This window comes from Limnothrix sp. FACHB-1083 (assembly GCF_014696485.1).
GTDB lineage: Bacteria > Cyanobacteriota > Cyanobacteriia > CACIAM-69d > CACIAM-69d > CACIAM-69d.
Window position 1 is genome coordinate 288,358 of the sequence record NZ_JACJQD010000001.1, and the last position, 57,671, is coordinate 346,028.

A 57,671-nucleotide genomic window follows, 5' to 3' on the forward strand; every position below is an offset into this window, starting at 1 on the left:
CTGCCTCACTACACCAGCCAGGAATGCTCTAGCTGTGGCGCGATTGTCAAGAAAGGGCTGTCAACAAGGACGCATATTTGTCAGTGCGGAGCTGTCCTCAATCGTGACCACAATGCAGCTAGAAACATCCTCAGTCGGGGATTGGCTACGGTAGGGCATACCGGAAGCTACGGTCTTGAACCGTGCAACGCTTGGGGAGAGGATGCCTCTACTTTGGTTGGGGAAACCCTGCCAAGGCAAGCAACCTCGTAGAATCAAGAATCCCTGTCTCTTTAGGGCGGGGAGTGTCAACACGCGGGTCATGCGCGGTTGGATAGGGGTTTGATCTTGGGGATGGATTTCACGAATCGCAATACGTTGTGGGCTTCGGTGTTGGCGGAAACGCTGGTGCGGGTGGGGGTGACGGAGGTGGTGATTTGCCCAGGCTCCCGCTCAACCCCGTTAACGATCGCCCTGGCCAGCCATCCGCGAATGACGGCGATTCCAATTTTGGATGAGCGATCGGGGGCGTTTTGGGCCCTGGGGGCGGCCCGGCGATCGCACCGGCCGGTGGCGGTGGTTTGCACATCGGGCACGGCGGGAGCCAACTTTTTCCCGGCGGTGATTGAGGCTCGCGAAAGTGGTGTGCCCCTGTTGTTGCTCACGGCCGATCGCCCACCAGAGTTGCGCGACTGTGCGGCGGGCCAGGCGATCGATCAGCTCAAGCTCTTTGGGATTTATCCCGTTTGGCAAGCAGAATTGGCCCTGCCGGAACCTCGGTTAGACCTGTTGGCTTATTTGCGCCAAACCTTGGCCCAGGCGGCCCAACGGGCGATCGCCGCGCCGGGCCCCGTGCATCTGAATGTTCCCTTGCGGGATCCGTTGCCCCCTTTGCCGGAGCCGGCCGTGGCCGATGCCCTGGCCCAGCTACGGGCCAATTGGCATGATCAGGAATTCTTTGGGCATTTGCAGCCGGTGCGCCGACCGATTACCTTTTCTCGGTTGCCCTGGCAGGAGTTTTGGCAAGGGGCCCGCCAAACGGAACGGGGGCTGATTGTGGCGGGGCCGGCCCAACCGGCGGATCCGGCGGCCTATTGTGCAGCGGTGGGCCGCTTGGCGCGATCGCTCGGTTGGCCCGTGTTGGCGGAGGGCCTCTCGCCGTTGCGGAATTTTGGGGCCCTGAATCAGCACTTGGTGGCCCACTACGACTTGATGTTGCGTAATCCCCACCAGCGGGAACAACTGCGACCCACGATGGTGCTGCGGCTGGGGGGCTTACCAATCAGCAAAACCCTGCGCCTGTGGTTAATGGAAACCGACGCGCCCCAATGGGTTCTAGATCCGGGCGATCGCAACTTGGATCCCCTCCATGGCCGCACACGATCGATCCAGGGGGCGATCGAACTCTGGGAAACCCCGGAACCGGACTTGACCCCCTCCGATTATTTGCAAACTTGGCTAGCGGGCGATCGAGCCATGGAAATCACCGTGAAACAGGCCCTGGCGGAACAGCCCCAACGTCTGGAGAGCAAAATCGCCTGGTTGTTGCCGCAAACACTGCCCGATCGCACCCCCATCTTCATTTGCAACAGTATGCCCGTGCGGGATGTGGAATATTTTTGGGGCATTAACAACCGGGAAATTCAGCCCTTTTTTAATCGGGGAGCCAACGGCATCGATGGCAGCCTTTCCACCGCGATCGGCCTTGCCCAACACCATCAACCGGCCGTGATGCTCACCGGAGATTTGGCCCTGTTGCACGACACCAACGGCTTCTTAGCCCGTCGCCACTTCCAAGGCAGCCTCACCATTTTGCTGATTAACAACAACGGCGGCGGCATCTTTGAAATGCTGCCCGTTTCGCAGTTTGAACCCCCTTTTGAGGAGTTTTTTGCCACACCGCAATCGGTCAACTTTGCCAGCCTCTGCGAGAGCTATGGCATTGAGTACCGGCAAATTACCCAATGGCAGCAGTTTTGCGACTCCTTGAGCCAACTGCCTGCCCGAGGCATTCGCGTGCTGGAATTTTTGTGCGATCGCAAGCGGGATGCCCAGTGGCGGCAATCTTTTTTCCGGCAGTTGGCTGTTTAGGGCCGTGGGGGCGGGGTCTTCCCCATGTGCTTCAACTGAACGGTTAGCTTGTTCAAAATTATCCCAACCAACGTTGATCGAAACCCGTCAACCCTGTAGGGGCGTACGGCCGTACGCCCCTACCCGGATTTTCTCGGTCTGAGGTTGAAGCCCATGGGTCTCCCTGCCCAGTTCCCCTAGGGCGAAACCTGCGGCAAGCCCATGCTGTAATTCACCGCGCGGGTTTCCAAGTTGTAGGCGATCGTGCCATTTTGCAATAGCGATCGCACAAAATGCTCCAAATCTGACCCAATCCGCCGCAGGGTATATTCCGTCAAATCTTGACCCGCCGACTGGGCCACCAACTCTTCAAACTTGCGGTAGACCTGCTGGAGCGCCTCCGGACTCCACAAAAACTCATTATCAGGATCAATATCAATCGTGAGCTTCGTTTCGCTGGGCACAATGTCATCATTGACCAACTCGGCAGCGAAGATGCGGATATGGCGGGTGGTGGACTTTAGTAGCATCGGCTCTGGTTTTGAACGCGGCGGTTGAGAAGGGATCTGGGCATGGACAGCCAAGGCCCGATCGCCAGACTCCCCAATTCCAAACTCCCCAATTATTGTAGGAGCTTGCCCAATGCGTTCTACCCCTTCCTAAGGGCCACGAATTCTAATTGATGCTGAAACTCTTTTTTATCCGTCATACGGAGTCGATCGGGAATGCAGCGGGGCGGATGATGGGGCGAGCCGACGACCCCTTGACCGATCGGGGCCAAACCCAAGCGCGATCGCTCGGCCGGGCCCTGGCCCAACAGGGGGCCCATCCCCAAACCATTTACAGCAGCCCCCAACAACGGGCCCAAGAAACCGCCCAACTGGCGCGATCGGCCGCCATGGCCCACCCAGCCACGGGCGATCGACCCCGACCGCCGATCATCACCGACACCCACCTTTGCGAATTTGACAACGGCATTTTTCAGGGGCTGACCTGGAGCGAAGCCAGGCAACAATATCCCGAACTTTGCCAAAAACTGGAAAATTCCTGGGAATGGATCCCAATTCCGCAATCAGAAACCCTAGAAGCCGGGCGATCTCGCGCACAGATCTTTTTACAAGGTCTAATTAGCCAATTTATTGACACAAACCCCACCGAAACAGAGCCACAAAATCCCGATCCCTGCCTTTGGATCATCACCCATCACTGGATCTTGCAACACCTAATCTCAGAGATCCTCGGCTCCCCAAGAACATGGCAAATTTCCATCCCCCACGGAGCAGTTTTTGAGCTGTGGCTCGATCAAACCCGCTGGCGAACTACCCAGGAACTCGCCATGGGTTTAGACGATCAACAGCGGTTGAACCATGTTTTTTGGCAAATTCACCGCTTCAATCAACTATTGGAGAACAGAGACTGATCAACTTACTGGGAAATTTTGTGAAAATAGACTGAATGTTCATTTTTCGAGCTAAATTTTCCATGTGTGTTAGTCAGTCCGCGCAAATCTGCCCCGCCTGATCGATGTTGTGATACATCATGACGATCTATCCTGGTTCATTCGTGCTAGATCGTCCTGATGCACACTGAATTTCCCCTCGGGATATCGATTCCCGATCGATCCCCTACCCTGATTAACTGGGGCTAATCCTCCTAATAGGAGATTTAGACCCATTCATTCTGGGTTGGTTCATTGAGATAACACTCAGTAGGTATAACCGCTCATTCGGTTGCTACCTGAGATGGCCCTGCTGTGCTCAACAACGGCGATCAACCAGGTCATAACCTGCCTAATTGGGCTGGGATCGATTCTGCCCCGGAGTGACTAATCATTATCTACCAACCACTCAATCAACCTTCACGGGTTTTCTCTTTGAGGAATTTGTCGATGGACATTCAACTAATTAATGTTGGTTTCGGTAATATTGTGGCGGCCAACCGAATCATTGCCATTGTCAGCCCTGACTCGGCTCCGATTCGTCGCCTAGTTACTGATGCAAAAGATCGTGGCCAACTCATTGATGCCACCTATGGTCGCCGTACGAGAGCTGTGATTATTTCGGATTCGGGCCATGTGGTGTTGTCTGCGATTCAACCCGAAACCGTTGCCAATCGCTTGGTGGTTGGCAAGGAACCCAAAGGGGACTAATCTTTCCGATCGCCGCCAGCATCCACCCGATCGCATGGATCATTCGATGGGAATTGGTTAACGCCTCTAGGAATCCGTCAAGTCTTTGGGAAATTCTGAGTCGCTTTCGCTCTCAGCTTTTTGGCTTCATTTCATGGTGTGTTTGCTCAAGAAATCTTATCTAGGGAGTTTTAGGGCAAACAGGCATCACAATTCGTTCATGACTTGTTCATGAGGAGTTGTTGATCGATTAGGGGGGGACGTTCTAGCTCGCGATCGCTAGATCAATTGGGTAATTGAGGAAGCTGTTGAGTTTCCGGGTTGGCATGGGTCAACCGTTGCCGGTCACGAGCTAGAACGCCATTAAATCGTTCACCAATCACGTCTAGCCGTTTATGCCTCGGGGTTGCTGAGAAGAGTTGGTACGCCAATCACAGATGCCATGAAGCAATTAGTGCCATGAAGCAATTATTAGGTGGGCAGTGCCCACCCTACTGTGCTTATCCCGAATTCACGTTTAGCGAGGTAAGGGCTGTAATTCATAACCAGTAACTAGGGCGATCGAGCCAGTTCGCGCAAAATTCCCAGCAGCGCCGCTTGGTTAAATGCATCCTTGGTTAGGTAGGCATTGGCTCCGGCTTCCGCGCCCCGTCGTTTGTCTGCGTCGGAATTCAGGGAGGATACGAGTACGATCGGGAGGTCGTCGTATTCGGGCATTTGACGAATTCGCGCCGTTAGCCCCAGCCCATCCAAACGAGGCATTTGAATATCGGAGACGATCGCGTCAAAGGTGCGCGATCGCAGCTTGTGCAGTGCATCCATCCCATCGGTGGCGGTCACCACATCGTAGCCAGCGGTTTCCAAAATTCGCTTTTCTTGGGTACGGGTGGCGATCGAGTCTTCCACCAACAAAATCGCTGGCGGCCGGGCCATGCTCAGGGAATCGGCCGTGCTCAGGCTGCTGTTGCGGCTGGTGCGGCCGCCCAAGGTGGCAAACAAGTCCGGCGGGTGCAGCACGGGGCACACGTCTCCATTGCCCAAAATCGTCACCCCAGACACATTCCGCACGCGCACCAGCAGTTTGCTCTGGGGCTTGAGCATAATTTCTTGCACATCAATCAGCCGATCGACAAACACGGCCAGGCGATCGCGCCCCATCACCAACACCACACAGGCATGGGGAATGACATCGACTCGATCGGGCGCGGGCCCCGGCGGCAATCCCGGCAACTCCAGCAAATCCCCCAAGTCGGTGGCGGAAACCGGTTCCCCTTCCAGCAAAATGACGGGGCGACCTTCCAAGGCAGTGATTTGACTGACCGGCACAAGGCGCGTTTCGTGAACATATTCCAAAGGAATGGCCAAGGTGCGATCGCGCGTCATCACCAACAGGGCTTGGGTGGCCGCCAGGGTTGTCCCCACCGTGAGGGTGATGGTGCAACCCTGACCCGGCTTGGACTGCACCATCACCCGCCCCTTCAGCCGTTCTGCACAAACCCGCACCGCATCAAGGCCCACGCCTCGTCCCGATAGCTCGGTGGCTTCCAGTCGGGTGGAAAATCCTGGCAACAAAATCAGCTCAAAAATCTGTTCATCCTGCCAGTGGGCGAGTTCTTCGGCACTGTAAAGCTGCTGACGAACGGCGGTGGCGATAATTGCCTGACGATCCAAGCCGCGGCCGTCATCGCTGAGGGAAATCAAGACCCGATCGCCCTGTTGAGCACCCCGCAATTGCAAGGTGGCACAGGCGGGTTTACCGGCTGTTTGACGTTCAGCCGCCGACTCAATGCCGTGGTCGATCGCATTGCGCACCAGGTGCAATAGGGGATCTCGCAGCGCCTCAATCACCTGCTTGTCGGCGGTGGTTTCGCCCCCTTCCACCACCAGGGTGATGGCTTTGCCCTGCTGCTGGGCCAAGTCACGCACCATGCGCGGAAAATGTTGAAACACCGTGGCCAAGGGCAACAACCGCAGGGAACGGGTGCGATCTTTCAGGTCATCGGTGATCGCCTCCAGGCGGTGGTTGGCGTTTTGGACTCGTTCCCGCAAGCCATAGAGGGCCTGTTGAAATTCTTCGTGCAGTTGATGCCGTTGCTGATCGCTACGACGACGATCGGTGGCTAGGGTGTGATCACTAATCCGCTGCTGCCCCCGATCGAGCAAGCGCAATTCTTCCCACAGCCGCACCAACCCATCGAGCAAGGCCGACTGGTGGGATAGTCGTCGCTCAATGGCCGCCAACTCACCCACCCGATCGACCAGGCCATCTAAATGGCGGGTGGCAACGCGGATCGTGTCGATGTGGTACGGCTCGGCGCTGGTGGGCGTGATGGGATTAACTGAATGGATTGAATGAACTGGACTGGTTGGCCGATCGAGCGATCGAGCCGGTGGGGGCGATGTGGTGGCTGGGGAAGTGGGGACTGAAGAAGCGGGGCGATCGGCTCCAAGCGCTGGAACCGAATTAGAAACTGCTGGCGGTGTTGTCGAGGGGATTGCTTCCGTTTCGCTGGGCTGTTCTGAAATTAAGTCTGAAATTAATTGGGGGTCTGGAATTGACTCTGGAATTGGCTCTGGAATTAGCTCTGAGTTTCCTTCAAGACTCGCTGGGGCCGTTTGGGCGATCGGGAGCGGACTGGGTTCCAGCGGCATCAACTCCGACTCAGCCACCCCACTGCTGGCCTGCATGAGCCGAGCCAACACCCGCACCGGATCGATCGCAGAAGGCAGCTCACTCGGCAGCTCCTCCGTGGCCTCCTGTACCAACTGCTTGACCGCATCCAGAGTGTTGTAGAGCATTTCTGCCAGCAGCGGTGTGAGGCTGATTTCCTGACTCTGCAACTGCTTCAGCACATGCTCCACCTGATGAACCAGTTTTTCCACATGGTTCACCCCCAGCATTCGCGAGTCTCCCTTCAGGGTGTGGGCCGCCCGCAACAGTTCCGCAAAGTCATCGCGATCGCTGGGATTTTGTTCAAACCGCAGCAGTCCCGTTTCTAGGGTTTGCAGATGCTCGCCACTGGACAAGCGATAGAGTTCCCGCAGATCCCGATCGTCAATGATTGCCATCAGCTTTTACCCATCCGGAATCTAAACCATCTCTTGCAGGTCGCGGGCCGCCTCTTCCAAGCGTCGAGTGCCGATGCGGGTTTGGGCAATGCCTTCGGCGGTTTGCTTGGCCCCTTGGTTCAAGGCGTTCATGGCCTGCACCACTTGATCAACGGCGATCGCCTGCTGGCGAATATTCAGCGAAATTTGTTGGTTACTCACCACCACCATATCGATCGCCCGGGCCACCTCGTCAAAGGCCCCCGCCGTTTGCTGGCTGGCCGTTAAGCCCGTTTCCACGCGCTTGCTGCCCTCTTCTGTGGCCATGACCGTGGTGTCGATCGCCCCTTGAATTTCCGTCACCAACCCATCAATCTTTTGGGCCGATTCCTTACTGCGATCGGCCAGCTTGCGAATTTCCGCCGCCACCACCGAAAAACCCTTGCCATGTTCCCCGGCCCGCACGGCCTCCACCGCCGCATTCAGGGCCAACATATTGGTTTGATTGGCCACATCCGTCACCAACTGCGTAATGCTGCCAATTTGGGCCGCCTGGCTGCTCAGTTGGGAAATTTGTTGGGCGATCGCATTCATTTGCATTCGCATTTCCGTCATGCTCTCCAGGGTTTGGCCCACCGTGCGGTTGCCATCCTCCACCAAATGCAAAACCCGCTGGGAAGCCGCCGCCGCCGACTCCGCCTGTTCCGCCGACTGCCGAGATGAAGCACTCAGCTCATCCATCGTGGCCGTGGTTTCATTCACCGAGGCGGCTTGGGCGCTGGAAGTGCGTTCCTGCTGTTCCACCGTGGCCGCAATTTCACTGGATGAAGCTGCCAGGCTGCTGCTGACTTCAAACATTTGCCGACTCACCGCCACCACGATCCAAATCCCCAACACCGTGGATCCCAAAACCGCCAGCCCCGTGGTCAACAGGGAAATATTCGACAGGGCCGTCAGGGCATCGTTTTGATCCTTCAGGGTTTTGTCCACCAATTCCGATTGCCGACTGCGCAGAATTTCCACCAACCGCTCAACACTTTGAATGGCTTGGCGACCCCCATCCCGCTTCCATTCCGCGATCGCCCCGGCCGGATTTTGGCGAGCAATGGTCAATAGTTTTTCGTTGATGGAAATTAATTGCGCCAAATCCTGTTTCAGTTCGCCCAGGGTTTCCCGCTGCCGAGCATCCACAACGATCGCTTCCAAATCGGTCATGGCTTTGTCAGCGTTCCGACGCGCCTGCTCAAAGGCAGTAATGGAAACGGGATTTTGATCGAGCAAGTATCCTCGAGTAGACCGGGAAACCGTTTGGGCATTGAACCCCAACAGACCGATTTTTTCTTCCACTTGCGTGACTCGGTTAAAAGTCGCCTGTTGCTCTCGCACGGATTGCACATTATTCAAAACCACGGTGGTGGCAATGATCGACAGGGCGATCGGCATGGCATATCCCAAGGAGATTTGATACCGCAGTCGCCAGTGGCTATCGTTTTTGAGGGGGGAATTCATGGTTTTATCCTGCAAAGTTGGGGGAAATAAACTTGGGGGAAATTCGGAAGCTTGGGGGCCGATCGCCCCGTGGGCCTCAAGACCTGCCTAAAGACTTTCGTTAACCACCAAGCTCGGATCGCGCAACAGGGTGGCCACATCCAGCCAACTGGTGGCTTGGCCCCCATCCACATGGATGCCCCGAATGTAGGCGCTTTCTCGGTTGACGATTGCTGAATCTAGGGAGCCGTTGACGGGAGCCAGTTGCTCAGCGGTGCTGGCGTTAAAGGGAACGGGGGCTAAGCGCTGGGTGCTGACCCATTGGGTTTCGATCGCCCGATCGATCGCCAAGCCCACCGTTAAGTCCTCCACCTGCACGATCGCCACCAGCGATCGGGTGACGGCGGGCCGGCGCTCTTGGCCTAACCAGGGGCTGATATCAATGGCCGTCACAATCTCGCCCCGCAGATTCGCATTCCCCAGCACGTGGCTGGGACAGCAAGGCAGGGGCACAATCACCGGCAACTCCGCCAACTCCCGCACGGCCACCGCATCAATGCCAAAGCGTTCGCCACCAATTTCCACCACGATCCAGGGTTGCCCCCCTTGGTCACTGTCGGCGCGATCGGCCTCCGCCAGTTCCACCGCCCGCGCCCGCAACAGGGCCTGATCCATTACGGAAAGGGTTTGCCAGCGATCGGTGGCAGAATCCAGGGGCGATTGGTGCCATTCGGGCTGTTGCAACACCGTGAACAGATTTTCACTGTTGATCAGGGCGATGGGCTGACCGGCCAAAAGCACCACATCCCGCACAATCTCGCGGGCCTGGGCTGACAGTTCCGCCACCAACAGGCTGGGATCTGGATCCAGCATCACCCCTTGCAGATCCACCGCCTCATTCACAATCAGCCCCAAGCTCACCCCCTGGGGCGATCGCAACACCACAATCGCATCGGAGAGGCCATAGGGCGATCGAGCCAGGCCCAAGCAATCTGCCAAATCCACCACCGGCAATAGTTTTCCCCGCCGGTCGATCGCTCCCAAATAGCCGGCTCCCAACCCCGCGATCGGCTTCAGCTCCACCAAGGGCAAAGTTTCCTCCACCCACTGGGCCTCCAAGCCGCACAGGGTTCGCATCACATCCACAATCAAATAGCTTTGTTCAGTCGCCACAAACCCTTCACCGCCCCCTTCACCGCCCATGTTGCTGAACCAGCCAGCCCCGCTCGATCGCCCCGAGCATCACGCTAGCGATCGCCCCCAAGAGATCGCACCAGAAACCAACCTCAGACTCGCCACAATACTAGGGTGAGTTTGAAGTCTCGAAAGCTCAAAGTTACCGGGCAAAATATGCGGCTTTTTGCCATATTTTTCTTTTCGAGGATGTTTGAAAAGTATTTTTTGGCCCGGGCCGAGCACCAACAATCGTGGGGAGCAAGGGGCTTAAGCCCCTTGTCTGCGTCGATTACTGAAGCGTACAGAGTAGCAACTTTAGCTTTTCAAACAACCGCTTAGAAATCTGTTGCAATCCCTGGTTTGTGGGGATCACACAAATTTGACAAAAACCTTTTGCGCTTTTACCTTTCGCTTTTTACCTTGGATTCCTGAGTCACGGGGACTCTGCCATGGCTTTTTGTTCGATCGTTGCCCTGACGAACTAACTTGAGTTTACTTTCGATTTTTCCGATCTTTGGGATTTTTGGCGTTTTCTTTATGTTTTTGTGTGAAATCTATATTTTTTGCACAATCAATAGCCAATGGCTAACAGATTGCCAGTTCATTGACCACTAATTGATCGCCAATGGATCACTAATTAACCACTGATCGACAACCAATTGACAACCAATTGACAACCAACGGGTCGCCCGTAAATGAAAAATCAATCAAAACCCAGAACATCCCACGGGCAACACTAATGAGTTCAGTTAGCACCGATCGCGGCCAGATGTTCCTTGAGGCGATCGCTCAACTCCCCCGCCGTTAAATGGTGATGGTCAAACACCGGCCAATGGGGGGCAAAATCCTGCAACAGTTCCAACGCCGAAGCATAGAGACGACGCGCCGCCGTGGCATCCCCAATTCGTTCATATAAGCTGGCTAATTCCAGTCGGGGAGGCAGGGCATGGCGATCCAAATATACCGCCCGCCGCAGAAATTGCTTGGCTTGATCGAGCTGGTTTTGTTCCTCCCAAATACGCGCCAACAGACAGCAAATTTCCGTTGACTCCGGCTCAATTTCCAAGGCTTGCTGACAATATTGGTTGGCTTCTTGGCTGGCTCCCCAATTGGCGTGCAGGCAAGCGAGTGCATAGAGTGTGGCGCTGCTGTTGGGATAGTGCTTTAGCAGTTGCAACAATTTTTGCTTGATGCGATTGTGTAACTGTTCTGTTTGATTTTTGGGAACAGCATAGGGTGTGGAAAGGGGCTTAACCACCGGCACTTTGGGGGAGGACGGCTGAAGGGAATGGGGGGATGAGTCGGTGGGCCGGGGATTGCTCGATCGGGAATTATTTAAATGGTTGGAATTAGTTAAGTCATTTAAATGATCCGATCGCGAATAATTGGGCCGTTCCTGATGATTGGCGATCGCCGTTTCAATCGCGATCGCTTGGGCATCAGCATTGATCAGCGGAGCCGGATGAAGCGTTTCCATCCCATTTTTCAGCCCTGCCGTGTTTTCTAAGGGATTCCCCAAGGGATTTTCTAAATTGCTGGCAGCGGCGTAAGGTTGGGTTAAGCCATTGATTGGAGGCAAAGGGGTTGCGGTTGCTTGTCCCGATCGCCGACGATAGATCACCGATTCTGGATAAATTTGAGTTGCAAAGGATTGCAGCGGTTGATGGCACAATTCCGCATGGCCCGTGAGCAAATATCCTCCAGGAGCAAGGGCTTTGGCAAACAGATCAACGGTTCGCGTAATCGACTCCGTGGCAAAGTAGATAAAAACATTTCGACAAAGAATTAGATCAAATTTGCCAACATCAGTTAAAGGCAACTCATCATTCACCAAATTGAAGTTTTGAAAGGTCACCAATCGCTGAATCGCCGGGTCAATTTGCCAGCCATCCGCCAGGGGTCGGAAATAGGTTTGCCAAGTGGTGGAATCAATGGCTCGGAATGACCACGATCGAAAACGACCCGATCGGGCCCGATCGAGTGCTTCTTCATTAATATCCGTGGCAAAAATGCGAATTTGCCAATTTTCGTGGGCCGGCAACATGCCCTGCAAAGCAATCGCCAAGGAATAGGGTTCTTCGCCCCCAGCGCAGGCCGCACTCCACAAACAAAGCCGCCGACTTCCTTGCCGACTCAGAATTAGCTCTGGCAAAATCTGCCGTTGCAAGAGCGAAAACTGTCCCCGATCGCGGAAAAAATAGCTTTCCGTATTGGTGATGACATTAATTAAGGGTTGCCAAGCCTGTTGGCCATAGGGACTTCGATCCAACAGTAGTTGACGATAGGTAGCCCAGGTTTGGGGGCTGCCCGCTCGCCAACGATTATGCAAAAACTGGGTCAAATCTTCGAGATCGCTAGCCCGCAGCCGGAGGCCATAGCGATCGTAGATGATGGGAACCAGTTCATGGAGCAGCGCAATAACCTCTGGGGGCATAACCTTGACAGAAAGAGACAGGGAATAGCCCTTGTCCTCACGAGTAACTCATGCAACGAGCTGTCTTGAGTTTAGTGGTTACGATCGGTCACTGCTAGGGGGAGCCACAGTCGGAAGGTTGTGCCCTTGTGGGGTTGGGATTCACAGGCAATTTTGCCCCCATGCCGATCAACCACAATTTGGTAACTGATAGATAGGCCCAACCCTGTGCCTTTGCCCACAGGTTTTGTGGTGAAAAATGGGTCAAAAATTCGAGAAGTGACCTCTGAGGGAATTCCGCTGCCGTTGTCTTGAATCGTGATTTCAACGCCCGGTTTTGAAGGCTGATCAGATCCATCTACTGCCGGATTTGCTGCCATTAATTGGGTGCGAATGACAATACGCGGATCGGTTTCTCGGTCTTCGAGCGCATCGATCGCGTTGCTTAATAGGTTCATAAACACTTGATTGAGCTGACCGCTGTGGCATTCCACCAAGGGCAACTCACCATAATCGCGCACCACTTCAATCCGATTTTGCCGACCTTTACGCTCCAGGCGACTATGCAAAATGAGCAAGGTACTGTCGATGCCTTCATGCAAATCCACGGAGGAAACTTCCGCGCGATCGAGCCGCGAGAAATTGCGCATGGAAGCCACAATGCCTTGAATTCGTTCTGTGCCTTGGCGCATGGAATGCAAGACCTTTGGCAAATCTTCTAGCACGAATTCCAAGTCCATCTGCTCGGCCTGGGCCATGATTTCGGGATCATGGTCATGGGTGTGGCGTTGGTACAGGCGCACCAGTTCGATCAATTCCGTGAGGGCATCGCTGGCCCAATCCAGGTTGCCGCTGATGAAGTTGACGGGGTTGTTAATTTCGTGGGCAATGCCGGCCGCCAACTGGCCCAGGCTAGACATTTTTTCGGAGTGAACCAGTTGGGCTTGGGCTTTTTTCAAATCCTCAAGGGTACGTTCTAGCTCGTGAAATTGGGTTTCGGTGGCGCGTACAGCGGCCTGGGAGCGATCGTACAGTTCCGCTTGGCTGATGGCGACGGCCAGGCGATCGGCCGCCCAACGTAGGGCCTCGCAGTCGTCGCTCGACCATTGACGACGCTGGCTAGTGGTGGTGCAGGCGATCGCCCCGGAATGGCCAGAAGCCGTCTGCACAGGCACAATCAACAGGGCATTGATCCCGGCGGACTCAGCCCAGTGGGCCACTTGAGGATCGGGATGGTGTAGCAGGTGGGTGAGTTGTGTCCAGGGCAGGGTGGAAGTGGTGCTCAGATCAGCCCGATCGAGCGCCGCTGGCATCAATAGGGAGGGCAGGCCTTGGGCGATCGCCCGGGTGAAGGCCCCATCCAAGGCCGGTTGGCGGCTGTCCTGGTGGCTAACGGTGAGCTGCATGGCTCCGTTGGGGCCCCGCAAAGCCCACAAATAAGCACAGCGATCGACCCGCAACACCAAACGCAACTCCCGCACCGCCGCCGCCAAAATTGCATCCAAATCGAGGGATGAGCGGATTTTTTCGAGCCAAGGTCGCAGCCGCACCTCTGGTTTTTGCCGATCGCCCTGTTTAGCCAAGTCATGGCCCAGCGCCAGCGCCACCAACCGCGCCACCTGTTCCACCGCCTCTTGCATGGCCAACGACCAGGGGCGATCGCGCCACAGCAACAACATCCCCAGGGGATGCCGCTCCATGCGCAGGGGATAAGCCCCCCAATAAAAAGCCTGGGCAGAGGATGCCGCCTCCTCGGAACCGGTCTCCAACCCCTGGGGTGAAAGCTGCGACAGTTCCAGCTTGCCCATGGAGCGACTGCCCCGCCGCCCCAGCTTGCGCACCTCCGCTTCCGACACGGAGCGATCAAAATGCACTGCCAAATTTCGCCCCTGTCCCCGTACAAACAGGGCCGCCAACTTGAACCGATGTTGCACCCGATCGTAAGACCACAGTTCCGCTTCCTTTAGATCCAGGTAACGGGCTAAGTAACGTAATGTTCGTTGCAGTCGCCGTTCCAGGGGCCCCGTGCCGGTCAAAATGGCCCCCACCCCATTCAGCATCGTCAGCAGCGATCGACAGTCCGCCTCGGAACTGCTATCTAGCCAATGAGCCGTTGAATCTGGATCCGTGCTGAAGGCCAGCTCTTGATTCAGGGAAGCCGAATTGGCCACTGGTTGATTCGCTGAATGATTCGTTGACTCGATCGCACCGTCAGACCAAGAGGAGCTATTTCTGAGACGTGCCGCTGAAGTTCCGAGGGAATGAACTAACAGCGGCCCAGCTTGGGATCGATGAGGCGATCGCCGCATGGCGTAGGACGGTAGTTGAGTAACCATTACAATTTCCAAAATTGGCTGCTGGAGGATAGTTGCGGCATCTCTCCCCAAAACTGTTAAAAAAATCTGTATTTGCTATCAATTTTAGCCCAGGATCTTTCACTAGATCTGTGAATGTGGCGTTTTATTGATAAATCCACGAAAGATTGGACGCAAACCCTTGATCATAAATTTATGTAAATACTCTCCGACCCTTAAATAAACACGCTTTCCCTTGATTCTCGTCAGATAATTTGCTGATTTTGACACTAAGTCTTGATTTCACGGGCGATCGCCCATTAGAGCTTTCAGAAATTGAATCTATTTTCATTACTGGTCTCAATCACTCCTTCGACCAATCAGGTTAAGTTTTTGATCTTCATAATTGTTCAAAACCTGATTCCACGGCAATTGTTTCCCGATCGCAATTGACCACCCCAATTGCTTTTGCATCCCTTCAGAGAATCCTGAGAGGATGCAAATTTGCCTTTGGAATCATCAGTGCTCCCAAAATCCCAACGTTGGCCTTGATGACTTTCAATCTTGATAGGGTCTTGCTGATGCCCCATAAAATGCCCCACAAGATGCCCTATAAACTGATGATGCCCCATGAACGATCGAGGCCCTACTCCATCACCAATGGCTCATCAACATGGTCCATCAACAATGCCCCAACGCCCCGATCGCCCATTCATCGCTACTGGATTAATAACGAATAATTGACGAATAGTTGACAAACCGTTCATGAGTCATCAATCAGCAGTCGAGCAATGGTTCATGAACACCAGAGGAGTACTCAATAAACGCTGGATAGATGCTGGACAAATACTGGACAAATATCAGATCAATCTTGAATGAATTTTGAATGAATTTTGGATAAATTACAGTTATTAATAGAGACAATATTCAAATTCCCTTCATATTTTTTTGATCTTTTCTTCAAAAAATCACTGAGCTACCCATTCCGCCCCAACCAGCCCAAAACCACGCCATTTCCCCTGCAAGACCTTTGACAAGGGCCAAATCATTGCCGCTGCCCTCTCCGCCAACAAGCGTAAGAGACCTAGACTCCTTATTTTCAAATTGCGCTACTGTTGCCGTGGGTCGAGGTCTGAGAGACGCAGCGGGCAAGATCAGCACCGATCGCGCCTGGGTCGCAATCCGCGCGCCAATCATCAACTTTGACAAATCATCAAAAATTGATGCCTATGAACAGAATTTTGACCAGGGCGCAACGGAAAATGCCAAAATTTAATTAGTTCCCTGCTTTAGTCTCAGTCCCTCGATCGCCTTGAAATTGTCTTGAAAGTCCTTGTCTTTCTCCTTGGGAGATTAGCCACATGGGTGAAAGAAATCAGGAATCTAGGAATAATCATCTAATAAGGCAGCTAAGGTAGCAATTGATGGATTAATCAAACGAGAGTGCTATTTCTTGCAGGATTGGGCAGGCTGATTCAACCAGCGACCTGAAACCAACCTGCGAGGGGTGAGGCACAAGGCGTTTGGGAATTTGCCCCATCAATTGCCGCATCGATCATCTCAATCCTGGGGTCAGTCATGAACAGCTCCTCTGATGTCGTTTCTGTGGCTCGATCGAGCATGACAAAGCCCACGGTGCTGGCGGTGGACGACAGCTTGATTGTGCATACCTTGGTGCGCCGCACGTTAGAGGATTTGTACAACGTGGTGACGACGGCGGATCCGGTGGAGGCGCTGTCGATGATCTACCACCAGCGAATCGATCTGCTGCTGTTGGATGTGTCGATGCCGAATCTAAATGGGCTGGAGCTGTGCCGAATTTTGCGCAGCTTGCCCCAGTTTGCTGCGCTACCGGTGATTATGTTGACTTCCCACGATCGCCCGTTCGATCGCATTCAAGGGCAACTGGCAGGAGCCACGGAATACATCACCAAACCGTTCGATCAAGATGCTTTGCGCTCCTTGGTGGCTCACCACACGCTTGATCGCGCCTAGGTGAGCGATGCCTTGGGCGATCACGCCCCCTGCGCCCTAAGGTTCCGATTCCATCCCAATTTGTCCCCAGCGATCCTGCGGAATAAAGGTGCGATCGCTCGGCAACGGGGCCACGGCTTCCGACAGCAAAAACCGCCCCTGTTGAATTTCCAATTTCAGCGCCTCGGACACCTGGCGCGACAGGGCCAAGCTAGTGAGCGGTGCTGTGCGCACGAGTTTTCCGTCAATTTCAATGCGACCGGACTTCAGTTGGGCATAGTTCACCAGGCCAAAGGTGGGCCGCACTCGTCGGGGAATCGAAAAATCCACGATCGGGGCCACAATCTCTTCATCTTTGACGGCGCAACGGGCCACCACCGCTTCGTCCACCACTGGCAACGGCACACCCACCCCCAACATCAGGGACGGCCCATAGCCTTTGAAATAGCAACCGCGCACCCATTGGGCCTGCATTTGTTTGGCATCTCCCACCAAAGCCAGGGTGGCCGCCGGGCCGATCGGGGTTTGGTTGGGGAGGCGCTTTTGCAGCGGAAAATGCTGAGTTCCTTCCCAGGCAATGTAGCCCTGGCTGCCGGCCAACCAAATGCGGCTGCCAATGCCCAACAGCCGCAGTTCCGGATCGTTCAGCAGGGGAGACAAGGCCCCGCCGCTGACATAGACCGCATTGCCCAGGTTGGGTTGCAAGGGGCCCAGGTAGGTATTCAGCAGCCGATCGCCCCCATTCACGCCCACGATGAAGTTTTGGTAGAGATTGCGGGGGTTGTAGAGATAAAACTGGTTGATCGTGTCGCGGGAAATCGAGGTTTCAAAGGAGCCTCGGGGATAGCAGTCGGTCACATGCCCGATCGCCCGCAGTTGCACCGAATGCCCCGCGATCAAACTTTCAATGACATGGCCGCCGCCCCGATCGCGGCCTTCATCGGGCGCTTCTCCGTCGGCAAATTCCACCGGGTGGCTGGCTCCCAAATACAAATCCACCGCCCCAAAGCCCGCATAGGCCGGCACGCCATCGAGCCAGCAGCGGCGAATTTTGATCGGTGGATCCGTTTGCCCCAGGTTCAGAAAGGCCCCAGAAGCCTCCATGGGTTCAAAGGTTCCGGTCACCACCACGTCTACCCGCGCGGCCGCCGCCTGGATGCCGATTGTGGCCACTTGGGCTTTCAGTTCTTCGGCCGTCCAAACGGTGACTTGGCCACTCCGGATTTTGTCGTTGATCTCGGCAATCGATCGCATGGGCTTCGGAACTCGGTAACGTAATCTGAATCTACCGTTGAATCTACGGTTTTTCGATCGAGTTTTAGTTGTATTTCGGTAAACAGTTTTGCTAGGATGCAAACCAGCACAATGCTGGCACAATCTTGCTCGCTGCTGACCCCTTCGCTTCGGGTTCGATCGAATGCTTAATCCTCCGTAACCCAACGGCCCCCAGCGGTGACAATCGGATCAACGTTTCCCCATCCACCTCCGTCTGCCGATGAACCCCTCTCGCCCCGCCCCGATCGCCGCACCCGTCGCCCCCCAAGCCTCGCTGACCAACGGTTCTCCCGCTGAACCCACGTTTCTGTACTTTGCCTATGGCTCCTGCATGTGCCCGGTGGATTTGCAGCGCACCCTCGGAGAGCCGGCTTATCCTTACCTGGTGGGCACGGCCATGCTTGAGGGTTATCGGTTGGGGTTTAACTGGCGATCGCCCCGGCGAGAATGCGGCGTGTTGGATGTGGTTCCCGATGCCCGATCGCGCGTTTTTGGGGTTCTTTATGCCCTGCCCTGGCGCTTAAGCGACCAACTGGACGATCGCGAAGATGTGCCCCGAGGCGGCTACCGTCGCGAAACCATCACCGTCACCAGCCAGGGCCAAACCTACCGCGATGTGCGCACCTACGTGGTTGTGGACAAATTGACCCGCGAACTGGCCCCCAATGATTGGTATTTCACCGTCGTGATGCGCGGAGCCACTACCTGCGGCTTGCCAGAAGAATATTGCTGGAAACTCTTCCATCACATGGCCCAACTTCAGCGCCAACATCACCATCAATATCCCCACCCTCATCCTCATCCCTATCACCCCCAAGCCAGCTAGGCCTTGAAGCATGGATTCAACGGGACTAAATCCGATCTAGTCCGAATCAAACCCGATCAAATCCAATCAAACGGTTGATGTTTGGGGGCTAATCAACGGCTAGCGATTTCAGAACAGACATCTCAGCCTGTTCTCCACGGTGGTGCAACAAAAGCACCGGGGCCCCAAGGAAAGGGGCGATCGACTCGGCAAATTGCAGATCAATTCCCATTACGCGATCGCTAATTTGCCGATAGGCTATATCGATAATTTCGTAATTCCGTCGATATCCCGATCGATCCTCCCCCGCTTGCCCCCATGAAAATTGCCCTCGCTCAACTGAACCTTGTGGTCGGAGATTTGGCGGGAAACACCCGTGCCATCCTCAACGCTGCCCAGCAGGCCAGTCGCCAAGGTGCGCGGCTGTTGGTGGTTCCGGAATTAGCCCTTTGTGGATATCCACCGCGCGATTTGTTGGCTTGGCCCAGCTTTTTGGAAGCCACAAAACAACAGTTGACCAAGCTGGCCCGTGAGCTACCGCCTAATCTGGCCGTGCTGACGGGGACAATCATTGGCAATTTGTTGGCGACCGAAGGTGGAAAAAGTCTCTTTAATAGCGCAGTGCTGATTGATAGTTGTGCCCTGCGGCATGTGTTTAGTAAACGACTGCTGCCCACCTATGATGTTTTTGATGAGGGGCGCTATTTTGAGCCGGGTAAAAAAGCGGAATGGTTCACGCTCGATGGCATCAAAATCGGCGTAACGATCTGTGAGGATATTTGGAACAACAATCAGTTTTGGGGCCGCAAATTCTATGATGTGGATCCCCTGGCGGAGTTGGCGGATTGTGATGTGGATTGGGTGGTGAATCTGTCCGCATCGCCCTACACGATCGGGAAGCCTCGGTTGCGCGAAGAAATGCTGCAACATTCGGTTTTGAATTATGGTTTCCCGATCGCCTATGTCAATCAGGTGGGCAGCAATGATGATCTGATCTTTGATGGCACCAGCTTGGTCATCAGTCGCACAGGGGCGATCGCGGCCCGGGGAGCGAGCTTTGAAACCGGGTTAATCATCACGGAATTTGATCCGGAAACCCGCGATTTTGTGGTCACCGGCCAGGAAGGATCTTGGCCCCACAGCTTGCCCCTGTTGGCAGATGAGCAACCCCTGCCAGAACAAACCGGATTGCTGGCTCCCCTGGCTCCCAGCACCGATGCGGAACTGTGGTCAGCCCTCGTGTTGGGCATTCGGGACTATGCCCGCAAATGTGGCTTTCGCAAAATTGTGCTGGGCCTCAGCGGGGGGATTGATTCCACCTTGGTTGGAGCCTTGGCGGTGGCGGCATTGGGGGCCGAAAACGTTTTGGGCGTGTTGATGCCTTCCCCTTACAGTTCCGACCACTCGATCACCGATGCCCTAGCCCTGGCGGAAAACTTGGGTTTCCCAACCCTGAAACTCCCGATCGGGGACTTGATGGCCACCTTTGAGCAAACCCTAGCAGAACCCTTTGCCCAAACCCAACCGGACGTGACCGAAGAGAATTTGCAATCGCGCATTCGCGGCAATTTGTTAATGGCCCTGGCCAACAAATTTGGCTATTTGCTCATTTCCACAGGCAACAAATCCGAAATGGCCGTGGGCTATTGCACCCTGTATGGCGACACCAACGGCGGCTTGGCCGCGATCGCCGATGTGCCCAAAACCCGCGTCTATTCCCTCTGCCATTGGCTCAATCAGGGGCAAGTGGGCGCGGCTGCCTTTGCGCGGTTGGTGTCCCAGGGGGCGGAAATCGTGCCCAGCAACGTACTGAACAAGCCCCCCAGCGCCGAGCTGCGCCCCGACCAACTGGATCAAGATTCCTTGCCCCCTTATGAAGTTTTGGATGACATTCTCGATCGGCTGGTGAATCGTCGACAGTCCCTCGCGGATTTGGTGGCCGCTGGTCACGAGTCGGCCACCGTGCGGCGGGTGATGCACCTGGTTGCTCGGGCTGAATTTAAACGGCGACAAACGCCCCCGGTGCTCAAGGTCAGCGATCAGGCCTTTGGGGTGGGTTGGCGAATGCCGATCGCCAGTTGCTGGCAGTTGAGCGATGCCTAGGGTCATCAAAATTGCCTAGGGGCATGGCTTAAGGGCTTCAGCATTCTCGGAAAATTTTTCCTTTCCCCGATCGACCCTTGACAGTCGCGGGAAAAGTCATGCTAAAGTAGCAACATCTGAACAAACGTTCAGTTATTCATCTAAAGCTGACCTAAGATCAACTTAGGTTTCAACTTAGACCCCAACTCAGACCCCAATTTTGAGATCCCCACCTCAAACGCTAATCGCGATCAGGTCATGGCTTGGAGTCATTTCTGGAACCCCATGCCGGGCCCAGAACTCGGGGAACCTCCCCCTTGGACAACAACCAACGACCCAGCGACGCACCATCCTCGATCGGGGATCTTAGGGATCTTTAACCCACTCGCCTCACTGCTCAGTGAGATTGCTAGGAGCAACCCATGACGACGACCACTCAAAAATGCGACTGCGGCCCTTGCCTCTGCACCGTGGACTTGGCAACCGCCATCCAAAAAGACGGAAAACACTATTGCAGCGAAGCCTGCGCCAATGGCCATGAAGGCGGCGCTTGCTGTGGCAATTCCGGCTGCAATTGCGGTCAAGCTTAGGCTAGGTTTTTGCCGTAATTTCTGACAGTTCGGATCGGGGCGTGCGGCCGTGCGCCCCCTTTGCGGTTTGATATGGCTGTTGATTTTTGATATAGCTGTTGATTTATGATTTAAAACTCACATCTAAACTCATTTTTTATATCTTAAACTCACATTTTTATAGACAAAAATTGATAGAGACCAATATCGATGGAGATCAAGAGATAATCAGTAAAAAATGATCAGTAGGTAATCGATAGATAATCGACAGATGATCAACAGATATTGATATACAGCAACAAATATTGATTGGCGGTGACGTGCGATCGCGCCTTCGTTGGGTCGATCGACACAATTTGATCATTTAAGGCCATTACAGTTTAAAAAAGACACAATTGAAGTAGAACCTAAGTTCAAGTGCAGCTTGCCAATTGCCAATTCCTGGTGTGAGGATCCCGGCTTGCTCAGACCTGTTTCTGAGCCATATCCCTGAGTAATGTCCTTGGGGGATACCTTTGGTGATCTTTCCGAAAAACATTTCTTGGCGGTATTTCTGGAAAATTCGCTCGCCAGTTCATTGACTTGCAAGCGTCTGAGGAAGGCCGGGAGTTTCGGCAAATAATTGGGAAGCCTCGAAGGATTCTTGGGCGGTAATGGTGCTTGATTGCCATCACCCCAGCCTCCTAGTGCAAATGCAGAATAGAAGGTTCCGCCTATTCCAAACTGAGGTGCGGTTCGTTTTTGCTATGGCACTGAGTGAGACCTTTCTCGATCGCCCAGACATGGGCCACAGCGTTGAGCGATCGCGCGAACAGCGGGCAACGGAAACGGGAAATCTGGCCCAGCGAGTGATGGAGCGGTTGGCCCGGGGCGATCGCTGGCCGCGCATTGCCCAAGCCGCCCTGCACGATTTGCGGCTGCAGTTGGGGGTGGATGCGGTGTTGATTGCCCAGCGGATCCATAACCAAGCATTACAGGTGGTTTATGAATCTAGCCGCCCCGACGAGGACAGCCGCTTGGGTGGGGAGTTGCCGTTGCAGTTTCCGCTGCTGCCGATCACGGTGGTGGAGCCGGTGATTGGGGTGGCAGGGCCGCTGCAAGGGCGATCGCCCCTGCTGTCGCAACATCTCAAGGCCTTGCAAATTCAATGTTTTGTGGCGATTCCCATTGCTCCCCAACAACACCATTGGGGTTGGCTCATGGCCGTGCAGTCGGCTCCAGTACCGCCCCTGTCCATTTTTGCCCAGCGGGAATTGCAAGCGGTGGCCCTGTCGTTGGCGGTGGGCTTGCGGTTGGAAGGATTGGAGCAGGCCGCCGAAACGCAGGCGGCGGCGGCGGTTCCTGAGCCAGGGCTGTCGGAGTTGGCTGGATCCGACGGATCTGAAGGGGCGATCGAACCGAATCGCTTACAACTTGGATCGACCAAACCAGAATCTATCAAACCAGAATCCGGCAAACCGGAATCTAGCCAACCTGCCCTTGATCGCCCCTGGAACCGATCGCACCTCCCAACCTTGGCCGCCACCGATCGTGCCTTGATTTATCGCAATCCCGATCGCGATCGGGTCAGTCAGTCCATTGCCCAAGCCTTGCGCCTGACTGAATCGCGCTGGATGGCGGTTTTTCGACTTAATCCTTCTCCTGGCCTAATTTTGGATGGAGGAGGTTTGATTTTGGAAGCCAATGAAGCCTTCACGCGCTTGGCCGGCTATTTGCCAGCGGAAGTGCAAGGCCTCAGCGTGCAGTCACTTCAGGGATTTTTGCGCGATCGGGACTATCAACAAATTCGCTCCACCATCCAAACCGGTCGCTATTACCAGTCGCCGGAACTGGCGATTCACGATCTCAACGGTCAGCGCAAATTGGTGCAACTGTCTGCCGCCCCGATCGAGCTGGACGGGCAAGCCTGTTTGTTCTTAGCCTTCCAAGACATCAGCGACCTCCAGCGCCGGGAAGCCATGTTGCGGGCCTTGGTCGAAGCCACCACCAGCACCGGCAAAGCCTTTTTTGAGAACTGCGTGCGGCTGCTGGCAGAATCCCTGGGCGTTCGCTATGCCTTTCTCACCAGCGTCATGGATCATCGATGCCACCAAGCGGAGGTGTTGGCCTGGTGGAATCAAACGGAATGGGGAACCAGTTTTGCCTATTACTGGACCCATCACCCCTGTGCGATCGTCTTTGGTGGCCAAACCTACACCTGTGGGCAAAGTTTGCAATCCCAATTTCCCCAAGGAACCAACCTGCGCAACCTGGGAGCCGAAAGCTATGCAGGTGTGCCCCTCCAAGACTCCCAAGGCACAACGATCGGGGCCTTGATTGTGATGGATACGCAGCCGTTGCCCGAGGATCCCAACCACATCACCATTTTGCGAATTTTTGCGGCCCGGGCTGCGGCCGAGCTGGAACGGCAGCGGGCAAACCGCGCGATCGATCGCCTCAACACGGAATTAGCGACCCGCGCCGCCGAACAGTCCACCGACCTGGCCCACAGTCAACACATGCTGCAAAAAATGGCCGACGCGAACCCCAACATGGTCTATCTTTACGACCTGACCCAGCACCGCACCCTCTACATTAACCATGCGGTGCAGGATATTTTGGGCTACACCCCTCGGGAAATCCAGGCCATGACCAGCGCCATGGTGGTGCGCCTGGTGCATCCCGACGATTTTGAGCGCTTGGCCCATCACTACGACACCGTTTTGAGCTGCACGGATGGGGAAATTTGCGAGCGGGAATATCGAATGCAGCGATCGGACGGGGAATGGCGCTGGCTCTTTGAACGGTTAACGATCTTCTCGCGCGATCGCCAAGGTCATCCCACCCAACTGCTGGGCAACATTGCAGACATCACCCCCCTCAAGGCCGTTGAAGGAGCCTTGCGCCAACTGAACGAACAGCTAGAACAGCGCGTTCAGGAACGCACGGCCCAACTGGCCGAAAGCCAGCGGTTTGTGCAGCAGTTGGCCGACTCCACCCCCAACTTGCTCTACCTCTACAACCTGTTGGATCAAGAGTTGGTCTATGTCAATCAAGCGGTGGAAACCCTGCTGGGCTACTCAGTGCCGGAAATTCAGCGGATGGCCCAAGGCTCCTTTGTGGATGTGCTCCACCCCGATGACTGGTTGGCGCTGCTGCAATATGGGCGCACCTGTGCGCGAACTGAGGTGGGCCAGGTTTTGGAGCGGGAATATCGAATGCGTCATGCCAATGGAGAATGGCGCACCCTCAGCAGTCGGGAAACGGTTTTTAGCTGGGATCAGCAGGGGCGACCGCAACTGTTGTTGGGAACGGCCAACGACATCACGGATCTGAAACGGCTGCTGGAGGTTTTGCAACGGCGATCGCACCGCGATCGGGTCTTAGCCAGCCTATCCCAGCAGTTTTTGAACGAAGATATTGGCATTGCCCTGGCCACCACACTGTCCACGGTGGTTTCCGCCCTGCATCTGAGCCATGCCTGGTTTTGTTCGCGGCCGGCCGCCGGTCAGCCCTGGAGCCTGGATGGCTATTGGTTGCGGCCCACGGATCAGGTGGCTTGTCCGCTCACGCCGGATCCCTCAACACTGCTGTTGCCGTTGGATTGGTTGGGCGATCGCCTGGATCGCGCAGAACCAATTCTGTTGCCCGATTCTGCGGATCGCTCAAATTCCCTGAACGCTGCCATTGACCACTGGTTAGCCGAACAGGGCATGAGTTCGATCGGGGTGTTACCCATTCACTACCGCAGTGAACTGGTGGCTTGCTTTGTCTTGGCCATGAACCAGCCCGCCGCCTGGGAACCCGGCAGCATCAAATGGGCCCAGCAAGTCGGCACATTAATGGCCATGGCCCAATCCCGCGCCACCGCCGAAGCCGCCCTGCGCCAAGCCAAAGAAGCCGCCGACTTGGCCAACCGCGCCAAGAGCGAATTTTTAGCGAACCTCAGCCACGAAATTCGCACCCCCATGAACTCCATTTTGGGATTTTGTGAACTGCTGCAACGGGAAGCCCGAGACCCCAAAACCCGATCGTGGCTTCAGGTCATGACCCAAAGCGGGGAAACCCTGTTGGCTTTAATTAACGATTTGTTGGATCTCTCAAAAATTGAAGCGGGAAAACTAGTTTTGCACTGGGGCCCCATTCGGCCACGCTTAGTGTTGCGTGAGGTGGCGGAAATGTTTACGGTGGCGGCCCAACAAAAAGGCATTCAGGTGCAGGTGGCCGTGGCCGATCGAATCCCTGAGTTGATCACCTTTGACTCCGTGCGCCTCCGACAAATTTTGGTCAACTTGGTGGGCAATGCCGTGAAGTTCACCGAGCGTGGCCATGTCACAATTTCCCTGCAAACCATCCCCAGCCATGCGGTTCCCCAGGCGGCCAACAACCCCGATCGCCCAGCGCCACCGCCACCGCCGCCCACTCATCCCACGTTTGTTAATCCCAACTTTACGGGACAACCCAACCCCGAAGCCCTTCCGGAACCCGCGCTCAATCTGCGGTTGACGGTCACAGATACGGGAATTGGCATTGCACCCGACCAGCAGGCCCGAATTTTTGAAGCCTTTATTCAAAGCGAAGGGCAGTGCGAGCGAGAATATGGCGGCACAGGGTTGGGACTGGCGATCGTCAAGCGGCTCACGGCCATGCTGGGGGGCACAATCCAAGTACGCAGCACCTTGGGGCGAGGCAGCCAGTTTTGTTTGTACTTTCCGGCGGTTCCGGTGGTTCCAACACCGATCGCGGGGCGATCGAACCCGCATCCCATCGCCCCCGACCCACCCCACAACCCAGAAACCCTAGAGACTTGGAGAGGGTTAGAGAATTTTGAAGACTGGATGCCGCAAGCACCATGGAGATCAGAGCCGAAATTTGCACCGGAGCCGGAACCCAACCTAACAACGGAGTCCACGGGAGATCCGGCACTAGCGTTCAAGGCGTTAAATTTTGAACTGACCCCAGCGCTAGCCCCAGAATTACCCGCAAAATCACCCCCAAAATTACCCGCCCAACCGCCTACAGAACCGCCGCCCAACGGCCCCAACCCAGCCCAACCCTCAATCCCAGCCACCACCCTGACAAACTCGGGGGCAGACCATCCCTCCATCCTGGACATAGCGCTGAAAGCTGCCTTGCAACAGGCCGCAGAGCAACCCCCGCCGCCTCTGGCCCCAACGGATTTAGCTGCACAAAGCCGGGCGATCGCCCCAATTCAGCTCACCGACGCGGCCCCCAATCCCCTGGTGGTGCGATCGTGGCTCTTGGTTTATGAAGGATCCCTGCGCCAAACCATGACCCTGCGCCAGATGCGCGGTTTTGTGGAGCAGTTGGCCCAATGGTCGGCGGCCAGCGGCACAGAGCCTTGGGTTGCCTGGGCCAGTCAGGGCCAAGAGGCACTCGATCGCCTGAACACCGCTCAAATTCTGAATATTTTGGACGGTTTACACACCTTCGCAGATCAGCAAAATCTGCTAACCGCAGACCCTGCGAACCATTGCCCCACCAGCGCGATCGGGAACCCCATTGGCAACACCTACCCAAAACCCAACTAACAGGATCACAATCTTGATTAGAGACCTGATTGAGAGCTGACTTGCAAAGAGAATCTATATAACAGCAATAACAGCAGCGATCGCGTTTTCGGCCAGCAAAGTGAGAGCAGATCAGAGATCCTAGGAGGCGATCGATGACCTTAGCAATTGACAAAACTACAGCTCCGCCACCAGTGCCTCACTGGAAACAGCACGACGCAATCTGGGAAAACTACAACGCAACTTGGGCGGATTACCTAGCGGTTCGTGACGTTCACTCAGGTTGGCAAAAAATTGCATTTCATCACGATTGGTTGTGGGTCAATATGGGATTTGAAGGGCCGAATCATGCGGCGTTTAGCGATTTAATGACGGCTGTTTTCTTTGTTTGGGCATTTCTCCATCCAGAAGTCACCCTGCAATCCTACGGTCGCTGCCTACTGGAATCGCCGGAAACTCACGCCTGTTCGCCCGATTTGGTGCTCTATCGAGGAGATAATATTCCCCAGTGGCAACCGGGCCAGCCGCGTCGAATTAATCTGCAACGCGATCGCCGGCCCGACTTGGTGGGCGAAATTGCGGACACCACCCTCAGCCTAGATTTGGATGAACAAAAACAGCTCTATGCGAGTTTAGGGATTTCTGAATATTGGGTGGTTGATGTTAAGGGGTCGCGGATTTTTGCCTTTGGTTTGGATGAATCGGGTCACTATCGATTGTTGGAACAATCACAGGTGTTAGCCGGTTTGCCGATCGCCCTTCTAGAACAAACCCTGGAGCGACTGGCCACGGAAACCAACACGGCCGCTGCGGCTTGGTTCATGCAACAACTGCAAACGCCCCCTAGCAGTCCAGATACTACCCAAACGACAACCGAGAATACTGAACCGCAATCCTCTGTCGAAAATCCATCCGAGCAAAGCCCAATTTAACCGCCAACTGCTATTACATGGAATGTTGATCTTGCCTGCTTGGCGTTGAAACTGCTTGATCGATTTGGAAAGCCCGTAAACCCTAAAAAATGATTTTTTAATCTGCTGGCGGTGATTGAAGCCACGATTCAAAAAATCCACGAGGGTACGATCGATCAGTTTCAGTGTGATCCAAAAACAGCTCGTCTGGCTTCAGTTCATATATCATCCTAGAGAGTCCAGATCATGAACCCCGAAAAGCCACCTGCCTTGATCAGAGCATCTGAAATTGATGCAATGGATGCAGTCAAATTCCAACACCCCCTGAATCCCAATTCAGAAATTGATTTGCGGTTTTTGGGTCGGGTAGCTGGCCTCAAACAGATTGGCATCACGATCGCCCGAGTGCCGCCTGGCAAAGAGTCGTTTATTTACCATGCCCACCAAACCGAAGAAGAGTGGGTTTATATTTTGTCGGGTCGGGGCATTGCGGAAATTGGTGAGGTGGAATACGAAGTGGGGCCCGGAGACTTCATGGGGTTTGGTATTCCGCAACAGCCGCACCACTTGCGTAACCCCTTTGATGAAGAGTTGGTTTATCTGATGGGTGGCGAAAATAAACCCTTAGATATGGCTATTTTTCCGAGGGTGGGCAAGCGGGTTATTGGCGATCAAACCTCGGCTTATCTGCTAGATGAATCAGCCTTGGAGTTGTTTTGGAGTAGCGATCGCCCCGAGGATGATTAGCGGAAATTTCTAAATTACTGAAAACCCTGGCAGCCAGAACAATAGCCGTTTCAGTCTTCTTGATAAAGATAACAATCAACCCTAGGAAATCGGTTAATCAGCCCTAAACCGATTAGGAATCATGGGCGATCGCATCCGCCCAAGGTTGATCGGGCTTGATGATGCGATCACCCACTAGTTCCAGGTGGTTTTAGCTGGGTTCGGCGTAGGCCTCCATGGGCAGGCAGGCGCAAACCAGGTTGCGATCGCCCCAAGCGTTGTCGATCCGGGAGACCGGCGGCCAGTATTTCACCTCGCGTGTCCAGGGGGCGGGGTAGGCTCCCTGCTCGCGGCTGTAGGGGCGATCCCAGTCAGCCTTCAGCAGCACATCGGCGGTGTGGGGTGCGTGCTTCAGGGCGTTGTTGTCGCGGGGCATGGAGCCGGATTCGATCGCCCGGATTTCTTCCCGAATTGCGATCAGGGCATCACAGAAGCGATCGATCTCGGCTTTCGATTCGCTTTCGGTGGGTTCGACCATGATCGTGCCCAACACGGGCCAGGAAACAGTGGGGGCGTGGAAGCCATAGTCCATCAGCCGTTTGGCGATGTCGTCCACTTCGATCGCCGCCGATTGCTTCACGCCGCGCAGATCGAGGATGCATTCGTGGGCTACGAAGCCGGCCTCACCGCGATAGAGCACGGGGAAATGGCGATCAAGCCGGTGGGCGATGTAGTTGGCGTTTAGGATCGCCAGTTCCGTGGCCCGCTTCAGGCCGTCCGCGCCCATCATCCGAATGTACATCCAGGAAATGGGCAGAATGCTGGCGCTGCCGAAGGGGGCCGCGGACACCAAGCCGATCGAGCCGTCGCCCGTGGGGGCCTGGGCGATCGCCTGCCAATCGGTGGGGGGCAGGAAGGGAGCCAGGTGCTCTGCCACCCCGATCGGCCCCATGCCGGGGCCGCCGCCGCCGTGGGGAATACAGAAGGTTTTGTGCAAATTCAGGTGGCACACATCGGCCCCGAAATCGCCGGGACGACAGAGGCCCACTTGGGCATTCAGGTTTGCGCCGTCCATGTAGACCTGGCCGCCCCGATCGTGGACGATCGCGCAGATTTCCCGAATCGCCGTCTCAAATACGCCGTGGGTGGAGGGATAGGTGATCATCAACGCGCCCAAGCGATCGGCGTGTTGGTCGGCCTTGGCCCGCAGGTCGTCGAGGTCGATGTTGCCGTTGGCATCGCAGGCCACCGGTACCACTTGCAGCCCCACCATCACGGCGCTGGCGGGGTTCGTGCCGTGGGCCGACTGGGGAATCAGGCAAACGGTGCGATCGCCCTGGCCCCGGGCCGCGTGGTAGTGGCGAATGGTCAGCAATCCGGCGTATTCCCCTTGGGAACCGGCGTTCGGTTGCAGGGACACGGCCGCAAAGCCGGTAATTTCCGCCAAATCCCGCTCCAGCTCCTCAAACAGAATTTGGTAGCCGGCCGCCTGCGATCGGGGCGCGTGGGGGTGCAGGTTACCAAACTCCGGCCAGGTGACGGGAATCATTTCCGCCGTGGCGTTCAGCTTCATGGTGCAAGACCCGAGCGGAATCATCGATTGATTCAGGGCCAGGTCTTTGGCTTCCAACCGATGCAGGTAGCGCAGCAGCTCCGTTTCGCTGTGGTAGCGGTTAAAGACCGGGTGGGTTAAGTAGTCGCTAGTACGCGATCGGGTCAGGGCGGGCGGTTCGATCGGTTGCAACCCGTCGCCGCCAAAGATCTTGATCAGTTGCTCCAAATCCTGCTCGGTGGTCGTCTCATCCAGGCTGAGGGCGATCGACCCGTCGGGCAAGTAGCGCAAATTCACCTGGCGCACTTCGGCGGCAATTTGCACCTCGGCGGCCGATCGGTGGGGCGATCGCGCCGTGGGTTTCAGGGCGATCGTATCGAACAGTTGGGCCGTTTCCGCCACCTCGTAACCCAGATTTTGTAGCGACTGGGCCAGGCTGACGGTTTGGTGGCGCACCCGCTGGGCGATCGCCCGCAAACCCGCCGGCCCGTGGTAGGTGGCATACATGGCCGCCATCACCGCCAACAGCACCTGGGCCGTGCAAATGTTGCTGGTGGCCTTGTCGCGGCGGATATGTTGCTCTCGGGTTTGCAGCGACAGGCGCAGGGCCGGCTTGCCCTGGGCATCCTTGGAAACCCCGACGATCCGGCCGGGCATTTGCCGCTTGAACCGATCGCGCGTCGCAAAAAAGGCCGCATGGGGGCCACCATAGCCGAGGGGTACACCAAACCGCTGGGAACTGCCGATCGCAATGTCTGCGCCCCAGTCCCCCGGCGGCTCCAGCAACGTCAGGGCCAACAGATCCGTGGCCACCGTCACCAGCGCATCGGCGGCGTGGGCCTGCTCCACCAGTTGGCGGTAGTCCTCGATCGCCCCCAAAGTGGTCGGGTATTGGACGATCGCCCCGAAAATGCCCTGGGCCGTCCAGTCTTCCGCCGTCAGCGATCGCCAGTCCGTGACGATCACCTCAATCCCCAGCGGTTGAGCCCGGGTTTGCAACAAGGCGATCGTTTGGGGATGGCAACCGCGATCGGCCACAAAGGCCCGCGCCGTTTTCGATTTGGTCGCGCCGTAGCTGAGGGCCATGGCTTCCGCCGCCGCCGTCGCCTCATCCAGCAAGGACGCATTAGCGATTTCCAACCCAGTCAAATCACAAACCAGGGTTTGGAAATTCAGCAGCGCTTCCAGCCGACCCTGGGCAATTTCCGCCTGATAGGGCGTGTAGGCCGTGTACCAGCCGGGATTTTCCAACACATTCCGCTGAATCACGCCGGGCACAATACAGCCGTAGTAGCCCGTGCCAATAAACGATCGCCAAGTTTGGTTTTGGCTGGCAATTTCCCGCAGTCGGGCCAGGGCCGCCGTTTCCGTCATGGCCGGGGGCAACTGGAGCGATCGATTCAGTCGAATATCTGCCGGGATTGTTTTGTCAATTAATTGATCGATCGACTCCAGCCCCATGGCCTCCAGCATGGCCGCCGTTTCGATCGCGTCTGGCCCAATATGCCGCGCTGCAAACTGATGGGGATCCGCGATCGGGGATGTTGCCCCTGGGGCGATCGATTGCGAAACAAATCCGCTAGCCACGTTTTTAACCTCCTACTGCAAGAGCCAGGCACAAACCCAACCACCCAACATGCCAAACCATCCATCAAACACCGAATGGCCACCAGCAGCAATATTCGCCGGCCGTTTCTATTTTGATGCCTTTTGCCCAAAGCTCCAGGGCCGCCGGATTCCATCCTGAAGGGGCGATTGAGTCTGCGGGCTTGGCTGGCAAAAAGCCGAGTCTAAGCAAGCAACAGCGCTTGGGAATTTAAAAACTCCTTAAATCTAAACAAAATGAGTCAATTCCAGCAAATTTAAACTTCAAAACTTCCAAAGAACTTTCAAATTAGCCTAAATTTCTTGGGTCACAATCGAAGTCAGATGGTATCCTGGCATACCAATTGTTGTGTGAAGCGTCGTTTGCTGAGCATCTGTCTGGGATGTTCTGCCGTGGACTCGCAGCGCGATCACGCCTTCCCTAGTTTTTTCCAACTGACGGTCTACAACTATTCATTTAGGAAAGTGGATGGCGGCTATGACGATGGTTCAACATCAACAGCGATCGAGTGGTGCGGCCAAAGGGGCAGGAATCCGCAAAGGTGCTTGGATTCGCCTCAAGTTTTTGTTAATTATTCCGTTTTGCCTGGAAGTGGGCTTGGCTGTTGGTCTCAGTGCCTATTGGTCGATCCAAAATAGCCGCCAGGCCGTTGGTCGAATGGTGGATCATCTGGAAAACCACACGGTTGAAACGGTTGAATCTAAGTTGTTACAGGAGTTGCGACAGCCTCATCAAATCAATGCCATCAACGCCCAGCTTCTGGCTCGGGATGTGATCTCCTCCGAAGACTTGGGAGCCATCCAACAGCAACTCTGGCAGAGTATGCGAATTTATCCCGGCATGACCTACATTAACTTTGCCAATCCTCGAGGGTTGTTTGTTGGGATTGAACGGCTGAGTAATGGCGATTTGGTATCAGAGGTAATTGATCCCCAACAGCATTCGGGCAAGGTTACACGATCGCTGTTGGACAGCAATGGACAGGTTAAAAAGCAACTTGATTTGTATGATTATGAGCCGCGAACGGACGACTGGTATTTAGCAGGTGTTCGGGCCAAAAGTCCCACCTGGAGTTCCATTTATACCTGGGAGACCGGTGAACCCACCAAGCGGCTGGCGGTGTCTGCCAGCTACCCCGTTTATAGCGAAAAGAATCGATCGCTCAAGGGCGTGATTGGCATTGATTTTCTGTTTGATGCCTTGCAACAACAACTCCAAGCCCTCCACATTACCCCTAATGCCAGGGTCTATTTGTTGGAGCGAGACGGTAAGGTAATTGCCGCTTCTACGGGTAATAGCTTCTCGCAAGAAAGCGGTTCCATTCAGCGCCTGTCGATGGATAACACCAACGATCAGGTCTTGAAATCTTTGGGGGGTCTGGTGCGGGCCAAAGATGGGCAGCTTTTGCAAAATGTGGAGCTGGAAACCCCCTTGCAAGATCAGCCTTATTTTGTGCGATCGGCCAGTTGGAATGGTTTAGAGGGCTTAGATTGGCAAATCCTGTTGGCCATCCCCCGATCGGACTTGACCCGGGAAGTGGATCGCAGCACTGAACAAACCATCTGGATTTGTGCCTTGGCCGTGGCGGGATCGGTGGTGTTGGGAGTGGTCACCACCCGGACGATTAGCCGGCCCGTGCAGCAGTTGGCCGAAGCGGCGGAACGGTTTGCGATCGATCAAAAACAAACCCTACCGCCCCGATCGCCGATTGTAGAACTCAGTGCGCTCTCCCATTCCTTTGATTCCATGGGTCGGCAATTAAAAGCCTCCTTTGAAAAATTGGAACAGGCGAACGAGCACCTGGAACAAGCCAATTTGGCCTTGGAGCAGCGCGTGGAAGAGCGCACCCGTGAATTGTCGGCCGCCCTCACGGATTTGAAGGACACGGAAGCCCAACTCATTCAGACTGAAAAGATGTCCAGCTTGGGCCAAATGTTGGCCGGAATTGCCCACGAGATTAATAATCCCACCTCGTTTGTCTATGGCAATTTGGACTATGTTCAGGAATATATGAACGGGTTGCTAACGCTGCTGGAAATGTATCAAGCAACCTATCCCCATCCCCCTGAAGAAATTAGGGATTACCAGGATGATTTAAACCTCGATTTCCTGGTGGATGATTTGCCAAAGGTGGTGCGATCGATGCGCGAAGGCACAGAGCGAATTCGCAATATTGTGCATGATTTGCGGAATTTTTCGCGCATGGATGGCCAGGAAATGCGCCGTGTGGATTTGCACGAAGCCCTCACCAGCACCCTGATGATTCTGGGGCATCGATTAAAGGGCAATGGCTCATCGCCCACCATTCATGTGGTGACGCAATACGACGAGGCTTGGCCCGTGGACTGTTACCCCGGTTTGATGAGCCAGGTGTTTGTGAACTTGCTGGTGAATGCGGTGGATGCGCTGGAAGAGGCGGCGTTGCGGGGCCAATGTCCACACCCAGAAATTGTGATTTCCACGGAGGCGCGATCGGGCGATGGTTTGTTTGTGGTGCGGATCCGGGACAATGGCCCCGGGATTCCGGAATCGGTGCAGCAACGGATGTTCGATCCCTTCTTTACCACCAAGCCGGTGGGCCGCGGCACGGGGCTGGGCCTGGCGATCGGGTATCAAATCGTGGTGGAAAAACACGGCGGTCAACTGATTTGCACCACGGATCCCGCCTGGGGCACGGAGTTCACGGTGGCGATTCCCGGTCAACGCGCTGCCCCCGGTTCGATCGCCCCAGCCACCCAAGCATTGGTCACCGTCGCCGCCTAAAATTAGGGCCTGTCATCGGATTTTGAACCCAAGGGATCGCGCCTACTCCGCCCCGGAGATGATCGCCAGTTGCCTCGAATCGAAATTCAGCCCCAGGATGACAGCCCCTAAGGAACCCGCGCCACAATCGCTTGCACCACTTGCTCGATCGTCATGCCATCGGTGACCAACTCCCAAGCGTCAATTGCCTTAATCATGGGGGCCACCGCACGGTTGCTGTCTTGGTGATCGCGCTCGGTGATGGCGGCTTCCAGGCTGTCTAGATCGGGCAGGTCGGTTTGGCCCCGATCGCGCCAATCCTGTAGTCGTCGCTTGGCCCGCTCTCGGGGGGTGGCGGTCAAAAAGATTTTCACCTCCGCCTCGGGAAAAACATGGGTGCCAATGTCGCGCCCTTCGGCCACCAGGCCACCACAGCGCCCGATCGCCCGTTGTTGGGCCACCAAGGCCCGCCGCACCTCCGCATGGGCCGCCACCACGGACACCTGGGCCGTAACGGTCGGAGTCCGAATCAAACTGGTCACCTCTTGACCATTGATCCAAACGCGCTGTTCGCCACCGGGGGTCACCGGTTCGCCAAAGCGGATGGTGCAATCGGCGGATAGCTCGGCCATGGCCAGGCGATCGGCGGGATCCAGACCCCGATCGAGGGCCAACCAAGCCACCGATCGATACATGGCTCCCGTATCCAAATAAAGCAACCCCAATTGTTGGGCCACCCGTCGGGTTACGGTGGACTTGCCCGCGCCCGCTGGCCCATCGATCGCCACAATCGGCCGGCGCGTTTGCAGAATCACATTGTCAATCAGGCGGGCCGATCCCACCTGGGCCGCCACCGCCAACAGGCCCGCCTGCTCCAGGGTTTGGAGAGGCGTGAGGGAGTCGGGATCCACCAGCTCGGCATAGTCCAGGCTCAGGCCCGGCGCTTGGCTCAGGGTCGATCGCACCGGTTCCAGCAGGGCCGCCGCCGATCGCTCGCCGGCCTGGAACTGGGCGATCGCCCCTTGCAGACTTTGGAAAATGACCAAGGCCTGCTGTCGTTCCGGAGCGCTCAGGTATTGGTTACGGGAACTGAGGGCCAAACCGTCGCTCTCCCGGACGATCGGGCAGGTAATCAGCTCCACCGGCAGGTTCAAATCCGCCACCAACCGCTGCAAAATCGCCACCTGCTGGGCATCCTTCTGGCCAAAAAAGGCCAAATCAGGCTGCACCACATTCAACAGCTTGGTCACGATCGTGGTTACCCCTTGGAAATGCCCCGGCCGCGATCGCCCACAGAGCACGTTGGCCAAACCGTCCGGCGGCACTACTTGGGTCAGTTCCGTGCGATCGGCCACGCCCAATGCCGCAGGCGTGGGGACAAAGACCAAATCCACGCCCGCCGCTTCGCAAAGGGCCAAATCCGCCGCCAAATTTCGAGGATAGCGCTCCAGATCTTCTTGGGGGCCAAATTGCAGCGGATTGACAAAGATGCTGACCACCACCCGGCCACATTGCGATCGGGCCCGGGTCATCAGGCTGCGATGGCCCTCGTGCAGGGCCCCCATGGTGGGAACCAAGCCGATCGTGATGCCAGCAGCGCTCGATCGAAACAATTCCATTGCGCAGCGCAAGGCCGCCACAGTTTTCACCACTTGCATACATCACCTGCCGCTTAACCGTTGCTCAGCGCTTTGCCCAACGACAGTTTAGTTAAGCATGTTCGTTAAGCGTGAGTTAAGAAATTTCGGTTGCGATCGGCTGGTCTGTGCTGGCTGGGTTTGGACTGAGCAAAATCCAAGCTGCTGAGCAACATCAAAGCTTGGGCTTACCCGCCTTGAGCCGCAACTGCTCCGTTTCCTGCAAAATCTGCAACGAATCCGCCCGATCGCGCGATCGCTTGATGTAGCTCAACTTCAGCTCTTCCAACAAATCAAAAATCAGCTCTTGCAACTCCTGCTGAGTTTTGGGTTCTGCCAATCCCTGACGAAACGCAGCCGAAGCATCCTCGACTAATTTTTCAAGCAACTTTTCCGCCTCAGGATCAGCAACCGCAAAGGTTTTGTAGGCCTTTTGGGGCACATTAGTGGCAATGGCCGATAGATTGGCCGCAATTTGCCCCGCCAATTGATTTGAAAAATTGCTGAATCCCGGCAAAGCTCGCAGGGCTTGATAGGTTGGCGTGCGAGCCAAAACCGACTCCATTTGATAGGCCAAAAGTTTGGCTAAATCTTCTTGAATTTCTGGCAAAACGCGATAGAGACTCAGTTGCAAAACGCGATCAAAAATCGCCTGAATCTCGTTCACATCATTCACTTCCACATAGGGATTATTCGCCACATCCAAAATTTGCTGGGACAGGCTGCCGGATTTCACCGAACTCTGGAGGCCATAGATAAATTCCAGCACCACCACTTCCGTCAATTCTGAAGCAATACCCACCAAAATTCCTCGGCTGATCAGGGCCCGAATGGGTTCCAGATTGGGAAATTGCGCCTTGTTGCTACGAATCACCACGGGAATAATACGCAACCAACGGAAGAAGGGACTAATGAACAACAAATCCCACCAATGGCTGAAGGCGGCGGCTTGCCAACTGAGGGCAGAATAGCGGCGACGAATCCACAAAGTCCGCACCACAAATTCCACCGCAAACAGAATGACAAAGGGCGTATCTAAAATTCCAAAATAGTCGGCGGGTCGCCCGTCTTCTCCAATGCTGCGGAAATAGTTACTTTGCAGTTGGAACCGAATTTCCCGATCAAAAAATCGGAGTTCCCGGGTCCAAGTGCGCGAACGAAGATAGTCAACACTCCAAAAGGTGTCAAAGGCGCGTTTGGAGGACTCCACGCCCAGTCGATCGCGCATTCGGTTTTTAATAATTTCCAGGCTACCGGTGCGATCGGACAGGGTAAAAGGATTTTGGTTAATCATTTCCTGGCTGCGATCGCGCAGATCCGCCAGCAGGGGCGACACCTGAGGCGAGTCAACTCCCCCGCGCTCCAGCACCGTCACCAATTGATCAACCACTTTCAGGTAAGCCTGGGTTTGACGTTCCGGCTCAATCCCAACGATCGGGTCATAAAACAGCCGCACTTCTCCCGGCGGCCCCACCACCTGGCCCAGCAGCGGAACTTCCGTGCCCCAATCTCGCACCAGCAGGGCCGCGCGCAAATACCACGATCGCAGCGGCACATAGGTCATGTGGAACGCCACCAACATCAAGTTCAGCCAAGCCACAAGGATCAGCAGCCGCTCAGTCCACAGCACCAAATGCCAGCGCCTCACAAACTTGACAGCTTTGGCGCGACGGTTCGATCGGGAGGTGGAAGATGGATTGGCAGTCATGCGATCAGCGGCCAGCTCAGAGCTGTGTTTCGTAATTTGCGCGTCATTGGCAAGTGGTCGGCACTGCGCTCGCACAGCACCTATCCCTAAACCTGCCTGTTGGTGAACGTTGCGGCTGCTTCACCCGGGGCGACCCCGATCGCCGGGATGGCCTGGGGCTGATTCCAAAATGCGGGAACAGCCGATCGCCCTGGGGTCGGGTTGCTCATTGCATCGGGCCCGTCCATATTGCCATTGGGCCCGGCTTGGCGGTGAACTTGACTTGAATTTTGCAAGGTTTTGCAACGCGATCGGCCCGGCCGCCGCGTGAATTAGGCACAACGGGCCCTCATTGCGCAGCTAATCAAAGGTTAAAGTCAAAAATTTTCTGCCCCACTCAGGCCATTTGACTCAGCCAGTTGACGATCGCCGAGTTGACAACTTCGGGACGCTCATCATGGGGACAATGGCCCGTCTTGGGAATTGACACAAACGTCACCCGATCGCCCGCCGTTTTCGCCAAATTCTGATAGATTTTGGCTCCCTGAATCGGTGTCCAAGGATCCGTTTCTCCCCACAACACCAACAGGGGCCCGGCAATTTGCGGCAGCAGCGTTTCGGGTTTGGGGCCCGGTGGTGCAGCCAAAATCGAGGCAAAGGTTTCGTATGCGCCCTCATCCTCGGAAGGTTCATGCAGCAAATCCACCAGTTCCGGCGTAACGGCCTCTGGGTTGCCATAAACCTGCTTGAGCGTGCCGCGAATCCGGTGTTTTTGGCGAATTTGATTGAACATAAACCGCCCAATGCCTGGAGTATTCACCACTTGGGCAAACGTACCCATCACCAACCGCAACACCGGGTTTAATTCCTCGGGGCGGTGATTTAGCCCCCCGGCACAGTTCAGCAACACCGTTCCTCGGGTACGTTCCGGAGCCGCCGCCGACAACATCAGGGCCAACAGTGCCCCGATCGAGTTACCCACCCACAGGGCTGGCTCTTGGATGAATTCAGCCCAAAAATCCAAAACCAAATCTTGCCAAAGCTCCATGCTGTAATCGATCGGGGGCTTTTGGGAACCGCCGAACCCCAACAGATCGATCGCATAGACCCGGTAGCCGGCCGCGGCCAGCACGGGGATATTCTTGCGCCAATGGCCGATCGAAGCCCCAAACCCATGCAACAGCACGATCGGCTGGCCGCTGCCCTGGGCTAACCATTGCACTCGGTAGCCACGCCACAGCCAGGTTTGAAAGGCCTCCTGGGCCAGGGAGTCAGTCGGGGAAACCAGCGCAGTCATAGGGCTTCGGGTTTTCTAAAGTGCTTTACAAATGGGTGAAAGGGCCAGGCAACCGCAACCCAAACCGGCATCGCTCAGACAGGCTTCAGGTCAGCTTTCGATGCCCCGGCTATGGATCCAGTGGGCAATCGGATCGGCCATCTTGCCCCGTTATCGCATCGCAGCCTGGGGTTGCGGCCTGATTGGCTTCGTTAAATTCGATTGTAAAGAACTGTAACCGATCGTGCTGGATTTAAAACGCAAAAATCCAGAAAAGATCCTGAAATTCGCTCATCAATCCTCAAAAAACTAGGCCGGCTTGAGGCCAATCAATAGCGCCATTTCCAACCATTTCCAATAGCAATCGACCTGCTGAAAACCAATATCTCGAAACCATTGAAGCTGCGTTTCAACATCTAACAATTGGTTCGACGGATCATCTTCTTCCGGTCGATAGCCAATGGCTTGCAAAAACTGCTCATGAAGCTGGGGCGTTGGCGAAGCCACATGTTCCAAGTTGGCAAAAATGCCCCCCGGCTCCAATCGTTGAAACACCTCTTGATAGAGCGATTGCTTGCGATCATGGCTGAGGTGATGAATCGCAAAACTCGACACGATCGCATCAAATCGCCCCAACTCTGGCAAGGCTGTATCGAGATTGTGGGCCACCACCGTCACCTTGTCATCGGCCCCAAAGCGATCGCGCACCGCCGCCAACATCGTTTCCGAAAAGTCCAGCGCCACGCCTGCCGCCGCCGGGCGATCGACCTTAAGCAATGCTAGTAGTCGCCCATTGCCCGTACCCAAATCCAAAATTCTACGCACGGTTCGCGGCACTTGTTCCAGCAGGGCCGCTTCCCCTTCAGTGCGACGCGGAATTCGATCGGCCCGGGCCAAATAACTCAGGGCGTGGTCTGTGGATTGCCAACGATTTACAGAAATTTCAGTCATCGAATTGATGTAACTTGATGCGCTCAACTCATGCACCAAGTGTATACACCAAACCCATGAACCAAACCCATACACCAGATTCATGCACCAGATTCATGCGCTGGATTACTATGCCAAAGCCTTTTCCAGAACTGGTTTCACAGTGTCCTCGGTTTCCAATTTTTGTCGAATCGGCAACTCAATTTGAATGGTAGTTCCTTGACCCGGCGCTGAAATCACTTGAATTTGTCCTTCATGTTGCTGCACCACCTGATAGGCGATCGCCAAGCCCAAGCCCGTTCCCTGCCCGATCGGCTTAGTGGTGAAAAACGGGTCGAACAACTTACTTTGAATCGCTTCTTCGATTCCTGGGCCATTATCGGCAATGCTCAGTTGCACCCATTGAGAATCAATCACTCGAGTGCTGAGCGTAATTTCAGGATGGAGGATTGATTCATCACTCAAAACATCGATCGCATTGTCTAACACATTCATGAAAACTTGATTGAGCTGTGCTGGATAGCATTCAACTTCCGGCAAATCGCCATAGCGCTTGGTGATTTTAATATCATCCTCCAAGCGACAATGCTGTAGGCGATAGTTCAACATCAAAAGGGTATTTTCTAGACCCTCATGCACATCAACGGTTTTGAGATCTGCTTCATCCAACCGCGAAAAATTGCGCAGCGACACCACGAGTTCTCGAATTCGTTCTGCACCCGATTTCATGGAAATGAGTAGTTTAGGCAGATCTTCGATCACGAATTCCAGTTCTTCGATTTTTTCTTCCATATCAACATCGGCTACTTCCTGGGGATATTTTTCCTGATAATATTTCACCAAATAAATCAGATCCGAAACATACTGATCGACATAGCCCAAATTGCCGTAGATAAAGCTAATGGGATTGTTAATTTCATGGGCCAAACCGCCCACCAACTCTCCTAGGCTAGACATCTTTTCCGTTTGCACCAATTGCAGTTGGGCCGCTTGCAAGTCTCGCGTGTAGTTTTCCACCCATTCAATCAATTGATTCACGGATTGGGCCAAGGTTCCCACTTCGTCAACGGTCGTGACATCGGCCCGCAACCGGGTGTTGGCATCGTGGGTCACCTGTTGGGCAAGGCTGGCCAGATCTTCGATCGGTTGGGCGATCGTGCGGCTGGTGTAATTACCGAGCAACACCGACACCAACAACGCCAGGAAAATACTCCCGATCGCCATCATCAGCCGAAAGTTTTCGGCCTCGCGCCGTTCCTGAACCGCAGTCAATAGTTCTTGATTGGCATCAATGTTTAAGGACTCCAAAACATTGGTGAAAGCAATGAAGTTATTAAATTCTTGACTGCGGAGCAGTTTGCCAATTTCCGCATCAACCTTGTACTGATTTTTGACGCTGCCGGTCAGCGGTTGAATAACTTCAATAGATCGCTGAACAAATCTTGAAAACTCTGACACCACCGTTGCATATTGCTTAAAGGCAGTTCTATTTTGGGTGAATAGGGGCCGATCATCGATGGCCATTCCCTCTGTTAAATCGCTGACAGTTTCAATTCGTTTGATCAAAGCTTGACCGGCTTTGCGAAAGGTGACCGGATCATGGGTAAAGGGACTCAAGGACTTTGCGGGCAAGTTGGACAAAATATTAATTTGTAAATCCAACAGTCGCTTTTGATCTTCGCGATATTCCGCTAATTTTTGGTCGGCGGCCGCTTGGTAATGATTACCAATCAGAATTCCAATTGAGGCCCCAATGATTGGAATACCCAACGCAACCAGATAACCACTGGCAATTTTGGAGCGAATAGCGGTTGGTTTGAAGTTAATCACGGCTGTTTTCCACTGCTGAAGCTGAAATTGAAGCTGCTTGGCCACAGAAAGGAAAGATAAGCTAGAAGAGGCCATGGGGTTTTAGTAGAAATTTGCGTACTGATGAAAGCTGAATTGCGCCCTGGTGTCCCTGATAAACTGCGGATCTTTCAGAATAAAGGAAAGTGACAGATTAAAGATCTGATTAAACATCGACTGAAGCGGCTGACTTTGCCCAGTCCTAAGTACAAATACATATTTGTTTTTGTTATTAATTTTTTCTTAATTATCTGATGCTCCTGATCATACCGCAGTTATTAGGCCCCTGTAACGGGCTATGGATCAAGTTGGGTTGCAGACACGATTTCATTGCCACCACTGATGGCGATGAAAATCAGGGGAACTTCATGAAAACTATGCAAAATACAGCGATCACGCCGTTTTTGGGCGGTGGCACAAGGGGGAGTTTTAGCGATCGATCCGTCGAAATTGCTTGTCGTGATGTTGATTCAGAATTCGATCGCTCGCCAAACGCCATAACCGATCGAGGTAACAGGCGGGAATGGAAAGATACAGAACATCGTGGGCCCCCAAAACGGTTCGCAGCAGTTCCCAGCCGTGGATGGTGGCGTGGTCGGGGCGTTCCAGGTATAGCGGCACAAAGTCGAGGTGAATGGCCGCAGTTTCCACATCCAGACCGCAAAGGGGATGGAGCGGAGTAATCAGGGTTCCGAGGGCCACCCACAGCCGATCGCCCGTGACCCCGCTGCCCAAGATCCGCCCTCCCAAGGCGGCCGCCGCAAAGGCCGGCGCAGCAAGCTCCACGGGACTGAGCACCGTTTCAAATTCAAAAACCTGCTGCATCATCATGGCCGATTGGGGATCCTGATTGCGCAACACAATTGCCAGCCGTGGGGCGATGGTGCGGGCATTTAGCCCAATCTCCAGGTTAGCCAATTCATCTTGAGTTGTGGTTAGGAGCGCCTCAGCACGCTCAACCCCAACGGCAACTAAGGTTTCTGGCAGGGTGGCATCCCCAATCACCACGGGGATTTGCAGCGATCGGGCGGTGGCCAAAAATCGATTATGGGGATCTTGTTCAATCACCACCACTTCGCAACCTTGGGCCCGCAGTTCCCGGGCGGTTTTGAGGCCCAAACCTCCCAACCCGGCCACAATGAAGTGGCCGCGTTTGGGCAGCCGCACCACCTCCAAAACCTGCTGAAACCGAGTTCCCAAGATGTAATCGTTCAGCAGGGCATAGCAAATCCCGACAATGCCAGCGCCCACCAACATCAACAGAGCGGTGTAGATTTTGAGGGCATCGGGGGCCCGATCGAGCATATCTTCCTTGCCGCCGGCCCCGGTAATTGTGCCCACGGCAAAATAGAACGCTTCAATCAGCGATAGATGGGTGTTGGCAGCCACGTCATAGAGAATGGTGGACACCACAATCGCCAGCAATAACACCACAAAGGCGATCGCTGCCGGGCGGCCTTGGTGACCCAAGCGCCCCAAACCATCAAGAAAACTTTGTAGCCGTTGGCGACGTTTCAGTTGGGACGGTCGGCGCGTGGGGCGCGTGGCCACAATCAGCCGATCGCCCACTTGCAGTTCCCGGGCCAGGCTGAGGGCGGCCACCAAGTTGGGGCGATCGGCAAAGCGCACATCGCCTCGTGGCTCATCGGGATAACCCTGAAGATCCCGGGGAAAATCGCGTGCGGCCTCGCGATGGGCCTCGCGATGGCCCTCTCGGTGTGGGTCTTCTGCTTCGTAACGATGGCTCACTCGATCGACTGGCGTAACTGGCAAATAGTCGATCAGCATCCGATCCCGATCGTCCCACAGTTCCGAAAGCCGTCGCCCCAGCCAGGGATGGTCAAAATCGATCGCCTCTTCCCGCATCGGCCAAAGGCGATCGAACAGTCGCACTTGCCCGATCGCCCGACTGCCCAAGGCCGCAAACACAAACGCCGGAGCCGCCAAGGCCGACACGCTCAAACTATTGTGATCCGCCAAGGTGGAATCCAGGCGATCGCCCAACTGAGCGTTATAGAGGCGATGCACCACCCGCAAATTTGGGTTTAACAACCGCGCCTGCATCAAGATCGCTAAATTCTGCGAGTCCCGATCGCCCACCAACACCAGAGTTTGGGCCGTGGCAACCCCCGCTGACAGCAACACCGCCGCCGAAGTGGGATCCCCCACCACCACCTGCGCATTGTTCACTCCCGGCAAAGGGCGATCGCTAATGCCCGTGACCGCCGCCCCCTGCTGGTGCAACAAATTAAAAACCTTGTAACCCGTGCGCCCCAAGCCACAAATGATAATTCGCGGTTTCATGGCCCCCGGACAGACAGCGGCGATCGCTTCACACGCTGGGTTTCCAACCATCGAGTATGGTGCAGCCGTTGCCGCCGTTGCTGTGTGCCAGACTACCTGTTGCGGCCTACGGAACTGATTGAAAGCGATTGAGTCATCGTTTCTGTACAAAATCGATCCAAAAAGACCGACACCAGCGGGGCTACACCAAAGTCAACCCTGTAGGGGCGTACGGCCGTACGCCCCTGCCCGGATTTTCTCGGTCTTAAGTTGAAGCCAATGATCAACGCCCACACCGTCGGATCTCAACAGGACAACCACGCAAGTTTTGGAACAAACACCATCAGCCAAAGTCATTTCACAAAGTCATTTCAGCCAAGGTTTTGGGTCTCCTCGATCTCAATCGCTTCAGACCAGCCATAAAAAGCCAGGGCACAGTTGCCATAGGTCTTGACCCGATCGCACCGGAGCTGGCCCACCTGAAGCGGCGGCTGCCACTGTCGAGGATTAAACTCAACGGCACATTCACCCGCCTCCGCCAACAATTGCGCCTCAGCCACAACCTGCAAAACCGATTCATATAGATCACCGGCATAGGGCGGATCGAAATAGATGCGATCGAACCGTTGGCCCCGCAACCGAGCCAAGACCCGTGGCGCATCTCCCCGCACAATTTCAAACCGTTGGGGCGATCGGGCAATGCGTTGCCAATTGTCTCGAATCACTCCGCAGGCTTGGGGCAACTGTTCCACCCCCACCACCAAAGCCGCCCCCCGCGCCAGGGCCTCCGCGCCCATGGATCCAGATCCAGCGCAAATGTCCAGCCAACGACAACCCCCGATCGCTCCTTGCCAAATTTGAAACAACGCCTCCCGCACCCGCGAAACAGTCGGCCGAGTTGTTTGGCCAGGCAGCGTTTTCAGCGATCGGTTACCGTAAATCCGAATGGCCATAGAACAGGTTAACGACAGCGAATTCTAAAGGAACATCTGAGCAGTTACTGAGGGGACTTGCAAAGCTGGCAAGTCGCTAAGAATTGTTTGAAATTCTCAATTTCCAGGAAGTTCCTGTGCAAAATTAGCACACAAAACATTGAGAAATTCATCGAAATTCATCGATTTATCACGGAGCGATCCCAGCTCTCAGGAAACTTCCCTATGCTGAAGGTAAGCCATTTCATTCCCTCTTAATTGATGGAGCCGGAGGTTAGGTTATGCAATTCTGGACTTCGCTCTCATCCTCAATGCAATACGTCTTGGAAGGCTTTGGTGAAATTTTCGCGCCCGACCACGACGACTATCCCGCAGTTGGCGTGCAGCCTTTTGAAGATGAACCCTATCTCGGCTCCAATTGGACTGAATAGCCCAGAGAGCTGATCCTCAAGGGTTAAGTTAAGCGTTTGGTCACCTGCCTCGCGCTCGTTGGTTTTTCTCCTCGTCGTGACTGAATATTTAGGGGTATTGGGACTCCTCTAGGAATGAGGTTCTTAATGGGTTCAGTGGCGATTCCTCGCCATTAATTGGCTGACTCATGTGGCTGATTCATGTGGCTGATTCATGGGCGATCGACTGCTGAACCCGGTTGATGAATATCAAACTAAGCGATCGAGGAGCGTCCAGTTCCTCGATTTATTTTTTGTATCTTTTTATCTTTTTGTGCTTATTTGTGTCTATCTGCACCTGTTTACGACTATTTGTGCTTGTTTTTAGCTGATTTTTGCCCATGCCCTTAGGTCTCTTGGCGGGCCCCCAGTCAACCATCGCCCTAGCCCCCGGCCCGTTGCTCCATTCCCGAGGCTTGATGGCCCGAAAACCCAGCTCATAGATCTCAATGTTGGTTAACGGGGGGTATCAGATCGTTAAACTCTGTTGCATTCTCGTTATAGAAGCTTGGGGCACGCCCAGCCACAGGAAACCACCGTGATAGGATGACATCCAATCTTTGGGCGGCCAGAGCGGTTTTTGCGGTTTATTGCCCCCTTTCGCCTCTGCTTATCCGTGGGCAGCGCGGTGAATGATCCAGTCAGTAATCGACGGGTGATCCAACGGTTATCGGACAGTGACGGGTTAATCCGTTCAGTAGACGGGGAAACCCCAACGGCGGCAGTAATCCACGTTAATCGCGTGGCTTTGGAGTCCAGAACAAAATCGCAAGCCTTCTCAAAGCTCCTCGCCTTGATTGAATTTTGAGTTCTGAATTAGACCCCTCTGTGAGCCGTTGGGCAGTGCGGTTGGATCTAAGGCGCGATCGAAATTTCATCAGGACGAGGGTGATGTCGAAGCCTCAGCCACACGCGTAATTAGGAGAAGCTGTTCGTGTTACGGGTTGCTGTTGTTGGCGGCGGGCCGGCCGGTTCCTCAGCCGCAGAAACGCTCGCTAAAGCTGGAATTGAGACCTATCTGTTCGAGCGCAAGCTGGACAACGCCAAGCCCTGCGGCGGCGCAATTCCCCTATGCATGGTTGGTGAGTTTGAACTTCCGCCGGAGATTATCGATCGCCGCGTGCGGAAGATGAAGATGATCTCACCGTCCAATATTGAGGTGAACATCGGTTCAACCCTCAAGCCTGATGAATATATCGGTATGTGCCGCCGGGAAGTCCTGGACGGGTTCATGCGCGATCGGGCGGTGAAGCTGGGGGCGAACCTGATTAACGGCACGGTACACAAGCTGGAAATTCCCAGCAGTGACAAGGCTCCCTACACCCTGCACTATGCTGACCACTCCGATGGTTCGGTGGCGGGCGTGGCCAAAACCCTGCAAGTGGATTTGGTGATTGGGGCTGATGGGGCTAACTCCCGGATTGCCAAGGCGATCGACGCGGGGGACTACAACTACGCGATCGCCTTCCAAGAGCGAATCCGTCTGCCCGAAGACAAGATGGATTACTACCAGGACTTGGCGGAAATGTACGTCGGTGACGATGTTTCCCCCGACTTTTACGCCTGGGTGTTCCCCAAATATGACCACGTGGCAGTGGGCACGGGCACAATGCGCGTGAACCAAGCCCGGATCAAGGAACTGCAAGCGGGCATTCGGGCCCGAGCAGCCAAGCGCCTCGAAGGTGGGCAAATCATCAAGGTTGAAGCACACCCGATTCCGGAACATCCCCGCCCTCGTCGGGTGGTGGGTCGTGTGGCCCTGGTGGGTGATGCGGCCGGTACGGTCACCAAGTCTTCTGGCGAAGGGATTTACTTCGCGGCCAAGTCGGCTCGGATGTGTGCAGAAACCATTGTGGAATTTTCCAACAAGGGCCAGCGCGTCCCCAATGAAGCAGATCTGAAGCAGTATCTGAAGCGTTGGGACCGGCAGTATGGTGCAACCTATTTGGTGCTGGATCTGCTGCAACGGGTGTTCTACCGTTCCGATGCGACGCGCGAAGCCTTTGTGGAAATGTGCGAAGACATCGATGTGCAAAAGCTGACCTTTGACAGCTATTTGTACAAGACGGTTGTGCCTGCCAATCCGCTGACTCAACTGAAGATTACGGCAAAGACGATCGGGAGTTTGCTGCGGGGTAGTGCCCTGGCTCCCTAGTCCAGCTTCCTGAGACGAAGCCGGATTGAACTGAAGATTCATCAGCGCTCGGCCTTGGGGCTGGGCGCTTTTTAATGAGCAAATATTTTTAATGAGCAAATAAATGGACAAATAATTGTGATCATGAGGAAGTAGTCATAATCAAAGGCCGTAGTGGGCATTGCCTACCTCATCATTGCTCCATGGCATCTACGATATGTCGCACCAAGTGTTTTGGGTAAAGGCTGTAATTCATGATCAAAAAAGTGTGGAGACCTGCTTAAAACAGGCCTCCACTGCATTGCTGCTGTGAATACAGCGATTGAATTAAGTTTGGAATTGCGATCGCAAGGATGCGCGAATGCCAAACACAGGTTCAAATTGAATGGGACGATCGAGCGGGTCGATCGGGGCCAAATCAACCTACAGATCGAACTGATTGCCGCGACGATATTGCTGATAGGCTGCGAAAAACAGGCCACTCAGCGTCACCAAAATCAGACCCAAGACAATACCGAGCAAGCGAGGTTCGATCACGGCGGATTCTCCTTCCCTAAATCGTCTAAAACATTAAGTCATTTTTAAAGCACTTAGTCAGATTCCAGCAGTGAAGACTGCGGATCTGGTGCGGTGGCTGTTCCCGATCGGGCAACGCGCCCTCCGATTTTACCGGCTTCTCAGCCCGAAAACTGATTCTGTCCTGAGTGGGCGAGTAGGGGGGAACTTCGGCGGCCCGGGGGCAACCTTTGAGCTATGTTATTAAATGAAAACTTTCATGTCGGTTCCTCAGCAACGCGATCGCCTTGGAAACGCCAGTTAATCAGTCCCCAGTCCAACCTTGGGCGCGTCGTACCCTTGCGATCGCGATACTCCTTGTCCTGTCCGTTTTGCTGATGGTCTGGCCCCTGGGCCAGTGGTTTCAGCCCATGGATCCCTACGCGGAAAGTGTCTTAGCCTTGCAGGGCGATCGCGATCGGGGAGAAGCAATTTTTTCCATGAACTGTGCCGTTTGTCATGGGGCTGATGGCGCGGGTCATGTGGGCCCCAGCTTGCTCGATGTGGCCAGCCGAAAATCAGAAGTCGCCCTGATTGAACAGGTGATTAGCGGCAAAACGCCCCCCATGCCGCAATTTCAGCCCGCTCCCCAGGACATGGCCGACCTACTGCGCTACCTAGAAACCCTCTAGCGGTCATTGTTTAGCGTTTGGTTTAGCTAGTGGCTTAGTTGGTGGTTTAGCTGGTGGCTTAACTTTCGGTTTAACTTTTGGGCGAACGATGGCCGCTTTCATGAACTAACGTACCAAAACAAGGGAAATCGATTGTTTGGTGGTTCATCCGGCTTAAGATCAGTCTAGGGCTTGGAGGAGGTTTAACCGTGGAAGTACTGCATATTTCACAACCGGCCGTTGCCCAAATGACTGAGCAAGATGTGGCCGAGTTGGCGCTCCGGCTGGAGAGGGATGATTATGCCACGCCCTTTGAGGGGTTGCGAGACTGGCACTTGCTGCGGGCGATCGCCTTTCAGCGGCCAGAGCTAGTTGAGCCTTACATCTACTTACTGGATTTGGAGGCCTACGACGAGTCTTGAGCTGTGCCGAGTCCCGTAGGCGGCTCGCAGTGGCAAGGGTCAAGCAAATCGCCAGCCAATCACTACCGCCAGCCAATCACTAAAGGAGTTGGGGGCGGGTTTTTGGGCCCGCTGAATGCTCAGGTGCTCAGGTGGAAGCGCGGCGGCGGCGAGGACGGCGCTTGCCCGTCACATAGAGAACGATGAGTGTGCCGATCGGGGTGGCCGCGAAAGCGCCCGCCATGCCCAGGGTCAACAAAGAGACCGGGAAAGTCACCGCCAAAGAAGCCAGGGATCCCAAGGCTCCACCCGCCAAGGCGCTGCCATAGGCCGCAACGAGGCTTTTGCGCAGGCAACGCCGACCCAAGAGCCTTGCTATGGCACCAATGAATAGCCCGATCGCCCCCACGCCAATGGTTAGCGTCGCGACAACCAGAAGGGTAAACAATACGGGGCGATCGAGCAGCATGGGCGAAGGGGCTTGGGCAAGAAATACGGGGCAAGAAATGCGGGGCTAATTGGGGTTGGCGCTAATTGGAGTTGCATGAACGGGAATTAGCGCAACGGAGCTAGCGTTACTCTTCGGTTTGAATAGGCAAGGTTGCCAGGGCTTGCAGCCATTCCAGCGCTGATTCAAGAACCCCCCGATTAGCCGGGAACGTAATGCGCGATCGGGCTTCTTCCGCTGTCAACCAAGCACTGTCTTGGATTTCCTCCGGTTGCAGGTTGGTTTCCCGATCCAAAACCCAAGCAGGAAAATAAGTCACCGTTTTTTGCACCAGTTTATTCTGTCGGCAGTAGGTTTCAACAAACTGCACATCGGTGACGGGAGTGCAATGTTGAATGCCGGTTTCTTCGGTAAATTCCCGAAGCGCTGTTTCAAGGGCACTTTCGCCCGGCTCCGCATGGCCCTTGGGAAACGCCCAATGTCCTGCCCGGTGCTGCACGAGCAAAAACAAAGCCTCTGCTCGATCGCCCGACTGGGGCAAATAAATCGGCACAATTCCAAAGGCTTCTTCGGTCACAGGCTGGGCATCCGTCGGCACGGGAACATCTCCTTGGGCGAGTGCCAATCTAAAAAAATTATCCGGGTCTGAGTCGCGTGGGTCTGAGTCGTGTGGGTCTGAATCACGTGAGTCCGAATCGCGTGGGTCTGAATCGCTTGGGTTCCAATTGCCCCCAATCACGCGATCGCGATCCAAACCACCTGCCGTCTCAGCACGATCTCAACAACGCGATCTCAACAGCACGATCTCAACAAACAGCTTAACCAAAAACATGCTCTCAACAGCAGTTCCGTCCCTCAGCACCGCTGTTCGGTGAATCTCCGGTTGGTTGTTGAGCCTCGCTCAGGATGGTTGCACAGAGTAATCCAGCGTTCAGATCCAGCCCTCATACCCAGCATTCAGACCCAGCGTTCAGACCACATCAAATTGCGCCACTTGACCAAAATTATGGCGTTCTTGGGCGGGCGCAATGAGCCATCGATCAATCGTTTCTGCAAACCCGATCGGGTCATTCAGAAAGGGCCAATGATTGCCGGGAACCGTTTGCACCGTCAGCCGCTCGCAGAACTGATGGAAATCACGAGTTTGCCAAGCAAATTGATTCAAGCCCTGTTCCGGCAAAATCAACAACGTGGGCGAGGAAACTGACTTTTGGAAGCCCGCAATTCCAAGCACATCTTCAAACACGCGATCGCGCGCCAGCAAATCTAGTTTGCTACCCCAAGTACCATCATCTTTCTGTTCCAGATTTGCCGCAAAGGCCGCCGCTTGCCATGGATTCCACTCACGATATTGCTTGAGTTGCCGAGCACAGTCTTCCGCTGAAGTTTGATCCGGAAACGGGCCCGTTAGCTTCAAAAATGGCAGGGTTCGATACAAAATTGGGAAGCTTAAACGCAACCAATCAGGCATCTTTCCAATAAAAAATGGATCAACAATGACTGCCTGCTGAAATCGCTGGGGCAGATCCTGTATCCAACGGGTGGCAACTTTGCCCATCCAAGAGTGGCCAACCACCGTCACCCGAGACCAGTCCAGGTGATTACAAAGGGCTTCCAAGTCTTCAACGATTGCTTCAGTGGTGTAGGGGCGATCGCCCTTGCTGCTGTTCCCATGGCCGGGCAAATCCGGCGCAACCACGCCATAGCCTTTTTTGGCCAGCTCTTGGGCTGCTCCTTCCCAAACCGCCGCACAATCGCCCAGCCCGTGCAACAGCAGTAGCGGTCGATCGCTCAGATTTCCCCATTGCCAATAGGTCAGAAATTGATTCGATCGGCCAGGTAACCCCAACTGTTGTTGGTCATTCATAATCAGACCCGCTGTAATAGCTTGTAGTGCAACTTGACGAGGAACTCGATCACTTCAACATCACTTCAGCACAGGATCACCTCAGCCCAGTCTTGGGTATTCAGTCTTGAGTACCTAATCTTAAGCACCTAATCTTAAGCACTGAATTTTGTGTGCCTAGCCTTGAGTCATTTCCCTGAGACTCCTTCCCAGGCAATGCCCAAGGGCTAACCCACCATTCCTGATCATTCTAAAATTCGCCCTAGTCTAAAATTCGCCCTAGATTCATTCTATCTAAAGACCTTCTATCTCAGAAATTTCTCTTAAGATCGATTGATTTCCAAGGCATCTGTGGTTTCTTGCTGGATTCTTAAAAGGTTAACGGCTTAGTCTCTTCAGCAAAGCCATAGCCTTATGATTGCAGAAAGGATGTAGAGGTTGCCCCAGTGTTTTCCATGGAACTGCAACGAAGCTTTAACGAAACTTTGTGGATAAAAAAGCACATTTTCTTCCCTAGCCTGCACCTACGCTAACCTTTAGAACAAAATTCTTGCGTTTCTTTGGGAGCGGAACGATCGGCAATTTCCCAGGATTCAGTGTCTGTCGTTCTGGGGCTAGCTTGCTGGTCAAGAGTGGACGGAGCGAATTTTTTTTTGTAGAGTCGGTGACGTTATGTCACGTTGACGGGCGCTAACGCTCCACCGCCCATGCCGCCACGCACCTTGCACCGTCCTGCTTTGCCCCCAGCTCGATCGAACCACGGCTTCTCACTTTCCAAGCCTCCTTCCCTGCCCCTGACTGGCGAGGCTTTGGTGCGCAAGGCCCGATCGCCCCGGGCCCTCGCTCGCGCCCACTGGCAATTGGCGGCGATCGCGGGGTTATTTGGAGTGGGGCTGTTGTCAGCAGAGGCGATCGCCCCTTGGTGGCAGCGCCCCCAGCACACCGCCACCACCAGCCTTGACACGCCTCCCAGCTCGCCCCCTGCCGAAATCATCGAGGATTCTCGGCGACAGATTGCTGAGTCGGCAGCGATCGTTCGTGGCCAAGCCGACCCAAACTGGCAGCCGCAGATGCGCCCTGTTCAGCCCTTGAACGTGACGAACTATACTGCCCAGGTTCAACGCCAAAGCGCCAACGCGACTAGCTATTACAGCAGCTATCAGAACAGTAATAGCTACACCAATTACCAAAATTCTTCAGACAATCGATTCAATTCTACACAGCCAGCGGCCAACCGTCCTGCTAACCGGAACTCCTCAACCAATAGCCCAACTAACTCCAGCCATTTCAACAGCTATAGCAACTACAACAACAGCTACAGCAACGGTTACAACAACGGTAATCCTGTTCGTAATAATGGTAATAATTCCGGCAGCAATTACAACAGGAATATTAACCAGGTCAACTCCGTTGGGAACTATGCCGGGGGCTACAATCCCAACTATGTCAATCCCTATGGCAACTCGGGACAAGGCAATCAATGGGATCGATCGGGCCGTCGCACCTCATGGCAACAGGGTTCATTTCCCGTCGAGAACTTCCAGACCTATACCTCGCCCTTTGGCTACCGCCGTCGGGGGGGCAGCGTGGAGTTTCACAAGGGCCTAGATCTGGCCGCCCCCAAAGGTAGCTATATTCGCAGTTGGTGGGCCGGCCGGGTTATCCGAGTGTCTGACGGTGGGCTATGTGGCACGGCAATCACGATCCAGTCCGGCGCTTGGGAACACACCTACTGTCACATGATGGGACGGGTGGCCACCTGGCAAGGTCGCCGCTATCTGAGCGATCCCGATGGGGGATTACGTATTTTCCAGGGGCAAACGGTAACCACGGGGATGCGGGTTGGGCGTGTGGGCATGACGGGCCGCACCACGGGGCCGCACCTGCATTGGGGTATTAAATACGGGAAAGATTGGATTGATCCGGCTTTGGTGTTGCGAGCGATGTATCAGCAACAAGCCAGGAACTAGCCGAAAATTTTGCAGTCTAGTCCAGAGTTCATCTAGCCCCAAAAGAGTCTACCTAGCCAAGAATGTGCAAACTCAAAAATGTGCTTCTAGGCTTCTATTTCCCTGAATTTGCCTTCCTGGATTTGTTTACCTGAATTTGGTGGGCACTGCCCACCCTACTAGCGTAGCTGCCTTAATTCGCTGGGTTAAATTATATGGCTGTTACCGCCACCAAATCGTTAGGCAGCAAGGGTCTTAAGCCCCTTGTCCCCCACGATCTGCCAACGGTGGAATCAGGGTTTCAGGCGATTTGACGGCAGGCCCTAGCGCTTTTGGGGAGTTTTTTGGCGGCGGCGATCGCGCCACTCAGCGGCCGTTAGGTACACAATGCCGCCCGTAACCACCACCATCAAGCCCATGGCCACGATCGATAAAACGGTTAAGGCCGAAGTTTCCACGGGAATCCTCACCAAAAATCAAAAATCAAGGGTCAAAAAACAAGATAAAGCCACTTAAACAAAACTGTCGATCGAGGGTGTATGAATCAACCCGATCGACAATCTTTATTGATCCCTGAAATGCATTCTTAAACATCGAGCTTCGGCAACAGACTTGGCCACAGCCCCGGGAACTTAGAAGCCGTTGCGGCCCCAAATCACCATCGAAATCGAGAAGGTGAAAACCGTCAGCAAGCCAACCCAACCGAGGGTGATGATATCCATGATGTCCGTCCCCTATGCGTTTGCGTCAAAATTTTCCGCCTTTGATGGTATCACCCGCAGGCGATCGGGGACAGCCTTGGCGCGACACTTTGCCATCGGCCAGACGAGCACCGCAAAGGATCGCCTTTTCCAGATTGGTATCCGTCAGGTCTGCGCCGGTTAAGTCCGCGCCGCTGAAGTCTGTTTGGCGCAAGTCGGCTCCTCGCAAAATGCTGCCCCGTAGGTCGGCCTGGTTCAAGCGGGCATAGGTCAAGGAAGCACGGGTTAAGTCGGCTTGGGAGAGGTTGGCGCGGGTGAGGTTGCTGTCTCGCAAGTCCGCTTCGGTGAGTTCGGCCTGGTGCAGGATGCTGCCTTCGAGCGATGCGCTAACGATCGTGGCGCGGTTGAGACGGGCTGCCTCCAAGTGGGCTTGGGCGAGGTTGGCTCCGCTGAGGTCGGCGTTGCTGAAGTTGGCATGATCAGCACGCACCTGGGCAAAGCTGGCCCCAATTGCCCGGGCCCGGGTCAAGTTGGCCCGATCGAGCAAAGCCCCTTGTAAATCAGTTCCCACCAAATCCGTGTCGCCCAAGTAGGCATCACTGAGGTTTACCCCCGCCAAGTTGGCATAGCTGAGATCGCAGTGGCGGCAAACGGTGTTCCGAAACAGCCGTTGCAAATCCGTCAGGCTCTCGGCCCGTACCGGCAACGCCATTAACCCCCAACCCCACAACAACACCCCCACCATCAGCAACCCTCGCAGCACTTGGGCGGGGCGAACCCGCAACCACCCGGCCCGATCAATCCCGATCGCCCAGCAAGACAACGGGCGGCGATGATTGACCATTGGCCCCGAATCCGAGTCAGCGTTGGTCATTGGGGCTGAAATTAGCGGCATTCGTTCCTTGAACCTCGGTCTAAGACTGGTGGCTGCCCGCTAACGGGGGAGGCCGCGATAGCGTTGGTTGCGGTTGTGGTTGCGGCTATATTCCCGACCAAACACGAAGGTGGGCATATCGTCGCTGTGACCCATCACGATCAGCGTATCGCCCGGATAAAGTTGCGTCGATTGGGGTGGGTGAATGATGGTGTTGCCGTCCTTTTGCAGCAGGGCCACAACGATGAACGTGCCATGGCCACGCACTTCCACGTCCCCGATCGTCCGGCCATCCAAGGGGGATTGGGGGCGCACGGGCACTTCGTCCAGCTTCACATCCAACCGCGACAGCATTTCGCTGAGGGTGGCTCGGCCCTTGTCTTCTTCCAAAAAATAGAGGGCAGAGGGGTGATTCAAAATTTGAGCAATCCGCTCCGCCCCAATATTAGCTGGCAAAACCACTCGATCGGCCCCGGCCAGCTTCAGCTTGTTTTCGGTGCTGGCCGCTTCGCCCCGAGCCACGATCGTCATGTGGGGATTCATGCCCCGGGCGGTCAGGGTAATGAACACATTTTCCGCATCATCGGGCAACACCGTGGCCAGGGCCTTGGCCCGCTCAATGCCCGCCGCTCGCAAAACCGATTCATCGGTGGCGTTGCCTTCATAAACCAAATAACCCAGATTGACACCCCGCTCCACCCGTTCAGGATTGGAGTCAATCACCACGAAGGGTTGGCCCGTTTCCACCAGCTTGCGGGCCAATAGCCGACCAATGCGGCCCAACCCGCAGATGATCACATGATCTTTGAGGCGATCAATATCTCGACTCATGCGCCTGGCCCCCAGTAGCCGATTCATTTCGCCCTCGGCCAGGGCTTGGAAGACCCCCCCTACAGTGTAGACCGCCGAAGAAGTGCCCGCGATGATCACAAAAATCGTGAAGGCCCGCAAATGGGGGGTCATGGGGCCAATTTCCCCATAACCCACGCCAAAGACGGTGATGATGGTCATGTAGAAGGCATCAAGGAACCCCCAACCGGCGATCATGTAGCCCGTGACGGAGATGATGAGGGTGACTGCAAAGAACGCAGCCCCAATCCAAATTTTTTGGAACGGTCGTTGGTCGATCGGACGAAAACGGCGACGTTCAGACACCTGGAAGGAGGGGGGAGAAAGGGGAGGAGGCTGAGCGATCGACCCGATCGCGATCGAGAATCAGCACCCGTGCATCGTAACGGCTAACAATCGTAGGGAAAAGAGTCTCAAATTCAGGAAATTTTCAGACTACTTCCAGCCTAATTTCAGACCATTCTGTGGCGGTTGCTCAGCTAATCGTAGGGCGAATCCCACGGGCAATCAGCCATCCTGGACACAACGACAGGCCGATGAGGCTTCGCAAAACTGACAGGCTTTATATTCCCGATCGGGATCCACGGGATATTCCCCTGCGGCTAGGTGGTGGCGCAACCGTTGCACCAAAGCTCCCACCTCTGGGTTGTCACTGGTGAGCGATTGAGGCGAGACGAGTTTCGCTTCCCGCAGGCTGTAGTAATAGGCCTTGGCGACGGGGGTTTCGGGAGCCAGTTGGGCGGCGGCGCTGGCATAAACCAACAGTTGCACATCCAGGTTTGCTTGGCCGCTTTGGTCTTTGACTTTGGCTCCTTCAGCTTTGCCGGTTTTGTAATCAATTAGAACCAAGCCATCGGGGGACTGATCCACCCGATCGATCATGCCCTTCACCTTCAGGCCCAGCCACTCCCCTTCAAAGGGCACTTCGCAATGGAGGATTGTGGACTCGGCGGGTAAAAAGGTGTCTTGCAAAATTAACCACTGCAATTGGGCCAGGAGTTCTTGGCGCTGGGCTGTCCAGGTGAGGTGGCGCGGCAGTTGCAGTTCGGTGGCCGCTTCGGTCAGCCAGGTTTCGAGGGCCGCCAACCGTTGCTCAGGGTCATTGAAAACGGGCGCTTGCCGATCGCGCTGTTGTTCCCCCAGCTTTTGCAAAACGCGGTGGTAAAGGTTGCCTTTGCTGTTGCGGGGCAAGTCGGCTTCGGTTTCTTGGGGTTCTTGGAGCCGCAGAACGCGCCGCGCGAAGTATTTGAACGGACATTGCCCCAGATCGGTGATTTGAGAGGCGCTGAAGGTATGTCGATCGGGATCCATGGCAGCGAGGGAGCCAAGGAAACCGTGAAACGCCAAATCTTCCGGGCGATCGGGCTGGCCGCCGCGCAATCGTTGGCATTCCATCCGCCAAGCTCGCTCTAGCACTGGGCCGAAGGGATCCTGGGCCAGGTCTGCGGGGCGATCGGGGCGGGTTAAAAACCGTTGCCAACTGGCCAAAGGGCTGACATCGGGAACCGGCTCCGGCTCGGTGGGTTTGATTTGGGGATCGCGGAGCAGGGCGCTGGGGGATTGGGGTTGCTGGCCGTGCCACTGGGGATAGCTAAACACCAATTGCTCTTGGATGGTGGCAAAGGCGGCGCTGTTGTGGAGGCGTTCTTGATCCGCCAGTTCGGCAGTGCCAGCCATCGGAAACCCGGCTTGGGTGAGGGCGCGTCGATCGAACCAGTCGAGGGCTAGATCTGGGGCGATCGGGGCGGGCCACCAGCCTTCCACCATTCCCAGGGCAAATCCGTAGCGATATTGGGCCCCAATCAGGCTAGCGGGGTTGTGCAATTCCACGCCCCCTCGGCCGGGGTGACGGGGCACGGAAATTAAGCTCAACAGTTCCCGTAATTCCTGGGCAAAGCTGGCCAGGGTTAAGG

42 protein-coding genes (2 of these 42 only partly in view) are annotated in these 57,671 nt (G+C 55.1%); 17 read left to right on the forward strand and 25 right to left on the reverse strand.

The window, feature by feature from the left end:
• Window positions 1–252, forward strand: the 3' portion of a protein-coding gene (locus tag H6F46_RS01155) for an RNA-guided endonuclease TnpB family protein (RefSeq protein ID WP_190404970.1). The gene continues 939 nt to the left of window position 1, outside the view; only the last 252 of its 1,191 coding nucleotides appear in the window; the start codon falls outside the window, past its left edge; the stop codon is at window positions 250–252.
• A gap of 81 nt (window positions 253–333) precedes the next feature.
• The gene (gene menD / locus H6F46_RS01160; protein ID WP_199291318.1) at window positions 334–2,070 is read left to right on the forward strand and encodes a 2-succinyl-5-enolpyruvyl-6-hydroxy-3-cyclohexene-1-carboxylic-acid synthase; all 1,737 of its coding nucleotides are present in this window, start codon (window positions 334–336) and stop codon (window positions 2,068–2,070) included.
• 176 nt (window positions 2,071–2,246) lie between these two features.
• On the opposite strand, the gene H6F46_RS01165 is transcribed toward menD, so the two are convergent.
• On the reverse strand, window positions 2,247–2,579 hold the full coding sequence (locus H6F46_RS01165) for an NAD(P)H-quinone oxidoreductase subunit M (protein ID WP_190356055.1): 333 nt from the start codon (window positions 2,577–2,579) through the stop codon (window positions 2,247–2,249).
• A gap of 152 nt (window positions 2,580–2,731) precedes the next feature.
• Here H6F46_RS01165 and H6F46_RS01170 point away from each other — a divergent pair, with 152 nt between their 5' ends.
• Together H6F46_RS01170 and remA are read left to right on the forward strand one after the other, a co-directional pair.
• Window positions 2,732–3,469 (forward strand): histidine phosphatase family protein, encoded by a 738-nt coding sequence (locus H6F46_RS01170; RefSeq protein ID WP_190356054.1) that lies wholly within the window; start codon window positions 2,732–2,734, stop codon window positions 3,467–3,469.
• A 468-nt stretch (window positions 3,470–3,937) separates the two neighbouring features.
• Window positions 3,938–4,198, forward strand: coding sequence for an extracellular matrix/biofilm regulator RemA (gene remA, locus H6F46_RS01175; protein WP_099532739.1), 261 nt, complete (start codon window positions 3,938–3,940; stop codon window positions 4,196–4,198).
• Between the two features lie 531 nt (window positions 4,199–4,729).
• Here remA and H6F46_RS01180 read toward each other — a convergent pair.
• The 5 genes from H6F46_RS01180 to H6F46_RS01200 form a co-directional block, all read right to left on the reverse strand.
• Window positions 4,730–7,246: a hybrid sensor histidine kinase/response regulator gene (locus H6F46_RS01180; protein ID WP_190356053.1), complete on the reverse strand. Its 2,517-nt coding sequence runs from the start codon at window positions 7,244–7,246 to the stop codon at window positions 4,730–4,732.
• Between the two features lie 21 nt (window positions 7,247–7,267).
• A complete protein-coding gene (locus H6F46_RS01185; RefSeq protein ID WP_190356052.1) occupies window positions 7,268–8,734 on the reverse strand; it encodes a methyl-accepting chemotaxis protein in 1,467 nt (488 codons plus the stop codon).
• An 87-nt stretch (window positions 8,735–8,821) separates the two neighbouring features.
• On the reverse strand, window positions 8,822–9,916 hold the full coding sequence (locus H6F46_RS01190; protein ID WP_190356051.1) for a chemotaxis protein CheW: 1,095 nt from the start codon (window positions 9,914–9,916) through the stop codon (window positions 8,822–8,824).
• Between the two features lie 718 nt (window positions 9,917–10,634).
• Window positions 10,635–12,323 carry a protein-glutamate O-methyltransferase CheR gene (locus H6F46_RS01195; RefSeq protein WP_099532695.1) on the reverse strand — a complete coding sequence of 563 codons (1,689 nt, stop codon included), beginning with the start codon at window positions 12,321–12,323 and terminating at the stop codon, window positions 10,635–10,637.
• A 71-nt stretch (window positions 12,324–12,394) separates the two neighbouring features.
• The gene (locus H6F46_RS01200) at window positions 12,395–14,638 is read right to left on the reverse strand and encodes an ATP-binding protein (RefSeq protein ID WP_190356050.1); all 2,244 of its coding nucleotides are present in this window, start codon (window positions 14,636–14,638) and stop codon (window positions 12,395–12,397) included.
• A 1,536-nt stretch (window positions 14,639–16,174) separates the two neighbouring features.
• Between H6F46_RS01200 and H6F46_RS01205 the strand changes: the two genes are divergently transcribed.
• Entirely contained in the window at window positions 16,175–16,591 is a 417-nt protein-coding gene (locus H6F46_RS01205) for a response regulator (protein WP_242026467.1), read from the forward strand.
• 36 nt (window positions 16,592–16,627) lie between these two features.
• On the opposite strand, the gene H6F46_RS01210 is transcribed toward H6F46_RS01205, so the two are convergent.
• Window positions 16,628–17,824, reverse strand: coding sequence for a homocysteine biosynthesis protein (locus tag H6F46_RS01210; protein WP_099532690.1), 1,197 nt, complete (start codon window positions 17,822–17,824; stop codon window positions 16,628–16,630).
• A gap of 241 nt (window positions 17,825–18,065) precedes the next feature.
• On the opposite strand from H6F46_RS01210, the gene H6F46_RS01215 reads away from it, so the two are divergent.
• The 6 genes from H6F46_RS01215 to H6F46_RS01240 all read left to right on the forward strand — a co-directional run bounded on the left by H6F46_RS01215 (window position 18,066) and on the right by H6F46_RS01240 (window position 28,469).
• The gene (locus tag H6F46_RS01215; RefSeq protein WP_190356049.1) at window positions 18,066–18,671 is read left to right on the forward strand and encodes a gamma-glutamylcyclotransferase; all 606 of its coding nucleotides are present in this window, start codon (window positions 18,066–18,068) and stop codon (window positions 18,669–18,671) included.
• 297 nt (window positions 18,672–18,968) lie between these two features.
• Complete coding sequence (locus H6F46_RS01220; RefSeq protein WP_190356048.1) at window positions 18,969–20,753, forward strand: NAD+ synthase; 1,785 nt, start codon at window positions 18,969–18,971, stop codon at window positions 20,751–20,753.
• 401 nt (window positions 20,754–21,154) lie between these two features.
• Window positions 21,155–21,322 carry a metallothionein gene (locus tag H6F46_RS01225; RefSeq protein ID WP_099532687.1) on the forward strand — a complete coding sequence of 56 codons (168 nt, stop codon included), beginning with the start codon at window positions 21,155–21,157 and terminating at the stop codon, window positions 21,320–21,322.
• Between the two features lie 725 nt (window positions 21,323–22,047).
• A complete protein-coding gene (locus H6F46_RS01230) occupies window positions 22,048–26,832 on the forward strand; it encodes a PAS domain-containing protein (RefSeq protein WP_190356047.1) in 4,785 nt (1,594 codons plus the stop codon).
• 134 nt (window positions 26,833–26,966) lie between these two features.
• Window positions 26,967–27,743 carry a Uma2 family endonuclease gene (locus H6F46_RS01235; protein ID WP_190356046.1) on the forward strand — a complete coding sequence of 259 codons (777 nt, stop codon included), beginning with the start codon at window positions 26,967–26,969 and terminating at the stop codon, window positions 27,741–27,743.
• Between the two features lie 276 nt (window positions 27,744–28,019).
• Complete coding sequence (locus tag H6F46_RS01240; protein ID WP_242027725.1) at window positions 28,020–28,469, forward strand: cupin domain-containing protein; 450 nt, start codon at window positions 28,020–28,022, stop codon at window positions 28,467–28,469.
• A 190-nt stretch (window positions 28,470–28,659) separates the two neighbouring features.
• Here H6F46_RS01240 and gcvP read toward each other — a convergent pair whose 3' ends face one another.
• Window positions 28,660–31,587: an aminomethyl-transferring glycine dehydrogenase gene (gene gcvP / locus H6F46_RS01245; protein WP_190356044.1), complete on the reverse strand. Its 2,928-nt coding sequence runs from the start codon at window positions 31,585–31,587 to the stop codon at window positions 28,660–28,662.
• A 496-nt stretch (window positions 31,588–32,083) separates the two neighbouring features.
• Here gcvP and H6F46_RS01250 point away from each other — a divergent pair, with 496 nt between their 5' ends.
• Window positions 32,084–34,369 (forward strand): ATP-binding protein, encoded by a 2,286-nt coding sequence (locus tag H6F46_RS01250; RefSeq protein ID WP_190356043.1) that lies wholly within the window; start codon window positions 32,084–32,086, stop codon window positions 34,367–34,369.
• 107 nt (window positions 34,370–34,476) lie between these two features.
• Here the strand turns inward: H6F46_RS01250 and H6F46_RS01255 are convergent, their stop codons facing one another.
• The 8 genes from H6F46_RS01255 to rsmD form a co-directional block, all read right to left on the reverse strand.
• The gene (locus tag H6F46_RS01255) at window positions 34,477–36,006 is read right to left on the reverse strand and encodes a bifunctional pantoate--beta-alanine ligase/(d)CMP kinase (protein ID WP_190356042.1); all 1,530 of its coding nucleotides are present in this window, start codon (window positions 36,004–36,006) and stop codon (window positions 34,477–34,479) included.
• A gap of 154 nt (window positions 36,007–36,160) precedes the next feature.
• Window positions 36,161–37,693 (reverse strand): hypothetical protein, encoded by a 1,533-nt coding sequence (locus H6F46_RS01260; protein WP_190356041.1) that lies wholly within the window; start codon window positions 37,691–37,693, stop codon window positions 36,161–36,163.
• Window positions 37,694–37,779: 86 nt separating this feature from the next.
• Window positions 37,780–37,968, reverse strand: a complete 189-nt coding sequence (locus H6F46_RS01265; protein WP_190356040.1) for a hypothetical protein — start codon at window positions 37,966–37,968, stop codon at window positions 37,780–37,782.
• A gap of 101 nt (window positions 37,969–38,069) precedes the next feature.
• Window positions 38,070–38,969, reverse strand: coding sequence for an alpha/beta fold hydrolase (locus H6F46_RS01270; protein ID WP_190356039.1), 900 nt, complete (start codon window positions 38,967–38,969; stop codon window positions 38,070–38,072).
• A gap of 288 nt (window positions 38,970–39,257) precedes the next feature.
• Window positions 39,258–39,899, reverse strand: a complete 642-nt coding sequence (locus H6F46_RS01275; protein ID WP_190356038.1) for a class I SAM-dependent methyltransferase — start codon at window positions 39,897–39,899, stop codon at window positions 39,258–39,260.
• Window positions 39,900–40,007: 108 nt separating this feature from the next.
• Window positions 40,008–41,783, reverse strand: a complete 1,776-nt coding sequence (locus H6F46_RS01280) for an ATP-binding protein (protein ID WP_190356037.1) — start codon at window positions 41,781–41,783, stop codon at window positions 40,008–40,010.
• Between the two features lie 372 nt (window positions 41,784–42,155).
• On the reverse strand, window positions 42,156–44,030 hold the full coding sequence (locus H6F46_RS01285) for a TrkA family potassium uptake protein (protein WP_190356036.1): 1,875 nt from the start codon (window positions 44,028–44,030) through the stop codon (window positions 42,156–42,158).
• A gap of 350 nt (window positions 44,031–44,380) precedes the next feature.
• Window positions 44,381–44,962, reverse strand: coding sequence for a 16S rRNA (guanine(966)-N(2))-methyltransferase RsmD (gene rsmD, locus H6F46_RS01290; protein WP_190356035.1), 582 nt, complete (start codon window positions 44,960–44,962; stop codon window positions 44,381–44,383).
• 260 nt (window positions 44,963–45,222) lie between these two features.
• Here rsmD and H6F46_RS01295 point away from each other — a divergent pair, with 260 nt between their 5' ends.
• Both H6F46_RS01295 and chlP read left to right on the forward strand, forming a co-directional pair.
• On the forward strand, window positions 45,223–45,372 hold the full coding sequence (locus H6F46_RS01295; protein ID WP_099531561.1) for an isochorismate synthase: 150 nt from the start codon (window positions 45,223–45,225) through the stop codon (window positions 45,370–45,372).
• Between the two features lie 952 nt (window positions 45,373–46,324).
• Window positions 46,325–47,545, forward strand: a complete 1,221-nt coding sequence (gene chlP, locus H6F46_RS01300) for a geranylgeranyl reductase (protein ID WP_099531562.1) — start codon at window positions 46,325–46,327, stop codon at window positions 47,543–47,545.
• A gap of 402 nt (window positions 47,546–47,947) precedes the next feature.
• Here chlP and petG read toward each other — a convergent pair whose 3' ends face one another.
• Window positions 47,948–48,061, reverse strand: coding sequence for a cytochrome b6-f complex subunit V (petG, locus tag H6F46_RS01305; RefSeq protein WP_099531563.1), 114 nt, complete (start codon window positions 48,059–48,061; stop codon window positions 47,948–47,950).
• 356 nt (window positions 48,062–48,417) lie between these two features.
• Between petG and H6F46_RS01310 the strand changes: the two genes are divergently transcribed.
• Window positions 48,418–48,711, forward strand: coding sequence for a cytochrome c (locus H6F46_RS01310; protein WP_190356059.1), 294 nt, complete (start codon window positions 48,418–48,420; stop codon window positions 48,709–48,711).
• A 188-nt stretch (window positions 48,712–48,899) separates the two neighbouring features.
• Window positions 48,900–49,112 (forward strand): DUF2555 domain-containing protein, encoded by a 213-nt coding sequence (locus tag H6F46_RS01315; protein ID WP_304441447.1) that lies wholly within the window; start codon window positions 48,900–48,902, stop codon window positions 49,110–49,112.
• A 127-nt stretch (window positions 49,113–49,239) separates the two neighbouring features.
• Here the strand turns inward: H6F46_RS01315 and H6F46_RS01320 are convergent, their stop codons facing one another.
• The 3 genes from H6F46_RS01320 to H6F46_RS01330 all read right to left on the reverse strand — a co-directional run bounded on the left by H6F46_RS01320 (window position 49,240) and on the right by H6F46_RS01330 (window position 51,406).
• Window positions 49,240–49,560: a hypothetical protein gene (locus tag H6F46_RS01320; protein ID WP_190356034.1), complete on the reverse strand. Its 321-nt coding sequence runs from the start codon at window positions 49,558–49,560 to the stop codon at window positions 49,240–49,242.
• A 106-nt stretch (window positions 49,561–49,666) separates the two neighbouring features.
• Window positions 49,667–50,137 carry a bis(5'-nucleosyl)-tetraphosphatase gene (locus H6F46_RS01325; RefSeq protein WP_199291319.1) on the reverse strand — a complete coding sequence of 157 codons (471 nt, stop codon included), beginning with the start codon at window positions 50,135–50,137 and terminating at the stop codon, window positions 49,667–49,669.
• Window positions 50,138–50,509: 372 nt separating this feature from the next.
• The gene (locus tag H6F46_RS01330; protein ID WP_190356033.1) at window positions 50,510–51,406 is read right to left on the reverse strand and encodes an alpha/beta fold hydrolase; all 897 of its coding nucleotides are present in this window, start codon (window positions 51,404–51,406) and stop codon (window positions 50,510–50,512) included.
• A gap of 1,370 nt (window positions 51,407–52,776) precedes the next feature.
• On the opposite strand from H6F46_RS01330, the gene H6F46_RS19730 reads away from it, so the two are divergent.
• The gene (locus H6F46_RS19730) at window positions 52,777–53,355 is read left to right on the forward strand and encodes a M23 family metallopeptidase (protein ID WP_370567064.1); all 579 of its coding nucleotides are present in this window, start codon (window positions 52,777–52,779) and stop codon (window positions 53,353–53,355) included.
• Between the two features lie 302 nt (window positions 53,356–53,657).
• Here H6F46_RS19730 and H6F46_RS19485 read toward each other — a convergent pair whose 3' ends face one another.
• The 5 genes from H6F46_RS19485 to H6F46_RS01355 form a co-directional block, all read right to left on the reverse strand.
• Window positions 53,658–53,792 (reverse strand): hypothetical protein, encoded by a 135-nt coding sequence (locus tag H6F46_RS19485; protein WP_255407478.1) that lies wholly within the window; start codon window positions 53,790–53,792, stop codon window positions 53,658–53,660.
• A gap of 174 nt (window positions 53,793–53,966) precedes the next feature.
• Complete coding sequence (gene petN, locus H6F46_RS01340) at window positions 53,967–54,056, reverse strand: cytochrome b6-f complex subunit PetN (protein WP_099531567.1); 90 nt, start codon at window positions 54,054–54,056, stop codon at window positions 53,967–53,969.
• A gap of 25 nt (window positions 54,057–54,081) precedes the next feature.
• Complete coding sequence (locus H6F46_RS01345; RefSeq protein ID WP_206753565.1) at window positions 54,082–54,909, reverse strand: pentapeptide repeat-containing protein; 828 nt, start codon at window positions 54,907–54,909, stop codon at window positions 54,082–54,084.
• Between the two features lie 60 nt (window positions 54,910–54,969).
• Window positions 54,970–56,064 carry a potassium channel protein gene (locus H6F46_RS01350; protein WP_347278356.1) on the reverse strand — a complete coding sequence of 365 codons (1,095 nt, stop codon included), beginning with the start codon at window positions 56,062–56,064 and terminating at the stop codon, window positions 54,970–54,972.
• 201 nt (window positions 56,065–56,265) lie between these two features.
• Window positions 56,266–57,671: the 3' portion of a PD-(D/E)XK nuclease family protein gene (locus H6F46_RS01355; protein WP_190356031.1), read on the reverse strand. It continues 1,405 nt past the right edge of the window; only the last 1,406 of its 2,811 coding nucleotides appear in the window; its start codon lies off the right edge, out of view; it ends in the stop codon at window positions 56,266–56,268.

Coding starts and splice junctions, on each gene's coding strand:
- menD (WP_199291318.1), top strand. CDS start 334: ATGGATTTCACGAATCGCAATACGTTGTGGGCTTCGGTGTTGGCGGAA.
- H6F46_RS01165 (WP_190356055.1), bottom strand. CDS start 2,579: ATGCTACTAAAGTCCACCACCCGCCATATCCGCATCTTCGCTGCCGAG.
- H6F46_RS01170 (WP_190356054.1), top strand. CDS start 2,732: ATGCTGAAACTCTTTTTTATCCGTCATACGGAGTCGATCGGGAATGCA.
- remA (WP_099532739.1), top strand. CDS start 3,938: ATGGACATTCAACTAATTAATGTTGGTTTCGGTAATATTGTGGCGGCC.
- H6F46_RS01180 (WP_190356053.1), bottom strand. CDS start 7,246: ATGGCAATCATTGACGATCGGGATCTGCGGGAACTCTATCGCTTGTCC.
- H6F46_RS01185 (WP_190356052.1), bottom strand. CDS start 8,734: ATGAATTCCCCCCTCAAAAACGATAGCCACTGGCGACTGCGGTATCAA.
- H6F46_RS01190 (WP_190356051.1), bottom strand. CDS start 9,916: ATGGGCGGTGAAGGGGGCGGTGAAGGGTTTGTGGCGACTGAACAAAGC.
- H6F46_RS01195 (WP_099532695.1), bottom strand. CDS start 12,323: ATGCCCCCAGAGGTTATTGCGCTGCTCCATGAACTGGTTCCCATCATC.
- H6F46_RS01200 (WP_190356050.1), bottom strand. CDS start 14,638: ATGGTTACTCAACTACCGTCCTACGCCATGCGGCGATCGCCTCATCGA.
- H6F46_RS01205 (WP_242026467.1), top strand. CDS start 16,175: ATGAACAGCTCCTCTGATGTCGTTTCTGTGGCTCGATCGAGCATGACA.
- H6F46_RS01210 (WP_099532690.1), bottom strand. CDS start 17,824: ATGCGATCGATTGCCGAGATCAACGACAAAATCCGGAGTGGCCAAGTC.
- H6F46_RS01215 (WP_190356049.1), top strand. CDS start 18,066: ATGAACCCCTCTCGCCCCGCCCCGATCGCCGCACCCGTCGCCCCCCAA.
- H6F46_RS01220 (WP_190356048.1), top strand. CDS start 18,969: ATGAAAATTGCCCTCGCTCAACTGAACCTTGTGGTCGGAGATTTGGCG.
- H6F46_RS01225 (WP_099532687.1), top strand. CDS start 21,155: ATGACGACGACCACTCAAAAATGCGACTGCGGCCCTTGCCTCTGCACC.
- H6F46_RS01230 (WP_190356047.1), top strand. CDS start 22,048: ATGGCACTGAGTGAGACCTTTCTCGATCGCCCAGACATGGGCCACAGC.
- H6F46_RS01235 (WP_190356046.1), top strand. CDS start 26,967: ATGACCTTAGCAATTGACAAAACTACAGCTCCGCCACCAGTGCCTCAC.
- H6F46_RS01240 (WP_242027725.1), top strand. CDS start 28,020: ATGGATGCAGTCAAATTCCAACACCCCCTGAATCCCAATTCAGAAATT.
- H6F46_RS01250 (WP_190356043.1), top strand. CDS start 32,084: ATGACGATGGTTCAACATCAACAGCGATCGAGTGGTGCGGCCAAAGGG.
- H6F46_RS01255 (WP_190356042.1), bottom strand. CDS start 36,006: ATGCAAGTGGTGAAAACTGTGGCGGCCTTGCGCTGCGCAATGGAATTG.
- H6F46_RS01260 (WP_190356041.1), bottom strand. CDS start 37,693: ATGACTGCCAATCCATCTTCCACCTCCCGATCGAACCGTCGCGCCAAA.
- H6F46_RS01270 (WP_190356039.1), bottom strand. CDS start 38,969: ATGACTGCGCTGGTTTCCCCGACTGACTCCCTGGCCCAGGAGGCCTTT.
- H6F46_RS01275 (WP_190356038.1), bottom strand. CDS start 39,899: ATGACTGAAATTTCTGTAAATCGTTGGCAATCCACAGACCACGCCCTG.
- H6F46_RS01280 (WP_190356037.1), bottom strand. CDS start 41,783: ATGGCCTCTTCTAGCTTATCTTTCCTTTCTGTGGCCAAGCAGCTTCAA.
- H6F46_RS01285 (WP_190356036.1), bottom strand. CDS start 44,030: ATGAAACCGCGAATTATCATTTGTGGCTTGGGGCGCACGGGTTACAAG.
- rsmD (WP_190356035.1), bottom strand. CDS start 44,962: ATGGCCATTCGGATTTACGGTAACCGATCGCTGAAAACGCTGCCTGGC.
- H6F46_RS01295 (WP_099531561.1), top strand. CDS start 45,223: ATGCAATTCTGGACTTCGCTCTCATCCTCAATGCAATACGTCTTGGAA.
- H6F46_RS01310 (WP_190356059.1), top strand. CDS start 48,418: ATGGTCTGGCCCCTGGGCCAGTGGTTTCAGCCCATGGATCCCTACGCG.
- H6F46_RS01320 (WP_190356034.1), bottom strand. CDS start 49,560: ATGCTGCTCGATCGCCCCGTATTGTTTACCCTTCTGGTTGTCGCGACG.
- H6F46_RS01330 (WP_190356033.1), bottom strand. CDS start 51,406: ATGAATGACCAACAACAGTTGGGGTTACCTGGCCGATCGAATCAATTT.
- petN (WP_099531567.1), bottom strand. CDS start 54,056: ATGGATATCATCACCCTCGGTTGGGTTGGCTTGCTGACGGTTTTCACC.
- H6F46_RS01345 (WP_206753565.1), bottom strand. CDS start 54,909: ATGACCAACGCTGACTCGGATTCGGGGCCAATGGTCAATCATCGCCGC.